The organism is Streptococcus parasanguinis (assembly GCF_016648925.1).
GTDB lineage: Bacteria > Bacillota > Bacilli > Lactobacillales > Streptococcaceae > Streptococcus.
This window is the reverse complement of the sequence record NZ_JACLQX010000008.1, coordinates 1-57671: the sequence shown is the minus strand read 5'-3', so window position 1 is coordinate 57671 and position 57671 is coordinate 1. Positions and strand designations below refer to the sequence as shown.

The window sequence follows — 57671 nt, the reverse complement described above, 5'->3', positions numbered from 1 at the left end:
GTCAAACTATCTGGCTCGTCTGCAACTGTTTCAGGGGATGGCGTAGCCGTTTCTGGATCAACTGTGACTATCTCGAAGGCCGGAACTTATGTCATCTCTGGTGAATCTGATGGGGTTCAAATCAAAGTCGAAGCAGGTGACTCAGATGATGTTCATATCGTCTTAAAAGGTGTTACTATGTCCAACACCAACGCACCAATTTCTGCTACGAAAGCGGGGCATGTCTACCTGACTCTAGCAAATGGCACGACCAATACCTTGTCTGATTCAAGTTCAAACAGTGATGAAGATGCCGATGCGGTCATCTTCTCTAAAGGCGACCTCACCATCAATGGTTCGGGTACGCTCAACATCGATGCCAAGAAGAACAACGGGATAAAGGCCAATGACACTCTCCACATCACGGGTGGAACCTATAAAATCACAGCTGTAGGAGATGCCCTCAATGTCAATGACGAACTCAATATCACTGGCACGACCATGACCATTGACGCAGATGAAGATGCGGTCAAGGTGGATAATGATGAAGATACTTCGGTCGGAACCATGTACCTTTCAGATAACAAAATGACCATCACAGCAGGAGACGATGGCATCCATGCTTCTGGTGATCTGATCATCGATAGCGGAACCTATGAGGTAACAGAGTCTGTCGAAGGTCTCGAAGGAAAATCGATCACCATCAACGGTGGTGATATCACCATCTACGCAACTGATGATGGTGTCAATGCAGCCAATGCTAATGCTAACCAAGATGAAATTTTCTTCACCATGAATGGTGGAACCCTCAACGTTGAAGTTGGCCAAGGCGATACCGATCCAATTGATTCGAATGGAAATATCACTGTTACCGGAGGAACCATTAAATTAACGGGACAATCTGGATTCGACTTTGATGGTACTGCTACCTACACTGGCGGAGACATCTATATCAACGGTGAAAAACAAACGGAAATTGTCAACTCCATGCCTGGAGGCGGTGGGGCTCCAGGCGGTGGCGGACCTCAAGGCGGTGGACCTGGAGGCGGGCATCAATAATAACAAACAAAGGCAGGATTTCTTCCTGACCTTTTTTTGTTGCCTTTTTTATGATAGAATAGAAATTCAATCAGCTTATCGAAAGGAACATGATGAAAAAACAGACACTACCTCTTTTGTTCACACTCTTGCTGTCTCTTCTTATTCTATCAGCCTGTGTGCCGGACCTTAAGATCAACTTTAAAAAAGTACCCACTGCTACCAGCTCAAAAAAGAAAACCTTTAAAAAAAGTAGCTCGAGTCGTTCTAGCCTCCCGAGTCGCTCAACCAGTTCAAATAGCTCAAGCAACTCCTCTAGCTCTCCCTCAACTACTACGGAAACCTCTTCTGACATCGTCACGACCGAAGGACTCCCTAAAAATGCTCAAGAAGCTCCAAAAGATAAGATTTATGCGACAGGGAACCTAAAAGTAGCCTACTCTAGAAATGACGATAAAATTTTTGCACAGACGCCGGATTATGAAGGATATACCACCGCTCTTGTCCAAACAATTCTTGGGAATCCAGAGAAACAAATAACAGACCCTGCTTATATTGCCGAATCTTTTGAAAATACCGAATTAGAAAATATTAAAGGGCTCTACCACGAGGGAAAAATCACAGGGGAACAAGCTCACGCCTTTTTGATGGGAGCTGTTGATCTCAAACAAGCTTCTAAATTCGGAGTAAACTACACCATTTACACCTATAAAAACAACACTATCCAACTGGTCTTTGAAAACGACCAACTTCTCTATATTACTCCAAATCCTGATATCGTCTTCTTTAAATAATTTACATTCTCGCTTAGACAAGCGAGAATTTTTGTTTCACATGAAACAAAAAACTCCCAACACATTCTGTTGGGAGTTCCCGAAGATTAGTCCTCTTCATATTGTTTTGGATTATAGAACCACATTCCTAGCCCTGCAAAAAGAGCAATAGTCATCAGAAGGAAGGCCACTTGATTTCCAATTTCTCCTGTCATCGAAATCGTTTGACGAAGACCAGAAACGGTATAACTCATTGGCAAGAATGGATGAATGGCTTGGAAAAAGCCATTTGTCAAAGCAAGAGGATAGGTTCCTGCACTAGAAGCCAATTGCAAGAGCAAGAGGATCAAGGAAAGGAAAGCACCGATCTTTCTTTGCCATGTTGTCAAAGCAGTCACGATAGACATGAAGGCTAGACTACCGATCACACAAAGGAAGAGGGTAGCCATCTCATGATTGGCAGATAAACCAATCAAGTGAACAGCACCATAGACCAAGATTCCTGCAACCACCGCAATGGTTCCATTGACCTCAAAGCGAGATTTAAACCATGCCCAACGACTTTCAGGATGACGACCGGATGGCAATTTTGCAAAGATCATATTGGTTGACAAGGCACAAACAAAGAGTGCTACAGAGATCATATAAGGAGCCATTCCGACCCCATTTACAGGGACATTATCTTGATCTGTTTTAGAAGTCGTAACAGGATTGGCTAAGGTTTTTGCGTTTTCTTTTTCAGTTGTAGCCACATTCAATTGTCCCTTAGCATCGTTTAATCCTTGACTCAAGGTTTGGCTTCCTGTTGCTAATTCACCTAAACCGTTTGTCAATGTTTGGCCACCCGTTGCTAATTTGCTGGATCCTTCTGAGATTTGATTTGCTCCGTCAGCTAGTTTATCAGCCCCATTCACCAATTGACTTGATTTTTCTGTCAACTGATTGACACCAGTGACAAGTTTGTTGACACCACCTGCCAATTCTGGAGTTTTGCTGTTCAATTGTCCTACACCGTCAGCTAATTTTCCAGCACCGGCAACCAATTCACCCGACTTACCTGTTAATTGGGTCGCTCCTGAAGCCAGTTGATTCATGCCTGATGTCAAGGCAGGCATCTTCCCATTTAACTCACCTAGACCAGAAGCCAATTGATTGCTTCCTGCAAGTAATTCTGATGATTTACTATCTAGTTGACCAACACCTGCTGCTAACTGACTAGCCCCATTTGTTAAAGTACTGCTATTCGTCTGAAGTTGGGTTGCTCCATTAGCGATTTTATCGACACCAGCTGTATAAGCGCTGATCCCTTGACTGATGGTTTGACTAGCTGGCAACAATTGTCCACTAACTGCGGATTGGATCTTAGACAAGCCACTTGACAAGTCTGTCAAGGTAGAAGAAGCTGTCGGTAAAACTTGATTGGCTGCCGTTTGCAGTTGTGTCAAGCTATTTCCTGTATTCAAACTACCTTGGATCGTTTGAATCGTTGTCAAGATCCCTTGAGCCGCCGTTTCACTCGAGCTTGGGCTCGATGAGATTGCCGCATTGATTTCCGCTTGTTGGTCAGCTGTCATTGCTTGATAGGCTGCTGTCCCTTGCACACTTGCAAGGGCATTTGCACGATCCGCTTGGGCTGAAGCAAGGATTGATTGAGCTGAATTCGCAATACTCGTCAATCCAGACGAAAGTTGACTGGTATCTACCGTAGCATTTTGAATCGCTGCATTTAATTGGTTTAAACCTGCTGCCAATTGATCAATCTGAGCGGATTGACTTGTAGAAGCTTGTAGCTGGCTTGATAATGTTTGAATACCTGATTCTAATTGTGAAACCCCATTTCGAAGGGTAGCAGATTGACTACTTAATTGACCCGCTCCCTCTGATAAAGTGGCGACTCCATTTGTATAGGTTGCTAAACCATTTGAAAAGTTAGATAGGCCTGAATTCAATTGACGCACGCCATTGGTATAATTCCCAAGACCATCATTGAGGGTCCCCATACCGCTGGTTAATTGACCAACTCCTGAAGCCAACTGAGGGGTTTGACTCGCCATTTGATTGAGACCATTTCCTAATCGATCCACTCCGGTAGCATAAGCCATCAAGCCTGTATTAAAAGTACCAAACCCATTATTTAATTGATTGACGCCAGATACCAAGTTTGGAAGTTGACCAGCCATTTGATTGAGACCATTTCCTAATTGACCAACACCATCTGTATAAGCCGCTAGACCTGTACGAAGAGTAGTTGCACCATCTGAAAATGCTAAGCTTGAACGAGCCAATGTATTCAAATTAGTAGATAGTGTTTGACCACCATCTTCCAATTTACTTGCACCATCTGCTAATTTAGCACTTCCATCTGCCGCTGTCCCCATACCAGTTTTAAGCGATCCCATTTTGGAAAATAAAGCTGTTGTATACGTATTGGTCACTTTTTCAGCCACTGACTGCTTCATTTTTGTCATCGCAGTGTCGCTCATTTTCCCTGCGATAAAACTATGACCACTGGACGTTTGGTAATCAATGGTCATCTGTTCCGGATGATTGGTTAAGATGGAGCTAGCTTTTTTTGAAAGATCCTCAGGCAGGGTTACAATCATATAATAATCGCCATTTTTGAGACCATCTTTCGCAGCTTTCTCATCTACAAAATGAAAATCAAGTGAGTCATTGTCCTTCAAATTGGACACCATGTCTTTTCCGATTTCCATTTTTTGTCCATTATATGTAGCAGATTGATCCTTATTGACAACCGCTACAGGAAGATCCGAAACTTGGCCATATGGATCCCACATGGAAGATAGAAAAATAATATTATAAAGAGCTGGAATCAAAGCAACTCCAATCATGACAATGATAAATGTTGGCTTTTTAAGAATAGCCTTCCATTCTTTCATCATATTTTTTGTCTCCTTTTTATACACATTGTCTAAATTTCTGATATAATAGATTATACAGTTTCTAGAAATTTTCACAAGTAGGAAATCTTTATTTTTAGACACTGTGTATAATTTTGTGCAAAAAGGATTAACAGATGACTGAGAGCAATAAACGATTAAAAACAAAACGAAATATCGAGGAGGCGATGGTTCGACTACTAGAAAAGGAATCATTCGACCAAATCACAACGGTTGAGTTAGCACAAGAATCCGGCATTAGTCGCTCTAGCTTTTATACCCACTATCGAGACAAGTACGATATGATCGAGCGCTACCAACAAGCACTCTTTCACAAGCTTGAATATATCTTTGACAAACACCAAGACGACAAGCGCCAAGCGATTACAGAAGTGTTCGAATTCCTAACCAAGGAGCCACTCTTTGCAGTTCTTCTGACAGAGAATGGAACCAAAGAGATCCAAACCTTCTTACGACATAAATTACAGATTCTTCTGGTTGATAGTTTGCAAGAGCGCTATAGTCATAAATCATTAACAGATATTGAAAGAGTTTACAGTTCTGTCTATCTGACCAATGCCTTCTTCGGAGTCTGTCAGATGTGGGTTTCGCGAGGAAAAAAAGAAAGTCCTCAACAAATGGCTGAATTTTTAATGAAAATGTTACGGTAACAGTCTCTCCTGATCGATCTAGATCAGGAGTTTTTTTATTAGCAGGTTTAGGTTTTAAGAAAACAAAAAGGGGAGCAAAGCCAGAAATCAACCCTTTAAGACAAAACAAAAAGCCCACTGTAGTAGGCTTTCTGCAAAGTATATCTTAAAATTAAAGCATTTTGTTGTAGAATTCAACGACAAGTGCTTCGTTGATTTCTGGGTTGATTTCATCGCGTTCTGGAAGGCGAGTCAATGAACCTTCAAGTTTGTCAGCATCGAATGATACGAAGGCTGGACGTCCAACTGTAGCTTCAACAGCTTCAAGGATAGCTGGAACTTTAGCTGATTTTTCGCGAACTGAGATCACTTGACCTGGAGTTACACGGTATGAAGGAATATCAACGCGTTTTCCATCAACAAGGATGTGACCGTGGTTAACGAATTGACGAGCTTGACGACGAGTAGTCGCAAGTCCAAGACGGTAAACAACGTTATCCAAACGACGTTCCAAAAGAAGCATGAAGTTGAAACCGACAGTTCCTTCTTTAACTTTAGTAGCTTGTACGAACAAGTTACGGAATTGTTTTTCACCAAGTCCGTAAGAGAAACGAAGTTTTTGTTTTTCAGCTAATTGCAAACCGTATTCTGACAATTTTGAACGGTTGTTTGGTCCGTGTTGACCTGGTACGTAGTTACGACGTGCCAATTCTTTACCTGTACCTGTAAGTGACAAGCCAAGACGGCGAGATTGTTTCCAAGATGGTCCTGTATAACGTGACATTTGAAATGTCCTCCTATAAAAATAATTTTTGTAGGAAATAACGTTTTAGACAAACCTGATTCGTTCAGAAAGCCTTCGCCCAAACAGCAAAGGTTACTTTTCTAGCTGACTTCCTGTTGACGAGCTTCATTTTGTCCTGCTGTCATTTCGCACAAATTCTATTCTATCACGGAATAGAAACTTTGTAAAGTCCTTCAAAACAATTTCAATGAAATTCAGACAATAATTCTATGATTCGTTTTTTATATTGCAATTGTTGCCAGTCTCTATCCGTTGCTGGATCCCATTTTAAAGGAAGATCTGCAATAATTTCACCGGGATTATGATTTAAGATATAGATCCGGTCACTCAATGTCAAAGCTTCTTCGATACTATGAGTGATCACTAGAGTGGTGAGACCAAGACGTTCCTTACTGTCTAGATACCAGTGATAAAGATCCTGCCTTGTCAATTCATCTAAGGCACTAAAAGCTTCATCTAATAGGAAGACAGAATGACCCAGAAGATAGGTTCTCAATAGCGCCACCCGTTGCCGCATCCCCCCACTCAGGGCATTGGGATAAAGGTTGGCGATACTTCCCAATTTAAATTCATCTAACAATTTTAGAGCTGTAGATGTCGCCTCTTCCTTAGGAATTTTTTTCAATTGAAGGGGAAGAATAATATTTCCCAATACTGTCTTATGTTCCAACAAAAGATCCTTTTGTAGCATATAGCTGACTTTCCCAAAGGAGATCGGAGCATCATCTACTTCTATAGCGCCCTTTTGTAAGGGAAGGATCCCAGCAATTAAATTAAACAAGGTTGATTTCCCTACCCCACTCGGACCTAGAATAGAGACGATTTCTCCTTTTTGCACTTCTAGTGATACATTATTTAAAACTGCTTTATCTCCAAAAGAGAAACTTACATCTTTTACGGTTAAAATATCAGTCACCTACCAATTCGTTTGTGAAACCTTTGTCTTCTAAGTCATTTGAAACCAATCCTTGCTCTTTTGCCCAAGCATAAAAAGCATTCCACCGCTTAGGATCAAACTGCCCCCACTTGTCCTTGTCTGAAGCATATTGATTAGAAAGATATTTTTGGGAAGCGAGTACAAAATCACGCTGGTTAGCTAAGGCAGGGGCCTGTTTGATCAAGATATCCGCAGCTTCTTCTGGATGCTCTATAGCATATTGGTAGCCTTTTTTCACCGCTTGAATGAATTTTTTTGCTTCCTCTTTATGAGACTTCAAATAGTCATTGTTAGCAATAATAACAGGCGAATAGTAGTCAAATGCAGGAACAAAATCTTTCATATAGAAGAAATTGGTCTTCATTCCCTTTTGCTCAGCTAAAATTCCATCCCAACCGTGATAAATCCAAGCAGCATCAAAGACCTTATTTTCAATCGGAGTAATGGAATTTGAATCACTATTTGGAACCAATTTTACTTGATTAAAATCAGCCCCCTCTTTTTTCATCATCGATTTGATCATTTCCAACTCAATCGGATCATTCCAGGTACCATACTTCTTACCAACCAAATCTTTTGGACTTGTGATCGCTGCATCTTTTCTTGAAATAATCCCTGACGTATTGTGTTCGACGATAGCTGCAACAGCGGTAATCCCCGCACCTTTATCCAATTTCTTGGCCATAGAATCTTGGAAATAAATACCAAATGGAGCTTTCCCATTAATAATCAAATCAGAACTACTGTCTTCCGGCGGAAGTTTTATATCTACATCCAGTCCTGCATCTTTAAAATACCCTTTTTCCTTTGCTACATAGAGACCCGTATGATTGGTATTCGGGGTCCAATCTAGAATAAAATCAATCTTTTTCAAACTACTTGACGATTGCTTGACAGAATTTTGACAAGCACTCAAGAAAACAAATCCCAATATTATTGATAAAAATAAACCTATTGACTTTTTCATTAGCTATACCTCTTTTACATTTTTGTCAATTTAATTTTTACACCATTTACAAGTTTGTCAATCCTTTTTCCATTTCAGAATGGTTCGTTCTAATTGGTCAACGAGAAACATACCGAGTAAACTAATAGCAGAAATCAATACAATGATCGCAAACATCGTATCATACTGAAATAACTTCTTCGACTGGATCATATAGACCCCCAATCCATCAAAACCTCCTAACCATTCTGAAACTACCGTACTGATAAAAGCATAGGAAACGCTCACACGTAAACCTGCAAAAAAATAAGGAAGCGCTGCAGGAATTTTATAATGGACTAAAGTCTGAAAGCGATTGGCTTGCATAATCTGAAACAATCTCAGAATATCTTGATCGCAATGCCGAAAACCATCTAACAGACTGACTACGATGGGAAATACCACCGTAATAATGATCAAAACCAGTTTTGGAAGCATACCATAACCAAACCAAAGAACCAGGATAGGGGCCAAGGCAATCGTCGGAATGGTTTGAATAACAACCATAAAAGGATAGACCAGATCATTCACCCATTGAAAACTATCCATGAGAATCGCAAAGCCAGCAGCAAGAAGAACTCCTATAACAAGTCCGATCAAGGCCACTTGAAGGGTAGACAAACTGTGATGAATCAGGAGAGCTCGATCTCGTACAAAGGCATTCCCGATTTCAAGTGGCGTTGGTAATACAAATTTGGGGAGGATATTTAAAAATCCTGCTAACTGCCATAAGACAAGAAGGCTGCTAAAACCTGCAAATCCAATCAACTGTTTTGAATATCTTTTTACAAGAGACATCGTAACCTCCTTTCTCACAAATAAAAAACGCCTCCAAAATAGGAGACGGATTGCACAAGGTCACTCATAACGAAAAATACATTTCATTTGTTTCCTACGCTGGCATTACCCAGATCAGGTGCGGTCGAAGCTTACACTTCCTCTCAGACTGTACACAGACTCCCATATGTATTTATTATAATAACTGATTTTGACGATAAAAGCAAGAAATTAATCCAAATAACGAATTAAATTCTTCTCTGTTAAAATATCTGAATAGGTGTAAGACTCCACGTATGTATTGGCTGGTTCACCTGGTAAGCTATTGTCGTTCGTATACTCGATAATAAATAAAGAAGGATAGACCTCAATCAAGCGTCCAAATTTATTTTTTTGACGTTTCCGTCCATTTTCAAGCGTCATTTCAACCACTTGTCCTTCATGAGCCTTGATCTCTTCTTTAATTTTTTTCATTTTTGCAACATCTGTAAATGCATCACTCATCTTATTGATCCTCTCTCTTTGAAATACTTGAGAATTTATTGTATTCCTTTTGGAATATTAATTCGACTGTCCCACGCGCACCTGAACGGTTTTTCTCGATAATCACTTCAACCGTATTATTGGGCATTCCATCTTCTTCCTCTTCACCAGCTCGATCATAATAATCATCACGGTACAAGAAAGCAACAATATCCGCATCCTGCTCAATCGATCCAGATTCACGAATATCAGAAAGAACAGGACGTTTGTCTTGGCGCTGTTCCACACCACGTGATAGCTGACTCAAAGCAATGACGGGAACTTTTAGTTCCTTAGCTAAAATCTTTAACTGACGAGAAATTTCTGAAACTTCCTGTTGACGGTTTTCTCTTCCAGTCCCTGTAATCAGCTGCAGGTAGTCAATCAGAATAAGACCGAGATTCCCTGTTTCCTGCGCTAATTTTCTTGCTCTCGAACGAATCTCAGTGATCCGAATTCCTGGGGTATCATCGATGTAAATACTCGCATTGGCCAAATTCCCTTGAGCAATGGCATATTTTCGCCACTCTTCATCCGTCAATTGACCTGTACGAATCGAATGGGATTCAATCAAGCCTTCAGCTGCTAACATCCGGTCAACCAAACTTTCAGCACCCATTTCTAATGAGAAAATAGCCACTGTCTTATCCAACTTTGTCCCGATATTTTGAGCAATATTTAGAGCAAAGGCTGTTTTCCCTACTGCAGGACGAGCCGCTAAAATAATCAACTCTTCCTCATGTAGCCCCGTCGTCATATGGTCCAAATCGCGATAGCCTGTCGCAATACCCGTAATATCAGAGGTTTGAAGCGAGCGGGCTTCCAAGCTACCAAAATTTATATTCAAGATGTCTCGAATATTTTTAAATCCACTACGATTTGCGTTTTCACTAACATCAATCAGAGCTTTTTCAGCACCCGCAATGATTTCATCTGAAGGACTTGCACCATCATAAGCTTGATTAATACTTTCCGTTAATCGAGAGATCAATCGACGTAAGACAGCTTTTTCGGCAACAATCTTCGCGTAATACTCTGCGTTAGCTGAAGTTGGTACCGAATTAATGACTTCTACCAAATAGGAGAGACCGCCAATATTTTGGAGATCCCCCTGACTATCTAAAATATTTCGAACAGTCGTCGCATCAATCGCATCCCCGCGGTCAGCTAGATCGATCATGGCTTTAAAAATCAAACGGTGCGAGTACTTAAAGAAATCGCCAGGCTCGATATATTCACGAACAAAGACCAATTTCCCCTCATCAATAAAGATGGCTCCCAACACTGATTGCTCCGCTTGGATATCCTGAGGTTGTGTTCGTAATTCCTCTATCTCAGCCATAAAAAAACCTTTCTATCGATCGTGTTTACCCTTCGTTTACACGAATATTAATCACACCTGTAACATCTTGATAAATTTTTACAGGGACGTCAATCAATCCTGTTGAACGAATTGGAGAGGAAACTTGGATATGACGTTTATCAATTTTAATGCCAAATTGTTTCTCAAGCTCTTCTGCAATCTTTTTATTGGTAATAGAGCCGAAGGTACGGCCATCTGGCCCAATTTTTTCAGTGAATTGAACAACAGTTGCTTCTTCTTCTAATTTTGCTTTAATCTTTTGCGCTTCCGCTAACAATTCAGCATGCGCTTTTTCTTCTGACTTTTGCTTTCCACGAAGTTCACCGATTGCTTGGGCATTGGCTTCTTTCGCAAGATTTTTCTTGATCAAAAAGTTTTGTGCATAACCAGTAGGTACTTCTTTAATTTCGCCTTTTTTACCTTTACCTTTTACATCCGCTAAGAAAATAACTTTCATTCTACATTCTCCTTTTCAATAGTTACTTCGTTTTCAATAGTCTCAATCAGTTGTTGACGAATACTCATCAAATCTTGACCCTCAATTTGAGAGGCTGCCGAGTTGAAATGACCTCCTCCGCCAAGCTGTTCCATGATACGCTGTACATTGACTTTGCTTCGACTTCGTGCAGAAATCGAGACAGTCCCACTTTGATTACAAGCAATGACAAAGGTTGCTTCCACCTCAGACATGGCCAGCATACTATCAGCTGCTTTACTAATAGTTACTGAATCATAGGCTTTAGTCGTATTGGCACAAGCTACGATGATATGCGGCAAAATCTTTTCACCAGTCAAGATCAGTTCGTTCACTTCGCGGTACTCATCAAACTGAATCGCAGAGATCTCCTGGATGGTTACACTATCACTACCTCTTGAACGAAGGTAACTCGCCACATCAAAGGTCCGACTCGTAACACGTGCGGAGAAGTTCTTAGTATCCAGCATAATCCCAGCCATCAAGACACTAGCTTGAATCTTCGTTAACCGATTTTTCTTCGACTTCTGGAACTGAATAAGTTCACTAACCAATTCGCTCGCACTACTTGCTCCACTTTCAATATAGGTGATCAGAACATTTTCAGGGAAATCATCATCCCGACGGTGATGGTCAATGACAATAATCTGTTGAAATTCCTGATAAAACTCTTTTGAAAGAGTCAAGGCCGTCTTAGAATGGTCAACCATAATTAACAAAGAGCGATCCGTCACCATTTGCATGGCTTCCTCTAGGGGAAGGATTTTCGTCACCTGCTCTTCTTCTAGTTTCGCAATCGCTCTTGAAATATCACTAGCCATTGCATGCGGGTCATAGACCACATAAGAGGAGGCCAAAATATTGCTAGAGAAAAACTGCATTCCCACAGACGCTCCTAAAGCATCCATATCCAAGTTTCTATGTCCAACAATGAAGACTTGATCAACGGATTTAATTTTATCCGAAATAGCTGTCATCATAGCGCGTGTGCGAGTCCGAGTCCGCTTCACAGCTGAAGCTGTTCCACCACCAAAGAAAATAGGGTTTTTCTGTTCATCATTTTCTTTGACTACTGCTTGATCCCCACCACGAACTTCCGCAAGGTTCAGGTTCAAGAGAGCTACTTTACCTATTTCATCATGCTCTCCATCACCATACGAGAATCCCATACTTAGGGTAATTGGAAGTTCACGATTTTTTGCCTCTTCTCGGAATTTATCGATGACTGAAAACTTCGATTCCATCAATTGTTCCAAGACCGTGTAATCTGTAAACAAATAGAAACGGTCCATTCCCACACGTCTGTAAAACATATGGTAGCGAGCTGTAAACTCTTCTACAAAGTTGGCAATAAAACTATTGATATTGCTAATATCAGAGTCTGAAATGACATCTTCCAGATCATCATAATTATCAACAGAGATAATACCGATAACAGGACGAGTTGTCACCAAGCCAACTGTTGCCTCATACTCACTAGATACATCAAAAAAGTAAACAACACTAGCTGTCTGATCAAAGTAAACAGAATATTTCTTATCGGCTACCGTGACATAATGACCTTTATCCTCAAACAAAGTATTGAGTAATTTTTTCAATGATTCAACATCAAAGTCCCCATCATCTGTTGAAAAAATCAATTCAGCATAAGGGTTGAACCACTCTACTTCATTTGATTCTTCATTAATCTTGATAACTCCAACAGGCATTTTATCAAGGAGGGATGCTAATCCGCTTTCTGCCTGATGGTTAACATATTGTATTTGTTCTAATTCATCTAACTCTGAAATTTGTAACTGGTATTCAAATAAAGCAATCAATCCAGCTAAGACTAAAAAAATTGCAATGAGAGTTACATAGCCTTTGCCAAAGATTCTTAAAAAAATTGCTAAAATTGCAAATGAAATAAAACCAATTAACACATAATGGATGAACGATAAACGAAATTTTTTCATCATAAACCTCTTCTCGGAATTATACCATAAATAGAGGTAAAAAGCGAGGTTTCTCTCTATATTACAGAGAAAATTGACCAGCAAAAAGCTCTTCCTCCACTTCACTACTTTGTAAACAAGGTTTACAACTGTGTAAACAGCAACAACAGATTTCAATCCATAAAATTGAGGCTGAAACATCATCTCAGCCCCATTTGATTAGTGGTTTGCTTTGTTTTTGGAGATACTACGAGATTTACCTTCCAAGTAAACCATTAAAATAGAGATATCCGCTGGATTGACACCTGAGATACGACTTGCTTGACCAATCGTTTCTGGATTAATTAATTTAAATTTTTGACGCGCTTCGGTTGCAATAGAGTCAATATCATCCCAGTCAATATTCGCAGGAATTCGTTTTTCTTCCATACGCTTCATTTTTTCGACTTGGTCCATTGCTTTTGAGATATAGCCTTCGTATTTAATTTCAGTTTCAATCAATTCAATGATTTTATCATCCAGTTCTTCAGCTGCAGGACCGATAAATTCTACCACATCTTGGTAAGAGACTTCTGGTCTTCGCAAGAATTCTTTAGCAGTGACAGCATCTGTCAATGGTTTAAAGCCCATTGCAGCAACCTTCTCATTGGTTTCCTTTACAGGCTTTAACTTAATGCTATCCAAACGCTTCATCTCGTTTTCAAACTGATACTTCTTGGTTTCGAAACGTTGCCAACGTTCATCATCTACCAATCCAATTGCTCGTCCCATTTCTGTCAAGCGCATATCGGCATTATCATGACGCAAAATCAGACGGTATTCTGCACGGCTTGTTAACAAACGATACGGTTCGATCGTTCCCTTTGTTACCAAGTCATCGATCATGACCCCAATATAACCATCACTGCGTTTCAAAATGAGTTCTGGTTTTCCTTGGATTTTTAGAGCCGCATTGATCCCTGCAATAATCCCTTGACCAGCAGCCTCCTCATAGCCAGACGTTCCATTGGTTTGGCCAGCTGTAAAGAGACCTGAAATTTTCTTAGTTTCCAAAGTTGAGCGCAATTGATGAGGCAAAACCATATCATACTCAATTGCATAACCCGTTCGCATCATTTCTGCCTTCTCAAGTCCCTTAATAGAATGGACGAGATCCCGTTGAACATCCTCTGGTAAACTCGTTGACAGCCCTTGAACATAGACTTCTTCTGTATTTCGTCCCTCAGGTTCTAAAAATAGTTGATGACGCTCTTTGTCAGCAAAACGGACAATTTTATCCTCAATGGACGGACAATAGCGAGGACCTACTCCCTTTACAACCCCTGTAAACATAGGTGCCCGGTGTAAATTATTTTGGATAATCTCATGGCTATGCCCATTCGTATAAGTTAACCAACAAGGAACCTGATCCTTTACATAATCTTCATCACGCGATGTATAAGAAAAATGATTTGGAGCTTTATCTCCGGGTTGAATTTCCGTTTCGTCATAATTAATTGACGACGCCTTTACACGAGGTGGCGTCCCTGTTTTGAAACGTCCAATTTCTAATCCTAGCTGTTTGAGATTATCGGCCAAATTGATAGAAGCTAGACTATGATTAGGTCCTGACGAATACTTGAGATCTCCAATGATAATTTCTCCGCGTAAAGCTGTCCCAGTAGTGACAATAACAGCCTTTGCTCCATATTCTTGGTGAGTTGCAGTCCTTACACCAACAACCTTACCATTCTCCACCAAAATCTCATCAATCATAGTTTGGCGAAGAGTTAAATTTTCTTGATTTTCAACCGTTTTCCGCATTTCTTTTGAGTAAAGTTCTTTGTCTGCTTGAGCCCGAAGTGCACGAACCGCAGGACCTTTACCAGTATTGAGCATTTTCATTTGGATGTAGGTCTTGTCGATATTCTTCGCCATTTCTCCACCGAGGGCATCGACTTCGCGCACGACAATCCCCTTAGCGGAACCACCAATAGAGGGATTACAAGGCATAAAAGCCAGCATTTCAATGTTAATAGTCGCAAGTAAGACCTTACAACCCATACGGCTAGCAGCTAGGGAGGCTTCTACCCCCGCATGTCCCGCACCGATTACAATGATATCGTATTCTTCAATAAAATTATAAGTCATTTTTTCTCCTATTTCTCAAGATGGATGTGTCGTAATTTTCCGTCCCATTCTGGTAGGGCTGATTTTAAAAAGGCCGGTTTCAGGTCAACAGTGTGTAAATCATCGAAAGCAATCCAACGGCAAGGTAATTGCTTGGTATCTTCCTGCATGACCAAAGGTGCATCTTCTAGCAAGTCCACCAAATAATGAAATTCAATGTTATGGTAGTGGATTCCAGCTTGTTCAAAGTGATTTTCAACCACGAAAGCTAACGGACCTGCTGTAGATGTGACACCAAGTTCCTCTTTGACTTCCCGAACTACAGCATCCTCTGTAGTTTCATTGACTTGAATAGCACCTCCGATTGTATAACAGCCGTCCTCATCTTCTATGACGAACAAGCGATTATCTTTTACAATCAAAGCAGTCGCCCTCACACCAAAAACAGTAGAACCTATTTTCGTTCGAAAATCCTGTTGCCTCATTTTACTTCCTTTCGAAATCACACAAAAATAGTCAAAACTCTGAGAAGTGCAGGACAAAAAAGCCTGCAACATCCATGAGCTTTGACCATCATTTCTATTGCTTTTATTATTGTAGCAAATTGAGAAAATTTGTCAATTTAAATATACTAACACTGACGGATTGCTTCAAAAACTCCTTTGTCAATCTCAACTGGATCAGAGAATGCATCTAGAACAATCCCTCTCACTGGAAACTTTCCTATCCTTTCTGCAGTAAAGAAACAGTCCGTAAAAGGTATTTGCAGCCAAGAAAAACGATCGTAATAATCTTTAGGAATATCCTGTTCCGTCAAGAAACAAGGATAAAAGTAGTCGTCTCCCTTTCGTAGAATATCCGGTTTTAGACGAACACCTTCTTGTTCATCACTCCCATCCATTAAAGAAGCATTAAAGGGAACCCAAACTTTAGATTGCTTCAATTCCTTGAACAAAGCTTCAATTGACTCCGTCGTTTTTTCCCTCAAATATTGTTTCTTATAATCAGAGATAGTCTTTGTATTCTCTATTTTTTTCTTAAAGAACTGAAACACTTTCGTTCCTCCTAGAAAATTCTAAATATACTGACAAACTTTTCCATCCCGATAAGCATTGTCAATCAAGCCACCGCCTAGACATTCTTCACCGTCGTAAAAGACAACAGCTTGTCCTGGTGTAATGGCTCGTTGAGGTTCTGCGAAAATCACTTCTGCCTTGTCACCTTTAACGTGTACAGTCACCTTAGAGTCAGGCTGACGATAGCGGAACTTAGCTGTACACTCTAATGTAAACTCTTCTGGCATATCTCGTGTAAAGTGAACTTGACTAGCCTGTAAACTTGTTGACATCAATGCTTCATGATAGAAGCCTTGACCGACATAAAGAATATTTTGACTGAGGTCTTTCCCAACTACAAACCATGGAGCATTGTCTCCACCTTGTTGGCCACCAATTCCAAGTCCACCCCGTTGACCGATTGTGTAATACATCAAACCAGCATGTTCACCCATATCTCGTCCATCGATGGTCATCATTCGACCTGGTTGGGCAGGAAGGTAGTTCCCTAGAAACTCTTTGAAATTCTTTTCTCCGATAAAGCAAATTCCAGTTGAGTCTTTCTTTTTAGCTGTTGCCAATCCAGCTTCTTCAGCTAGACGGCGAACCTCAGGCTTTTCCAAATGTCCCAATGGGAACATGGTTTTTTGAAGTTGTTCTTGTGACAGTTGGCTTAAGAAATAAGTTTGATCCTTCCCGTTGTCAACGCCACGTAACATATGGACAATGCCATCCTCATCACGCGCCACGCGCGCATAGTGCCCTGTCGCAACATAATCTGCACCGAGTGTCATAGCATAATCTAAAAAGGCCTTAAATTTGATTTCCTTATTACACATGACATCCGGATTTGGTGTTCGACCAGCTCGGTATTCAGCAAGGAAATATTCAAAGACACGATCCCAGTATTCTTTCTCAAAGTTGACAGAATAGTAAGGAATGCCAATTTGGTCTGCAACCGCTGCTACATCTTTGTAATCTTCTGTAGCTGTACAGACGCCATTTTCGTCTGTGTCGTCCCAGTTTTTCATGAAGATGCCGATGACATCGTAACCCTGTTGTTTTAATAATAAAGCTGTTACAGATGAATCCACACCACCACTCATACCAACAACAACACGTGTTTTCGAGTTATCACTCATAGATTTCTCCCATCTTTTCGTTTCTCACGATTGAAGGTCGTGGTTTGCTTCAACGATTGAAGGTCGTTTTGAGCAGTTACCATTTTAACACGCTTTATATTAGAAAACAAGCATCTTACTATTCTTTTGTTGATCAGGATCGATGGGTTTACAGGCCTGTAAATATAAAAAGAGTCCTATTCAAGAACTCTTTTCATACGAATTTAATACCAGCCATTTGCCAACCAGAAATTTTTAGCTGCTGACCATGATCCATAACGGCTGACAACATATTGATTGGCCACTTTTTCTTGGTTTGCAGGTGATAAATCACCATTCAAATAAGTGATAGTCAATTGGTAACGGCCATAATATTGGCCATTTTGTGCTGTATAACTACCACTTGACTCTTTTTGGGCAATCCATTCCTTAGCAGCTGCATCCTCCGCACTCAAGCCATCTGAAGCAGAGACAGTAGTTGTTGCTTGTGTAGTATCAGTTTTACTAGCAGGAGCTTGCTCCGTGGTTTTCTGCGTTGTATTTGCATCTTCAATCTCAAGAACTTGACCAACTGAGATGAGATTCACGTTACTAATCTTATTTTTCTTAGCAATTGCATCAACCGTTGTGTTCTTCTCTTTAGCAATAGCTGATAAAGTATCACCTGATTTTACAGTATAAGAATCTGCATTCGCTACAATTGGAAGGAAAAGTCCTGCAAGTAAACTAAGTCCAATCATTCGTTTCATCATTTGTTTTTTATTCATTATTATGTACTCCTTTATTGGTATACCTCTATACTACACAAGAAATATTTCATATTTATTGAAATAATGTGTCAAATATTTCAGTCAGATGTTAGAAATACTAAAAATCCAGGATAATATAAATGCTTTAAGCCCCCTTTAAGATTTCTCAGATATTTCGGGAAAAATATAAGAAATCATCAGCCATATCTGATATAATGAAGTAAAGTGATCACAAAGGAGCAGAGCATGAACTCTTTAAAATTCCAATCAGTTTTTGATATTATTGGACCTGTAATGATCGGCCCATCCAGTAGTCACACTGCAGGTGCTGTTCGAATTGGTAAAATTGTTTCTTCTATCTTTGGAGAGGAGCCAAAAGAAGTTGAGTTCCAATTATTTAATTCCTTCGCCAAAACCTATCGTGGTCATGGAACAGATTTAGCCTTAGTAGCGGGCATCTTAGGAATGGACACAGATGATCCTAGAATCCCAGATAGTCTAAAAATTGCACATGAACGAGGCATTCGGATTGTTTGGTCTATTCAAAAAGAAAGCAATGCTCCTCACCCAAACACAACGACTATTACTGTTAAAAATGATCATAAAACGATTTCTGTCACCGGAATCTCAATTGGTGGTGGGAACATACAAGTTACTGAGTTAAATGGCTTTGCTATCTCGCTAAATATGAATACTCCAACCATTATCATTGTTCACCAGGACGTCCCTGGAATGATCGCCCATGTGACAGAAGCTCTTTCTCGCTATGATATTAACATTGCACAAATGAATGTGACGCGGGAAAAAGCTGGAGAAAAAGCGATTATGATTATAGAAGTTGACTCAAGGAGTTGTGAAGCAGCTATCGATGATATCCGTAAAATTCCTCATCTTCATAATGTCAACTTTTTCAAATAAGGAGTTCATATGTTTTATTCAATTGTAGACCTCGTAGAACAAGCAAGCACGCAATACGAAGGAAACGTCGCAGAGTTAATGATTGCAACTGAATTTGAACTAACTGGTCGTGAACGAGAAGAAGTCCTACGATTAATGACCCGTAATTTAGAAGTGATGATTGATTCTGTAAAGTTAGGGTTAAATGAAAACCACTCTCGTAGTGGGTTAACCGGTGGGGATGCCGCAAAATTAGATCGCTATATCAAATCAGGAAAAACGTTATCTGACTTGACCGTCCTAACCGCAGCGAAGAATGCTATTGCTGTCAACGAACACAATGCTAAGATGGGACTGGTCTGTGCAACACCCACTGCAGGATCTGCCGGCTGTCTTCCCGCAGTTCTCACTGCAGCTACCCAAAAATTAGGGTTAAACCGTCAGCAACAATTAGATTTTCTACTGACAGCTGGAGCTTTTGGTTTAGTCATCGCAAATAATGCTTCTATTTCAGGTGCAGAAGGTGGTTGTCAAGCAGAAGTCGGTTCTGCTTCAGCTATGAGTGCGGCTGCATTGACACTAGCTGCTGGGGGAACTCCTTATCAAGCGAGTCAGGCAGTCTGTTTTGTCATCAAAAACATGCTTGGCCTCATTTGTGATCCAGTAGCAGGACTCGTGGAAGTTCCATGTGTCAAACGAAACGCAATGGGAGCTAGCTATGCCTTCATTGCTGCTGATATGGCCTTAGCAGGTATTGAATCAAAAATACCTGTTGATGAAGTGATTGACGCCATGTATCAAGTTGGATCTAGTCTTCCGACTGCCTTTAGAGAAACAGCTGAAGGAGGATTGGCAGCAACACCAACCGGACGTAGATTACAAAAAGAGATATTTGGAGAATAGCATGCAAGCCTTGTTTTTTGATTTAGATGGAACATTAGTTGACAGTTCCAAGGGAATTACAGAGAGCTTTCAACATACATTCGATACTTTGAAGGTTCCTCAACCCGATCTCAAAACCATCCGTAGTTTTATGGGACCACCTTTGATTTCTAGTTTTGAAGCTACCCTTCCGGAAACTTTAGTAGATCAAGCAGTGACGATCTATCGCCAGTATTATCATAAAAAAGGTCAATACAAATCAACTCTGTTTCCTCAGATAGTAGAAGCTTTGAAAGCATTACAAGACGAAAACATTCCTCTTTATGTAACCACTTCAAAACATGAACCAGTTGCTTTACAGATGTGTCAAGATTTAGGTATCGATAAATACTTTAAAGGAATTTATGGATCAAATTCAGATCGTATCCACAAAGCTGATGTCATTCGATACGCCTTGTCAATCAATGACCTTCCAAAAGAGGAGACAGTGATTATTGGAGATACAAAATTTGACCTCATTGGAGGTCAAGCAGTTGGCATAAAAACCATGGCCGTCACTTGGGGATTTGGAGATCTTGAAGATCTACTTCTCTACTCACCAGATTTTATTTGTCACTCTCCACTTGATATTCTTGAGACATTAAAAAAATAGGTTTACAAATTGTAAACCTATTTTTTAATAACCCCAAGCTGATAAACCTTGTGAGCTATATGCATTGTATGCAGCCTGGATTTGATCATCAACTGTTGCAGTTGAACCCCAACCTGGCATTGTTTGGAACAAGCCACTGGCACCAGAAGCATTTGCTGCATTTACTTGACCATTTGATTCACGGGCAATAATTGCTTCCCAAGTAGAAGCAGGTACACCAGTCATTTCAGCCATACGAGCAGCTGCATAAGATCCTTGTTCCCCAGCAGTATTCCCATTTGATAGAACAATTCCACCATTTGTTGATTGTGCAGAAGTCACTGCAGCATTTGCTGCATAAGTTGTTTGTTTTTGAGCAGTTTGTGCTGTTGCAGTTGCTGTAGGTGCACTTTCAGCAGGTTTTGCTTGCTCTTGTGGAGCAACTTTATCAACCATAGATTTAGAACGCTCACCTAACTCAATAATTTGTCCTGCATAGATCAAATCTTCATTAGTCAGATTGTTAGATGCAATAATATTTTCTACTGAAGTGTTATTTTCTAGTGCAATTTTTGATAGAGTATCTCCAGACTTCACTTCGTAAGTTTCAGCATTCACTGTAGCAATACCAGAAATGAAAAGTGATGCTGCTGAAAGTAGGGAAGTGACTGTCCATTGGAACTTTTTACTGTTCATGAATTCTATTCTCCTTTCGAACATAATTCTATCATACACACAAAATGTTACAGTTTATTGTAGAATATATTACAAATGTTACAAGAATATGTGAATTTAATGTAAAAAGCGCTTTGTATAGCGCTTTTTCCTTATTTTTGAACCAATACAACTAGCTCTATCCATTTTTTAGATAAAAAACTATCAACATGAGACACAGAATAACGAGCAATGCTAGGGTATCTTTTACTCCCCACTGCAGAGTCCGATAGCGTGTTCGTCCCTCACCGCCTTTGTACCCTCTCGCTTCCATCGCAATTGCTAATGCATCTGCGCGTTTAAAACTAGAAGCAAATAGAGGAATGAGGATCGGAATAAAGGAACGGATCCTTTTTAATAGATTTCCTTCACCAAAATCAACACCACGCGCCCTTTGCGCATTCATGATTCGATTCGTATCATCTACTAAGGTTGGAACAAAGCGCAAACTCATAGATAGCATTAACCCAATCTCATGAGCCGGAACCTTAATAATTTTTAGTGGTGTAAGGATCTTTTCAACAGCATCTGCTAAACTCAATGGTGTCGTCGTCACTGTTAAAATCGTCGAATAAAAAATAATTAAAATAAATCTACAAAATATGATGGCGGCTTGCATCAATCCTTGGTCGGTTAATTTAAAAAACCACCATTGATACAAAATAGTTCCTTGAGAGGTCGCAAATAATTGAAAAATAGTTGTAAAAGCAATGATAAAAATCATTGATTTTAAGCCTTTAATATAAAAACTAACCGAAATCCTCGTTAGATACATTAAAACAAAAATAAAACCAAAGAGAAGAACATTTGTCTGGATATTATTTGCCCAAAACAGAAGAAATATGAATAAAAACATTGAGAGCAACTTCCCACGAGGATCTAGTTGGTGGATAATGGAGTTTCCAGGAATATACCTTCCCAAAATCATATTATTCATGAAGTAACAGCTCCTTTAGTTCCTCAATTTTGATTGGTAGTCTGTCCAGGGAAAGTCCTCTTCGTTTCAATTGAAGAGCAAAATTCGTAATTTGTGGGACTCCTAATTGAAGTTTTTGTAAATACTCAACCTGTTGAAATACTTCCCTGGGGGATCCGTTTAGGACAAGTTTTCCCGCTTCTAAAGCAAATACGGTATCAGCAAAATTTGCTACATCATCCATCGTATGAGTTACCAGAACTAGGGTCATCCCATTTTTATGTAATGTCTCAAACAGTGCCATCAATTCCTTTCTTCCAGCAGGATCTAGCCCTGCTGTCGGCTCGTCCAATACTAAAATCTCTGGTTCGATAGCTAAAATACCCGCGATCGCAACTCGCCTCATTTGTCCACCAGATAGTTCAAATGGACTTTTATCATAGATAGACTCTTCTAAACCAACGATCGCTAATTTTTCTTTGGCTATTTCCTCCGCTTTGTCCTTAGGTACCCCAAAATTCTGTGGTCCAAAGGCTACATCAGCTAGAACGGTTTCCGCAAATAGCTGACTTTCTGGAAATTGAAAAACCAAACCGACTTTTTTTCTCAGGTACTTCATTTCTTTTGGCTCAGAATGATTATCTAAAACAAAATCTTCAAATTGAATCGTTCCTGTAGTCGGACGCAGTAAACCATTTAGTAATTGCAACAAAGTAGACTTGCCACTACCAGTATGCCCGATGATGGCTGTATAAGATCCATTTTTTATTTCCAAACTAATATCAGAAAGCGCCTGCCCTTCAAAAGGACTTCCCTCTTGATAAGTATAATAGACATTCTTTAAAGAGATTCCCATAGTTGGTCTAATAACTCACTTTCTGTTAGATAATCCTGTTTTAGCGGAAAATGTGAGCTGAGAGATTCTTGAACCTGCTTACTAAAAGGCTTATCTAATCCAATCTCATTCAGATCATTTCTTGAAAACAATTCCCGCGGTGTCATAGAAGACTCTAGTTTTCCTTTTTGAAAGACGAGTGTTCGATCACTTAAGGCAATTTCGGTTAAATCATGGGTAATAGAAATAATTGTTAATTGAAACTTTTTCTGAAGTTCTCTCATTACCGCCATTAGATCCTCTCTACCTTCTGGATCTAACATACTAGTTGCTTCATCAAGGATAATAATAGTTGGTCTCAAGGCGATAATACCTGCTATGGCCACCCGTTGCTTTTGACCACCTGACAAACGAGATGGTTCGCGATCTTTAAACTCCAGCATACCGACTTGCTCAATAGCCTTCTCCACACGTTGAAGCATTTCTTCCCGTGGAATTCCTTGATTTTCTAAACCAAAGGCAACATCATCTTCTACTGTCGCACCAACAAATTGGTTGTCAGGATTCTGAAATACAATCCCAATTTTACTACGGATTTCCCATATGGTTTCACGAGTCAGTTGTTTTCCATCAACGTAAATCTCACCAGACTCAGCTTCCAAAAGGCCATCAATCAGGCGTACAACTGTAGATTTCCCACTACCATTGTGTCCAACAATCGAAAGCCACTCTCCTTGTTTCACGTGAAACGAAACCGTGTCAATTTGATACTCTTCTACTGTTTTATCGTATCGAAAGGATACATTTTTTAGCTCAATCATCTGTTTCATTTATTTAAATGTGTCTTTAAAGAGATAGCTACTTCCCTTAAAGTAGTCGTAACCAGAATAAATTGTGAAAATCAATGCAATATAAAGCAACACTTGCCCTGGAAGTGTCCAATGGCAAAGCAAAAAGATAATGGCAAACATTTGGCTAAAGGTTTTAATTTTTCCTGGCATGGCTGCAGCAAGAACTGTACCACCTGTCTCAACAAGTAGAAGACGCAAACCAGTAACAGCTAACTCACGACAAATGATAACGGCTGCAATCCAAGCAGGAACCATTTTTAATTCAATCATCATGATAAAGGCTGACATGACCAATAATTTATCTGCCATTGGATCGGCAAATTTACCAAAATTACTAACTACATTCCATTTTCGTGCAAGAAAGCCATCTAAATAATCTGTAATACTAGCAATTGCAAAAATAACTGCCGCTACAATATGTCCTAAGTAAGAGTGACTTAAACTTAAAATGGCAATAAAAATAGGAATCATCACAACCCGAATTAATGTCAATGCATTAGGAATATTTTCTTTTTTCATACTTCCTCCAAAAAATAAACTATCTTTACATCTATTTTACAGATGCTGTAAACTCATAAAAATATACGATATAAATCACAAAGCCAAGGATGACAAAACTAACTAGTAGATAATACAGGATTGGTAACCAGCTCGCTTTCTGTCTTAATTTTCTTGAATGAAGCTCTTCGTCATCTATAAGTATTTCTTCATCAAATAACAATTCTTTTCCTTCACGAAAAGCTGTCAATAGGATGGACTCATCTAATCCCAAAGCCCATGCTAACTTTTTAAGATAGATCTGAGCGTAAAAGGGACTCGGTAATAGATCAAACTCATCGTTTTCCAACGCTTCTATATAAGGAATTTCAATGGCTGTCTTATTTGACACATCCTGTAAACTTAAGTGTAAATTTACTCTTGACAGTCTTAACACTTGACCAATCGTTCTCTTCTTCATATTTTCCCTTCTTGATACATTGTTTACTACTTTTGAAAAATCATATAGTCAACCATCTCAGCCTGGTCGATGAACTGACGCCCTAATTTGATGATATCTTGTAAACTAATACCTTGTAAAATCTTTGGAAGATCATAAGAAGTGCTACCGTCTGAAAAATATTCAAACTGAGTGGCACTATACTCAAGCGAATTTAAACCTTGTAAGAAATCACCAAACATTTCGCTTTTAATCGTATCCAAATGTTCTTGATTCACATCTGGATCCTTCTCAAATTGTTTGATCGCTGATCTAAATTGATGAGATAAGGACACCGGTTCTTGAGTATCCATTGTCAAAATAACGAAATGAAATAATTCCTCAACCTCGACTTCAAGTGTCAATGAGTTGTCAATCTTCCCAGCTTCATATAAACTTTGAAACCGTTGCGAAGTCCAACCAAACATCATCGAAAACAGTAATTTCAACATCAATTTATAACGAAATTTTTCCTCTTCCTTAATGATATCATTTCCTCGAATTCCAATTGCCAACTTAGGAGTAGCAACTTCCATTCTACAAGATTGATTCAATTTTACTTCATTTTTTTCTACAGGAAAACGTTCTAACTCCACAGATGGATGAGGAGGAACTAGATCATATTTCTTTACTACTTGCAATACTTCATCAACATCAAAGTTTCCGATCACTAATAAGTGCATTTGAGAGGGATGATAGAATAGATCAAAGTTTTCACGGAGATTATCTATTGTAATGTCAGAAATAGACTCCCTAGTCCCAGCAATATCATCTGCTAACGGTGTTCCAGGATATAAATTTTCTAAAGCACCAAAAAATAATCGATAGTCTGGACTATCTTGGTACATTCCAATTTCTTGTTGAATGATTTCTCTTTCCTTAGATACAGATTTTTCTGTAAAGGAAACCTTTGAAACCATCTCCAATAACAATTGAATATTTTCAGGGACCTTTGAAGTTGTTGAGAAAAGATAACTTGTCTTTGTAAAGCTTGTAAAGGCATTACTTTCCGATCCTAAATGAACGAATTTTTTTAAATAATCTTGACCATTTTCATCTTCAAATACTTTGTGTTCTAGAAAATGAGCAATTCCTGCAGGATATTGCCTTTCATGACCATTCACTAGAATTCGTGTATCCACTGAGCCAAACTTAGTTGTGATTATTCCATAGGTTTCATAATAATCTTCTTTGGGAATTAAATGAATAGTCAACCCATTTGACAAGCGTGTAAAGTAAACTTGCTCACCAACTGATTCATAATATTTTTCTTTAATTTTCAATCTTTACACTACTTTCCTTCCATAAAATAAACAGACTGTAAATTAATTGTTTTTGCCACTTCAATAATTTCTTCTCTACTAACCTTATCGATGGATTCTAACCACTCTTCTAAAGAAAGGACTTTCGTTCCTAGGATCGTTTTCAGATATTCCCTTTCAATCAAGGTATTTTGCCGATCCTGTGCTAATAAGGTCGTATTCACCAACATTTCTTTTGTCAATTGAAGCTCTGACTCTGTAAACTTGCCTCGTTTTAAATCATTCAACTGTCTCATAATCAAGGTCATTACTTTCGTACGAGATTCCTTATCAATGCCTGCAAAAACTCTCATAAAGCCTGTAAAAATATCAAAATGGCTAGAGATGGTATAAGCAAGTCCTTCTTTCTCACGAATTATTTGAAAAAGTCTCGAATGCGAGAAAGCTCCCAGCATCCCATTTAATACAACTAGGGGGATATGGAGAGATTCTCCATACTGGGTAGAAAAATGATAACCTAATTCTAAAATAGATTGTTGGTTTTGTTTTTGCTCTAACTTTTCTCTAACAACATTTGTAAAAGGTTGTTGATAGTTGACAGACAAATTGTTATCACGTGGCTTGAATTCAAACTGGTTCACTCGATCCACAATAGCGACCTCATTAAAATCGCCTATGAAAAAGAAGTCAATGTTATCTAATTGGAGCATCTGATGAAACTGTTCAAGAGAACTTTGAGCTGTCTCTTGTCTCGCTAAATCAACTTTCCCCAATCTTGACATCCCGATTGTTTCGTCTTCAAAAAATAGTTGATTCAATTGCCCATGTGCATAATAATAAGGCTCTTCAATTTCTGACTCCAAATCGGAAATCGTATTTTTCTTTTCAACGTCAAATGTATCACTGTCAAAGTGATCTTCTACTACCAAAGGTGAAAAGAAGATAGTTTCTATAATGTCCAAAACTTCATCAGTAAGAACATTTTTCTTGCTCAAAAAGTCATCGCGCACAAAGGAAATATTCAAATCAACATAATGAACACGTCCCCTCTTAGAGACTGAGGTTGACAATTCTACCCCGTATAGACTCGCTAATTTTTCACGGAATAATTGTGAAGTTGGATATTTTTGATTTGCAGTTTCCATCATACAGGCTACTAAAACACGCGCAGCCACGGTATTTTCATCTAATGGCGATGAAAAACGGACCTTAATTTTATTGGTTTTAAATTTTTTTGATTGAAGAAAGTGAAGATTCACGCCCTTTACTAATTCCATTTTCATCCTCGTTCTACTCAATAGTAACTTTCATTATAACACGAAATCACACTAAAATCCTAATTCAAACTGTGAAAAAGCTCCTCAAATCACTCAACATTCTCTACCCTAGAAAAACTAAAAATATGGTATAATAACACGCAAAGAGGTGAACTATGAATTACAAATTATTTGATGACTTTATTACATTACAAGCAATCTTAAAAGAACTCGGTATTATACAGAGTGGTGGTGCAATCAAAGCTTTTCTTCAAGAAAAAGAAGTCTTTGTTAATGGTGAATTAGAACAACGGAGAGGCCGTAAACTTCGTGTCAATGATCAAATTGACATTCCTGAACTGAGCATGACTATCACCATTCTTGAACCTTCTCAAGAAGAAATAGAAGAACATCTTAAAGAGAAGGAAGAAAAGGAACGTGTTGCTAAACTTGTCAAGCAACTCAATCAACAACAAAAGAAACAACCGACAAAGACTAACAAAAAAGAAAAAGCAATTCGCTTTCCTGGTATCTCGTAATGTGGTTAAAACAGTTATCCATTCAACATTTTCGTAATTATCAAGAACTAGAAGTCGAGTTTCATCCTGGATTAAATATTTTCCTAGGTCAAAATGCTCAAGGAAAGACCAATATTCTCGAATCAATTTATTTTCTAGCTTTAACCAGAAGTCATCGAACACGAAATGATAGAGATCTCATCTATTTTGAATCCACCGATTTTAAAGTTTCTGGTCAATTGCAAAGAGAAACTGGTCCCCTTCCATTAGAAATTTCCTTGACACCAAAAGGTTGGATAACTAAGGTAAATCATTTGAAACAAGCCAAATTATCGAACTATATTGGCCATATGAATGTTGTCCTTTTCGCACCCGAAGATTTGCAACTGATCAAAGGATCACCTGCAGGGCGTCGAAAGTTTATTGACATTGAATTAGGTCAGATGAAACCTCTCTACTTATCTGACTTATCTCAATACAACCATGTACTGAAACAAAGAAATAGTTATCTAAAAAATTCGGAAAAAATTGATGCTACATTTTTGGAGGTCTTAGATTCACAACTAGCTAGTTTTGGAAGTCGCGTCATCCATCATCGGCTTGAGTTTATTAAAAAATTAGAAGCTAAAGCAAAAGAAAAACATACTCGACTTTCTGACAACAAAGAAGACCTATCAATTCAATATCAGTCAACTGTTTTTTCTGAAGAAGGAAATGATATAGAAGAGCAGTTTCTCTCTATGTTGGAAAAAAACCGTCAGAAGGATATTTTTAGGAAAACAACAAGCATTGGGCCTCACAGGGATGATTTGGCATTTTTTATCAATAATATGAATGCTACCTTTGGTAGTCAAGGCCAGCATCGAAGTGTTGTTCTCTCTCTAAAATTAGCAGAAATTGAATTAATGGAAGAAATCACAAGAGAAAAGCCGATTTTACTACTTGACGATGTCATGAGCGAACTTGACAATTATCGTCAACTTCAACTACTTGAAACCATCTCTAATAATATTCAAACATTTATTACAACGACCACTCTCGATCATTTAAAAGAACTACCTGAAGAGTTGAAAATTTTCACTGTTCAAGCCGGTCATATCAAAACAGCATCTTGACAATACTGTCAAGATGCTGTTATTTTTGTTTACAAATGTGTAAATTTATTGTGCCGAGTAGTTAGGAGCCTCGTTTGTAATTTGCACATCATGAGGATGGCTTTCTTTCAATCCGGCACCGCTCATTTCGACAAATTGTGCATGATCATGTAAATCTTGAATGGTTGCTGCACCAACATAACCCATACCTGAACGGATACCACCGATCATTTGGAAGACCATATCTGCTACAGAACCTTTATAAGCAACGCGTCCTTCAATTCCTTCAGGGACCAATTTATTGGCTTCATTGACAGATCCTTGGAAGTAACGGTCGCTAGAACCTTTCTTCATTGCTGCAATAGATCCCATACCACGGTATGTTTTAAATTTACGACCTTGGAAGATTTCTGTTTCACCTGGTGCTTCATCTGTACCTGCAAGCATTGAGCCAAGCATAACCGCGTTTCCACCAGCTGCTAGTGCTTTGACAATATCTCCTGAATACTTGATACCACCATCAGCAATGATCGTTTTTCCATATTCACGAGCTACAGCGGCTGCGTCATAAATAGCAGTCACTTGAGGAACACCAACCCCTGCAACAACACGAGTTGTACAGATTGATCCTGGACCAATTCCGACCTTAACTACGTCTACCCCTGCATCAAATAATGCACGAGCACCTTCAGCGGTTGCAATATTTCCTGCAATCAAGGTACGATCTGGGAAGTGGGCACGAATTTCTGCAATCTTACGAAGAACACCCGCAGAATGTCCATGAGCAGTATCGATGACAATTGCGTCTGCACCAGCTTCAAAAAGAGCTTCTGCACGTTCAAAAGTATCTGAAGTAACCCCTACGGCACCAGCTACAAGCAAACGACCAAATTCATCCTTAGCCGCATTTGGGAACTCAATAACTTTTTCAATATCTTTGATTGTAATCAAGCCAGAAAGACGACCATTTTCATCTACCAATGGTAATTTTTCAATACGGTGCTCTTGTAGAATGTGTTCAGCTGTTTCCAAATCAGTTCCAACCGGTGCAGTCACCAAATTTTCACTCGTCATATGATTTGAAATGGGTTGATTGTAATCAGAAATAAAACGCAAATCCCGGTTTGTAAGGATACCAACTAATTTACGATTTTCAAGTGTTTCAACAACAGGAACACCACTGATTCGGTATCGTCCCATCAACTCATCTGCTTCTGCAATTGTATGAGACGGAGTCAAATAGAACGGATCAATGATAACCCCATTTTCAGAACGTTTTACTTTGCGTACTTCATCTGCCTGTTGCTCAATTGACATGTTTTTATGGATCACACCAAGTCCACCCGCACGTGCCATAGCAATTGCCATTTGACTTTCAGTCACCGTATCCATAGCAGCAGTAATGATTGGGATATTCAAGCGTAAATTACTTGCTAATTGTGTACTTAAATCTGCATCATTAGGCAATACGTGACTTTCTGCTGGAATCAAAAGCACGTCATCGAATGTAAACCCTTTTTTTAAAAACTTTGTGTCCCAATTAGACATTAGCTGGATCCTCTTTTCTTTTTATTTGAGCAAGGCTCGAATTTTTATTGTTAATATCATACCATTCTATGGCAATTTGTCAATCATTTATTGGTAAATTATCAATGAACAGTAAGAAATGTTCGCTTTTAATGAAGTCGTTTTATTTTTTAAAATAGGTAATTCCCATCGCAGATTTTACTTCATCCAGTGTTTGAGCTGCTACATTTCGAGCGCGCTCACTTCCTTTTTCAAGAATAGAGTAGACCTCACCCATATCCTTTGCAAACTCAAGTCGTCTTTCACGAATTGGTCTTAATTCACGATCTAAAATTTCTAAAAGATATCGTTTGGTCTTTACATCACCAAGTCCACCACGTTGATAATGTTCTTTCATTTCTGCAATTTCAGCTACATCTTCTGGACGGCCAAATACATCCAGGTAATGAAAGACCATATTGCCTTCGATTTTTCCTGGATCCTCTACTTTAATATGATCAGGATCAGTATACATACTCATCACTTTTTTCTTTAAAGTATCTGCATCATCAGCTAGGTAAATGCCATTATTCAATGATTTAGACATCTTAGCATTTCCGTCTAAACCAGGTAAGCGCCCTGCTGCTTCATTTTCAGGATAAATCCCTTCCGGTTCCACCAAAGTATCTGTGTTGTATGCATGATTAAAGGAACGAACAATCTCACGAGTTTGTTCAATCATTGGCTTTTGATCATTTCCTACTGGAACAAAATTTGCTTTAAAAGCTGTGATATCGGCTGCTTGTGAAATAGGGTATACCAAAAATCCTGTTGGAATACTCTCACCAAAACCTTTTTGAGAAATCTCGGTTTTTACAGTTGGGTTTCTTTCAAGTCGCGCCAAAGATACTAGATTCATGTAATACATGGTCAATTCCGCTAATTCAGGAATCTGACTTTGAATGAAAATCGTAACTTTTTCAGGATCTAGTCCAGCTGCCAGATAATCCAAAGCAACATTACCAATAGATTCTACAATCGTTTTTGGATCTTTTGCATGGTCTGTCAAAGCTTGCTGGTCTGCTAGGAAAACAAACATATTATACTCGTCTTTATTTTGCAACAAGACGCGATTTTTTAAAGAACCAACATAGTGGCCGATATGGAGTTTTCCTGTCGGTCTATCTCCTGTCAGAATGATGGGTTTTGTCATACTCTTCTCCTTAATCGTTATCCCTATCATTATAGCACTTTCTAGTTGAAAATGTTAGTCTATCCTCTATGTTTGTAAGGAATTAACACTTTACTAAACTGTCAATTTCGTTTACATCATTGTAAAAACAAATTGACAGTAAAAAAGTTGAATTTTCCCCTATTTTCTAGTAAAATGAAGACATTATAGAAAGAGGAGAAAATCATTGCTTACAGTATCAGACGTCTCACTACGTTTTAGTGATCGAAAATTGTTTGACGATGTCAATATCAACTTTACAGAAGGAAATACATACGGTCTCATCGGTGCCAACGGTGCTGGAAAGTCAACCTTTTTAAAAATTTTAGCTGGAGATATTGAACCAACAACTGGTCATATTTCTCTTGGCCCTGATGAACGTTTGTCTGTTTTGCGTCAAAATCACTTTGACTACGAAGACGAGCGGGTCATCGATGTTGTCATTATGGGAAATGAAAAGCTCTACAACATTATGAAAGAAAAAGATGCTATCTACATGAAAGAAGATTTCTCTGATGAAGACGGCGTCCGTGCAGCTGAACTTGAAGGTGAATTTGCCGAACTCGGTGGATGGGAAGCAGAGAGTGAAGCATCTCAATTACTTCAAAATCTAAATATTTCAGAAGACCTTCATTATCAAACTATGAGCGAGTTAGCCAATGGGGATAAAGTGAAAGTTCTCTTAGCTAAAGCCCTTTTTGGTAAACCAGATGTCCTTCTTTTGGACGAGCCGACCAATGGATTGGATATTCAATCCATTACCTGGTTAGAAGATTTTCTGATTGATTTTGAAAATACGGTTATCGTTGTATCCCATGACCGCCACTTTTTGAACAAAGTCTGCACCCATATGGCGGATCTCGACTTTGGAAAAATTAAACTTTACGTCGGAAACTATGATTTCTGGAAAGAATCTTCTGAACTTGCAGCAAAATTACAAGCAGATAGAAACGCAAAAGCTGAAGAAAAAATTAAACAATTACAAGAGTTTGTCGCACGTTTCTCAGCCAACGCTTCAAAATCAAAACAAGCAACTTCGCGTAAAAAAATGCTTGACAAGATTGAACTTGAAGAAATTGTTCCATCTAGTCGGAAGTACCCATTTATCAACTTTAAGGCAGAACGAGAAATTGGTAACGATCTCTTGACAGTTGAAAATCTTTCTGTCAAGATTGATGGTGAAACTATCCTTGACAATATCAGCTTTATCTTACGTCCTGGTGACAAAACCGCCCTTATCGGACAGAACGATATTCAAACAACCGCTTTGATCCGTGCATTGATGGATGATATTGAATATGAAGGAACTGTCAAGTGGGGAGTTACAACTAGTCGATCATATCTACCAAAAGACAACAGTCGTGATTTTGCAGGTGGTGAAAGTATTCTTGATTGGCTTCGTCAATTTGCAAGTAAAGAAGAAGATGACAATACTTTCCTTCGTGGTTTCTTAGGACGTATGCTCTTTTCGGGTGACGAAGTTAACAAGTCTGTCAACGTCTTGTCAGGGGGAGAAAAAGTTCGTGTCATGTTGTCTAAATTGATGCTCCTCAAGTCAAATGTTCTTGTACTGGATGATCCAACCAATCACTTGGATTTGGAGTCTATTTCAAGTTTGAATGATGGATTGAAGAATTTTAAAGAATCGATTATCTTTGCCAGCCATGACCACGAATTCATTCAAACACTCGCCAACCATATTATTGTTCTTTCAAAAAACGGCGTAATCGATCGTATTGATGAAACCTATGATGAGTTTCTTGAAAATGAAGAAGTTCAAGCAAAAGTGAAAGAACTTTGGAGTCAATCATAAAAATAAAGAGCCCTGAAATAATGATTTCAGGCTCTTTCAGTAGAAATATATGAATAAAACAAAGCTAAAAACATCCCTTTTTATAGTATCTTCTTTCCTGATTCCAGCTATCATGATGTTCTTTATTTACCTCTCGCAAGGAATCTACTGGAACAGTAATACTTCCCCCTTATTAGGAGATGGTTATCATCAGTATGTCATTTTTGATACCACACTTCGAAATATTTTACATGGGACAGATAGCCTATTTTACAGTTTTCAAAGTGGATTAGGTATTAATTTCTATGCACTCAGTAGCTATTATCTAGGAAGTTTCTTTTCTCCTCTTGTCTACTTCTTTAATGCACAATCCATGCCGGATGCTGTTTACCTCATCACTCTTCTTAAATTTGGAGCTATTGGGTTAAGCACTTATATTAGTTTACATGGAATGTTTTCTAAAATTCCTAGATCCCTGGTTCTTACCCTTTCAACATCATTTGCTCTTATGAGCTTTGCTATCAGCCAAATTGAAATCAAAACTTGGCTAGATGTTTTTATCCTAGCACCATTAATTCTTTATGGATTCAAAAAACTCATTTACAATGAGGGAGAGATTCTCTACTATATCAGCTTAACCAGCTTGTTTATCCAAAATTATTATTTTGGGTTTATGATGTCTATTTTTCTCATTTTATGGTACTTGACACAACTATCATGGGACATCAAAGGAATTGGAAAACGCTTCTTTCATTTTGTGATTGTATCTCTTTTATCAGTTATAACAAGCCTTGTGATGTTATATCCAACCTTCTTAGATTTACGCACTCATGGAGAAAGTTTTTCAAAGGTTGACAGTATCTTTACAGAAAAAAGTTGGTATCTTGACGTATTTGCAAAAAATTTCATTGGAAGTTTTGACACTACTAAATATGGCTCAATTCCAATGATCTACGTGGGATTATTTCCACTTCTTTTAGCGATTACCTTTTTCTTTGTAAAGTCGATCAAGTTTCACGTGAAACTTTCTTACTTTATACTTTTGACCATTCTTATTTTGAGTTTTCGTTTTCAATTATTAGATCTCCTTTGGCAAGGTATGCACGCGCCAAATATGTTTCTTCATCGATACTCTTGGATCTTTTCTTTGACGATTATTCTGATGGCAGGAGAAGTACTAAATCGAATAGAGGAGATCACTTGGATTCGTTTTAGTCTTGCTAATTTCCTCCTTATTCTAGGATTTGGAGCAACTGTCCTTTACAGCTGTCACTATAAATTTTTAGATGCAGTCAATTTCATTGTTACTTTTGAATTTTTAATTGCTTTCTATTTGGTCTGTTTAGGATTTATCCTAAAAAAGATACCGCCTAGACTTTTCTATCTTTCGATCCTGTTTTTCTCCATCTTTGAATTATCGGTGAATAGTTATTATCAAATGGAAGGAATTGCGAATGAATGGGTATTTGCTTCTCGGTCATCCTACGAACGAGACTTAAAAGCCATCCAATCCTTAGTAAGAGAGAAGACAGACTCTAATTATCGGACTGAGATTCTACAGCCACAAACGGGCAATGATAGCATGAAGTATGGTTATAATGGAATTTCTCAATTTTCATCTGTACGAAATACGGATGCTAGCTCGACATTGGACAAACTTGGATTTAAATCTGAAGGAACCAACCTCAATCTTCGATACCAAAACAATTCTATTTTAATGGATAGTCTATTTGGTGTTCGCTATAATTTAAGCCAACAACCTGTTCAAAAATTTGGATTTAAAGAGATTGCAATCAAAAATGGAGTCTCACTTTCAGAAAACGAATATGCCTTACCAATCGCCTTTCTGTCAGCAAAACCTTATAAAAATACTTCCTTTACGAATTTGACACTGGATAATCAGACACGATTCATCCATCAAATCACGGATGAAAAATATAAATTTTATAAGAAATTAAATATTCTCTCGCCTACTTCACAAAATACTACATCTTCGTTGCAAACTGCAAAAATTGAAGAAGATAGTCATCTATCCTACGCAAGTATTCAATATGAAGTAACGGTTCCTGCCCATAGCCAACTATATGTCAATGTTCCAAATTTACAATTTTCAAACAATGATCGGAAAGATATTGAAATCAGCTACAATGGACAGACTCAACGCTATACCATTGATAATGCCTTTCCATTCTTTTCGATTGGCCATTTTGACACAGAGGAAACAGTTACTATTCGTATGAGTTTTCCAGAAAATTCGACAGTCTCTTTTGATACACCAGAATTTTTTGCTCTGGATCTTGACCAATACACACAAGCTATCGCTAGCATTCGTCAGCAAGAAGTTGCTATTCACAAAAAGAAAAACAAATTGGTAGCAGCCTATAACGCAAATAGAGACACTACCCTTATTTTTACACTCCCTTATGATAAAGGCTGGTCAGCTAAACAAAATGGAAAACCTATCAAAATTCATCGCATCCAGAAAGGATTAATGGGAGTTCGTGTTTCAAAAGGATCCGGAACAGTCACCTTAACATTTGTTCCCCAAGGCTTCATTGAAGGACTCATTGCCTTTTTCGTTGGAATCATTCTCTTTTTCCTCTACGAATGGAGACAAATAAAAAGACGAAAAAGTTAAGGAATCTAACCATCGGTTCACTTATAAATAAAAGGCTAGGATAGTCATTATCCTAGCCTTTTTCAAAACAAAAAAACACCCAAATGGGTGCTATACTAGCTCCGCCAGTAGGACTCGAACCTACGACATCATGATTAACAGTCATGCGCTACTACCAACTGAGCTATGGCGGAATGAGATATAGTCCGTACGGGATTCGAACCCGTGTTACCGCCGTGAAAAGGCGGTGTCTTAACCCCTTGACCAACGGACCATATATTCATTAACAGAACATATCCCATTATATCAAAATTTAACTAATTGTCAAGCACTAAATTCTAAATTTTGCTCTTCAATTAATTTTTTGGCACGTTTGATATTGCTTCTTGAGATTGGACAAGAATAGCCTTCTTTCAACAGTAGCTGTTTCTTTTTCTTATCCATTCCAATGATCATACTTCTATTCACGATAAAAGATTGATGGGGACTGAAATATCTCTCCTCCACATCTTTCTCCAAGACATCTGATAAACTTCCCGCAATTTCTTTTTGAAAATTTTTCCCAACTAAGTTTAATTTATAAGCCGAACCAACAGTTTCAATATAAAGAATATCCTTAAATGGAATTTTTATCTTTTTATCCTTAAAGTCATACTCAAAATAATCTGTCAAATCATCATTTCCAATTTGAATAGTCGTTAGGTACTCAATACACTCCTTAATTTTTAATCTAAATAAATCTTCATTCAAATTTTTATCAATAAAATCTAAGGCAGATACTTTATAACGATAGGTAATCGAAGCGAATTCTGATTTTGTAGTAATAAAAACAATAATGGCATAAGGATTTGCTTCTCGTATTTTTTGAGCAATTTCCAGCCCACAATACTCATTGTCTTGGATATGAATATCTAGAAAATATAATTGGTGGATATCCGAATGCTGGATATAATTTTCAAATTCCGAAATTTTACCGGTAGAAATCACTTCAAGTTTAATTTCTAATTCCTTAGCAATTTCTGCAATATGTTTTTCTACCCGTATCTGTTGAGAGAGCTCATCTTCTAATAAAAAAATCTTCATTCTTGTTCGTATCCTCCAATCTTCAAAACTTGTAAAAAACGATTTCCTTGCAATTCCGTTTCTAAAAACATCGTTCCATAATTTGCTAAGATTTTTCTCACATTATTTAATCCTAGTCCTCTATTTTCTCCTTTTGTCGAATAGCCTTCTTCATATATTTTTCTAATATCAAAAGTGATTTCATTTGTTGTATTATGAATCACTAAGTAAACAATTTTTGAAATAGAGAAAATAGCAATATGAACTTTCTTTTCTTCTGCTTCTTTTGAAGCTTCCAAAGCGTTTGTCACTAGAATCCCAACGATTCTCACGATATCCAATAAATCAACTGGTAGTTGCTCGATTGGTTCACTCGTTTCAAAGGTCATTTCTACCCCAGCATCTCTTGCATCCAACCAGCCTCGAATCAAAATACTTCGTAAAGCAGAATCTTTGATATTGACCAAGTTGAATCCTGATAATGCTTCTGTATTGATCTCTTTATAACCTTTTTCCAATACTTCTCTATGAATTCTCTGTATTTCTGGAATATTTTCTTCCTCAATAGCTAATGACATAGAAATAACTAAATTTCCCAAATCATGACGAAATCCCCTAACAATAGAATAGAGACTTTGAATTTCAGCCATATACCGACTCATTTGTTGCTCAGAAAATTCTTTATACTCCAGTTCTAAATTTTTACGATACTGATCTCGCTCGATTTTCATATGGAATAAGCTGACTACAAAAGAGAAAAAACAAATCGTTGCCAACATGCTCCCAAAATTTTTAAATTGCGCTTGTTCACTAATCCATAAAGCAAAATTAATCACTACAAATATAGCAAAATAGACACAGATGAGTCTCTTTAAATATTTTTCAAATTCTTTCTCATAAAAAGGAGTGAAATCAAATTCAAATAAGTCAATTAACTTCAAAATGATTCCTAAAGAAAGCAAACGAATACACATATTGTAGACAATCGAGTAAGCTGCTACAACAGCATCTCCTATTACTGAAGAGACAATTATCGTCAGAAAAGTTGCTGTTCCTTCAACCGCTAAATAAGTAAAAAAAGAATAAAAAATGGCGCACAAGCGATTCGTCCGATTGGCATAATGATAATAAGGATATAAATAAACCGGCCATAAGAGCATATTTAAATCAGAGAGTCGAATATTTGAAAATAAAGTCACATCTAAAAATACTAAGAGACTTTCAAAAAGAAGAACAAAGGTGCTCAGCAGAAAGATAAATGCAAATTGATGTTCCTGATAGATTTTTTCGTCCACTAATGCAAACGTCAGAACAATGATCCCTCCCAAGAGAAAAGACAAGATTAATGACTGAATCACACAAACTCTCCCACTTTGTTTTTTTCTATTTTATTATACTCTAGTATTATTATAAAAAAATAAAATTTTATATACAAAAAATTATAATATAAAATAGCCTAAAATTAAAGGGAATCGGTAAAATTGTAATGTTTTTAATGTTTTTGTTACATGAATGAAAACTATTTTACACAATTTATATAATCTACACTTTGCACTATATAGGGATTGTTAGTTCTTTTTAAAAATATTCCTAATAAATCATTCCGTTACTATTTGTCTATAGTGAATTATACAAAAATTAATAGATGATGAAAATTTATACATTTTTACATAAAAGAAAAGATGCAGCAAAAGCTGCATCTTTCATTTGATCCCAGCAGGATTCGAACCTGCGACCGTTCGCTTAGAAGGCGAATGCTCTATCCAGCTGAGCTATGAGACCGAACTTACTTCATTTTAGCAGAAAAAGGAAGGAGCGTCAAGGTTATTTATGGTAAGGACTCCCCTGTTGAATCATGAAAGCACGATAGATTTGTTCCACCAACACTAATTTCATCAACTGATGAGGAAGAGTTAATTGACCAAAGCTCATTAATAGATTTCCTCTTTTTTTCACTTCAGGAGACAGACCAAGACTGCCTCCAATAACAAAAGTAAGGTTTGAATAACCAGATGTCATAATCTGGTCAATCGTTTGACTAAATTTCTCTGAAGGAAATTGTTTTCCTTCGATGGCTAATACAATCACATATTCCTTATCTGAAATCTTAGAGAGAATTCGTTCCCCCTCTTTTTCAAGGATTTGTTGATTTTCGAGTTGACTGGCACGATCTGGAGTTTTTTCATCAACTAACTCAACCTGTTCTACTTTTGCAAATCGACCAAGCCTTTTAATATACTCCGCGATCCCATCTTTTAAGTATTTTTCTTTTAATTTTCCAACGGTTATCAATTTAATTTTCATTTCCCTATTGTAGCATAATTCTTCAATTCCACAAATAATCCACAGCTATAGAAAGGAAATCTATTCTATAAAGTCCTTTTTAAAGCCATTTCTCAACTAAATTCTACAACTTATCCACAATTTGTGGATAAGTTTAGTTATTTAAGATATAATTAAGAAAGTTTTTCTATACTTTAGATAATTTGATATCCTTAGGAGAAAAATATGAAATCTTCATCTAATTTACTGAAAAAACTTGGAAACATAACCCTCATTTTCGTTGTAGGTTTTCTAGGTGGGATTCTTGGAACCTTTTTAACCTTACAAACCTCTCATTCTTCTACTTCAAATACTGAAAGTAAGCAAGTACACTCAACCACTGTTAAAACAGCTTATAAAAATACAACCTCAACTAGTGAGGCCGTAGATAAGGTGAAAAATGCTGTAGTTTCTGTGATTACTTATTCTGATTCTTCGAATCAAGGGTTATTTGAAAAAGAAGAAAACTCTGACTCACAAATTTCTAGTGAAGGTTCTGGGGTCATTTATAAAAAAGAAGGAAAATATGCCTACCTTGTTACCAATACCCATGTAATCAATGGTGCTAAAAAAGTAGATATTCTTTTAGCAGATGGGAATAAAGTCCCCGGAGAAGTAGTTGGATCAGATGTCTATTCTGATATTGCAGTCGTTCGCATTAGTGCGGATAAAGCAAAGGCAGTAGCTGAATTTGGAGATTCAAACCAATTAACAGTCGGTGAGACTGCAATTGCGATCGGTAGCCCTCTTGGAACTGATTATGCGAATTCTGTTACTCAAGGGATCATTTCTAGCCAAGGTCGCAATGTGAATTTGAAAGCTGATAATGGACAAAATATCTCTACACGCGCTCTACAAACAGACGCAGCCATCAACCCAGGAAACTCTGGAGGTCCATTAATCAACATTCAAGGACAAGTCATTGGGATTACCTCAAGTAAAATTTCAAATAACGGACAAACTTCAGTAGAAGGAATGGGATTTGCAATTCCTGCAAATGATGTTGTCAATATTATCAAGCAGCTAGAAGAAAAAGGAAAAGTAGTTCGACCAGCTCTTGGAATCCAAATGATGGATTTATCCAACCTTTCAACTTCTGATTTAAGCCAATTAAAACTTCCTGAAAAAATCTCTGGAGGAGTACTAGTTCGTTCAACACTTGAAAATATGCCTGCTTCAGATAAATTGCAACGTTATGATGTCATCACAAAGATCGATGATACAGATATCGAGTCAACGGCAGATTTACAATCCGCCCTCTATTCTCACCAAATCAATGATACAATCAAGGTCACATTCTATCGTGATGGAAAACAACAAACAACTTCTATCAAGTTGACAAAATCAACTGAGGATCTGAGCGATTAACTTTCACTTTCTTGACATACTTGTAAACACACCTTTACGAATTTGTAAAGGTGTGTTATTCTATTCATAAGATGGAAAAATTAGAAAAAATAGCGGTAAAGGACATTCGAACCAATCCTTTCCAACCAAGAAAAGTATTTGATCAAGAAAAATTAGAAGAACTGGCTCAGTCAATCAAAGAAAATGGCTTAATTCAACCCATTATTGTCAGAAAATCTCCAATAATTGGTTTTGAATTGCTTGCAGGTGAAAGACGTTTTAGAGCTTCAAAAATTGCTGGATTAGAGCTTGTTCCTGCGATTATTAAAGAGTTAACGGATCAAGAAATGATGCGACAAGCCATTATTGAAAATCTTCAACGAGAAGATCTCAATCCAATTGAAGAAGCTATCTCCTACCAGAAGCTCGTTGATCATGGCTATAAGCACGACCAAATCGCTCAATTTATGGGGAAATCTAGACCCTATATCAGCAATATGCTTCGCTTGTTACATCTAGCTCCCTCTGTTCAAGAAGCAGTCATTCAAAATGATATTTCTTCGGCTCACGCGCGTGTTCTTGTTCCTCTTGATGAAGAAGAGCAGCGCTTTTGGTTGGAGCGAATCAAACAGGATCATTTAAATGTTCGAACATTAGAAAACAAGATCAGTTCAAAAAGAAAACAGAAAAATAAAAAAGCAAAAGAGAGCTTCCTACTAGAAGAGGAACAACGATTGAAAAAAATATTGGGAACAGAAGTGACGATACACCCCTCTTCTCAAAATAAAGGAACTATCCAAATTTCTTTTTCCAGTCTTGATGAATACCAACGAATTATCAACAGCCTTAAATAAGGCTGTTATTTTTATTTTTTATATTGACAAGCTTTTCCACCATAAAAATCTTTTGTAAATAGCAGAAAAATAAGGATATTCTCTAGTTATCCCCACTTTGTGGATAACTTTTAAAAACAATGTGAATTTAAATCCACAACTTGTGGAAAAGTTTAAAACTATAATTTAATCTCATGAAATTTAGCCTGTGGAAAACTATTTTTGTTTGTGGTAGAATAGGAGTACGTATGATTTGATACAATTCAAGAAAAGGAGGGAAGTCTGATAGTGTCACAAGAAGAGCAATTTTGGTCTCGTTTTTTAGAATTAGCCCAATTACAACTAAAAGATAGTGCCTATGATTTTTTTGTCGCCGATTCAAAATTAGTCAAAATCGATGGAGAAACGGCTACCATTTATCTTGATGGAAATTATAAAGAATTATTTTGGGAAACAAATCTAAAAAATGCTTTGATCACAGCCAGCTTTGAAGTCTACAATACAGATTTGAAGTTCCATTTCGTTTTTGAAGATACCGAAGAAATTCCTAGTAGTCATAGCGGTGAGAATAGGAGATTATCTTCAGGTAGCTTAACAACCGAACCGTTGCCTAAAATTGATACAGGTCTGAAATCAAAGTACACATTTGATAATTTTGTGCAAGGGGATGGAAATATTTGGGCGAAAGCAGCAGCGCTTGCAGTTTCTGAAAATCTTGCAACAACTTACAACCCTCTCTTTATCTATGGTGGACCAGGGCTTGGAAAGACTCACCTATTGAACGCAATTGGAAATCAAATCCTAGAAAATATTCCAAATGCACGGGTTAAGTATGTTCCAGCAGAAACCTTTATTAATGAATTTTTAGAACACCTTCGATTAGGAGAAATGAAGACGTTCAAGAATACCTATCGAAGTCTTGATCTCTTACTGATCGATGATATCCAGTCACTCGGCGGGAAAAAAGTCACGACTCAAGAGGAATTCTTTAATACCTTTAATGCCCTCCATAGCGACAACAAACAGATTGTTCTAACAAGCGATCGAAGTCCGGATCATTTAGATAGTCTTGAAGAGCGACTGGTTACTCGTTTCAAATGGGGACTAACGCAAAATATAACACCACCTGATTTTGAAACTCGGATTGCCATCTTACGGAATAAAATTGAAGATCTAGACTATATTTTTCCTAATGACACACTGGAATATCTAGCAGGTCAGTTTGATTCAAATGTCCGAGACTTAGAAGGTGCCTTAAATGATATTTCTTTAATGGCGAAGGTGAAAAAACTAAAAGAAATTACGATCGATGTTGCAGCTGAAGCTATTCGAGCTCGTAAAAACGATAATAGCAAGACGCTTGTCATCCCCATTGAAAAAATTCAGGAAGCAGTTGGAGCCTTTTATGGAGTCAGTGTAAAAGAAATCAAAGGTTCTCGAAGAGTTCAGAATATTGTCCTAGCACGACAAGTGGCCATGTATCTTTCAAGAGAGATGACGGACAACTCACTTCCTCGAATCGGAAAAGAATTCGGTGGAAAAGACCACACGACTGTCATTCATGCTTATGAAAAAATTAAAAGTATGGTCGACACAGATGATAATCTACGACTCGAAATTCAAAGTATCAAGAAAAAGTTAAATTAATCTGTGGATAACTTCCTCTAAACTTCTAAGGGTTATGCACAATTTTTAAACAAGTAACTTTTTAAGTCATAGATAGGATTCTGAGACTTTTCCACAACTTCCACACAACCTACTATTACTATTAACTTACTAATCATAAAATAAATAAAAGGAATGACCATGATAAATTTTTCTATTAACAAAACTTTATTTTTACAAGCACTAAATACTACCAAAAGAGCGATCAGTTCAAAAAATGCTATTCCAATCCTTTCCACGATTAAAATTGATGTCACTCCAGAAGGAGTTGCCTTATCAGGATCGAATGGCCAAATTTCAATCGAAAACTTTATTTCTATCAAAGACGAAAATGCTGGTTTACTAGTGACCTCCCCAGGTTCTATTTTATTGGAAGCAACTTTCTTTATTAATGTGGTTTCAAGTTTACCAGATGTTACTTTAGATTTTAAAGAGATTGAACAAAAACAAGTTCTCTTAACAAGTGGTAAATCAGAAATTACACTTAAAGGAAAAGATGCAGATCAATATCCACGTATTCAAGAAATTGCTGCAAGTAATCCATTAGTTTTGGAAACAAAATTATTAAAACAATTGATTAACGAAACGGCATTTGCAGCAAGTGTACAAGAAAGTCGTCCAATTTTGACAGGTGTTCACTTTGTTTTATCAGATAATAAAGAGCTTAAAACAGTAGCAACAGACTCTCATCGTATGAGTCAGAAAGTGATTACACTGGAGAAAAATGGAGACAACTTTGATGTTGTCATCCCAAGTCGCTCTCTTCGTGAATTCACCTCTGTCTTTTCTGATGATATTGAAACAGTTGAAGTTTTCTTTGCTAACAATCAAATCCTATTTAGAAGTGAACACATTAGTTTTTATACCCGTTTGCTAGAAGGAAATTATCCTGATACAGACCGTCTCATTCCAACAGAATTCAATACAGAGGCAACCTTCAATGTGGCCAACCTTCGATTTGCAATGGAGCGTGCTCGTCTTCTTTCAAATGCGACTCAAAACGGAACGGTTAAATTAGAGTTCAAAAATGGAGTGGTTTCTTCTCACGTTCATTCACCAGAAGTTGGGCGAGTAAATGAAGAGATCGATACAAGCGCCGTTTCAGGAGAGGATTTGTCTATTAGCTTTAATCCAACTTATTTGATTGAAGCGCTCAAAGCTATTGACAGTGAACAAGTTGTTATTCGTTTTATTTCTTCTGTTAGACCGTTTACATTGGTTCCAGAAGGAAATGAACAAGGGTTCATTCAATTGATTACGCCAGTTCGCACAAATTAACAAAGGTGAATCATGTATACGTTAGGTGATTTTGTAGAAATGAAAAAGCCTCACGCTTGTGTGATTAAAGAAACAGGCAAGAAGGCAAATCGTTGGGAAATTACGCGACTTGGTGCAGACATAAAAATTAAGTGTAGCAATTGTGATCATGTGGTCATGATGAGTCGCCATGATTTTGAACAGAAAATGAAGAAAGTACTATAAAAGGTTCAGTCACTTATGTGACCGAACCTTTTCGATTATTTTAATTCTTCAAATTTTCCATTTTTAACTTCTTTGAAACCACCCTGTTTCATCATATCAAAAGTTGATTTGAAGCTGATATAGTCGACTTTTTTATCTTTTTGTGTCGTTACTAATTTCTTTTCAATTAGCTGATCTAAGTCTGCCTTTTCATAATTTAGTGTTGTTTTTTCAACCATATAATCATCTTTATATTCAGCAGAATGTGTGAATCCTTTGACATCTTTGTATTCTTCATCATATTTATCGATCATTTCCTTTAATTGATCTTTCGTAACTCCCGCCTCTTTGTAATAAATAGTAGTGGTGGTTTGGTTACTGATCGCTTTATCACCTTTATGTTCTAGTGTAATACGAACATCTGTTTTCTTTTCTTGGTTGATTGCCTGAAGATAGGATTTTTGAACAGATTGTTGTCCACAAGCTCCAAGAAGAAAGAGAGTAAAGATAGCGATTAAAGAAAGAAAAATAGATTTCCATGTTTGTTTTTTCATCTGAAAAACTCCTTTGTTCATTGTTAAATATAGTATACCATTTTTATCTTTTTAGAACGTTACAGTTTGATGAAAAAATCTAGTTTCAAAGGTGATGAAATATTTCATTTTTCATCACTTGTCTTTTGAATTATGTTATAATAAAAGAGATTGAAATTTGAACGGAGAAAAAGAAAAATGGCATTAACAGCAGGTATCGTTGGCTTACCAAACGTTGGTAAATCAACCCTATTTAACGCAATTACAAAAGCAGGAGCAGAGGCCGCAAACTATCCCTTTGCGACCATTGATCCAAACGTCGGGATGGTAGAAGTTCCAGATGAACGCCTCCAAAAATTGACGGAAATGATTACTCCTAAGAAGACAGTTCCGACTACTTTTGAATTTACAGATATTGCTGGGATTGTGAAAGGAGCTTCTAAAGGGGAAGGACTTGGTAATAAATTCTTGGCCAACATCCGTGAAGTAGATGCCATTGTCCATGTAGTGCGTGCTTTTGATGATGAAAATGTCATGCGGGAGCAAGGTCGTGAAGATGCCTTTGTTGATCCACTGGCAGATATTGATACCATCAATTTAGAATTAATTTTAGCCGACTTAGAGTCTGTCAATAAACGCTATGCGCGTGTAGAAAAAATCGCTCGTACACAAAAAGATAAGGATTCTGTTGCGGAATTTAACGTCCTTCAAAAGATTAAGCCAGTTCTGGAAGATGGGAAGTCAGCTCGGACCATTGAATTCACTGAGGAAGAACAAAAAGTGGTGAAAGGACTTTTCCTTTTGACTACCAAACCAGTTCTTTATGTAGCCAATGTGGATGAAGATGTTGTTGCAGATCCAGATTCTATTGACTATGTGAAGCAAATTCGTGACTTTGCGGCAACAGAGAATGCGGAAGTCGTGGTGATTTCTGCGCGTGCTGAGGAAGAAATTTCTGAGCTAGATGATGCAGATAAACAAGAATTTTTAGAGGCGATTGGCCTAACAGAGTCTGGAGTTGATAAACTCACGCGTGCAGCTTACCACTTGTTGGGACTTGGCACTTATTTCACAGCTGGTGAAAAAGAAGTGCGTGCTTGGACCTTCAAACGTGGCATGAAAGCTCCTCAAGCAGCTGGAATCATCCACTCTGATTTTGAAAAAGGATTTATTCGTGCCGTGACCATGTCCTATGATGATTTGGTCAAATACGGTTCTGAAAAGGCTGTAAAAGAAGCGGGACGCTTGCGCGAAGAAGGAAAAGAATATGTTGTCCAAGATGGGGACATCATGGAATTCCGTTTTAATGTATAAGAGAGTTAAAAAAATGTAAAGGTTGGAAAAAATATTTCCAACCCTTTTAGTGTTTTGAAAGGAAAGAGATGACGAAATTAATTGTTGGATTGGGAAATCCAGGTGATAAGTATGTTGAAACGAAACACAATGTAGGCTTTATGTTAGTTGATCAAATGGCAAAGTCTTTAAATCTTACTTTCTCCCATGATAAGATTTTTCAAGCTGATATCGCCTCAACATTTTTGAATGGCGAAAAGGTCTATTTTGTAAAGCCGACCACTTTCATGAATGAGAGTGGAAAAGCAGTCCATGCCCTTCTGACTTATTATGGTCTGGAGATTGAAGATCTTTTAGTTATTTACGATGATTTAGATATGGAAGTTGGCAAGATTCGTCTTCGAGCTAAAGGATCAGCTGGAGGTCATAACGGAATCAAATCGATTATCAATCATATTGGAACTCAGACTTTTTATCGAATTAAGATTGGAATTGGAAGACCTAAGCAGGGCATGTCAGTTGTTCATCATGTCTTAGGGAAATTTGATAAAGACGATTACATCACTATTCTACAAACAATTGATCGAGTAGAAGAAGCGGTTAACGATTACTTGGTAGAAGAAAATTTTGAAAGAAGCATGCAGAAATACAACGGGTAAGTAGATGAATGTAATTGATTTAGTGAGTCAAAACTCCAACCTTCTATCCTGGCAACAAGGTTTGCAAAAAAATAATCGGGAATTGATCTTAGGATTATCTGCGACCACAAAGGCTATTGTAATGGCTTCAGCCTTTGATTCTATTGAAAAAGCAGTCCTCATCACTTCCAGTTATAACGAAGCAGAACGATTGGCCAGTGATTTTATTGCCTTACTTGGAGAAGAGAAAGTCCATACATTTTTGGGAGATGATAACCCTTTAGCAGAATTTGTTTTTGCTTCACAAGAAAGGCAATTTGCACGATTAGAGGCTTTAAACTTTTTATGCCAAGAAGATCGTCAAGGCATCCTTGTGACCAATGTGAGTGGTATAAAACTACTATTACCTTCTCCTAAAGTTTTTGCATCTAGCATTTTTCAATTGAAGGTTGGTCAAGAAATAGACTTAACTACTCTGAGTGAAACATTACAGAAGATTGGCTACCAAAAGGTGAGCCAAGTTTTGCAACAGGGAGAGTTTAGTCTACGAGGAGATATTTTAGATATCTTTGAGATCGACCAACTCCAACCCTATCGGATTGAATTTTTCGGAGATGAGATTGATGGAATCCGAATCTTTAACCCAGAAAATCAGCGTTCTGTTGAAAATGTTGAAGAAGTTCAACTGAAGGCAGTGAGTGATCTATTGTTGCAAGAGGAAGATTTTATACGTGGTCAGCAGCAAATAGAACAATTGCAAGAACAGAGTGCAAATGAAGAATTTAAATCTTATCTAGCAGAAATTCTGGGAGATATTTCTCAAAGGAAACTCCATCCGGATCTTAGAAAATTTATTAGTTTCTTTTACGAGAAGCAATATACCCTATTCGATTATCTCCCTAAACACACTTCAGTCTTTCTGGATGATTATCAAAAAATAGCAGATCAAATAGCGAGATTTGAACTAGATACAGCTAATCTCTTGACGGAAGATTTACATAAAAATAGAGCTTCTTCTCGCCAAGTGTATTTTGCAGACACCAGTACAACATTACGAAAATATACGCCTGCAACTTATTTTTCAAACTTTCAAAAAGGATTGGGAAATCTGAAGTTTGATCATTTGTATCAATTCAATCAATATCCAATGCAGGAGTTTTTTGGACAATTTAATTTACTAAAAGAGGAAATTGAACGGTATAGAAAATCAAACTATACTGTTATTGTCCAAGCAACTTCTCATCACAATCTTCAACAGCTCCATAAAAATTTAGAAGAGTATGGAATTCGATTAGATTATATTGATGGGGATACGATCATTCCTCAAGCTAGTCAATTAGTCGTTGGAGGATTAGCTCACGGTTTTCAATTTGTTGATGAAAAAATTGTCTACATTACAGAATCAGAGATTTATCAGAAAAAGATCAAACGAAAGATTCGCAGGCAAAATATTTCCAATGCAGAACGCCTAAAAAATTATAATGAACTGGAAAAAGGGGACTATGTTGTTCACCAAGTTCATGGTATTGGTCAATATTTGGGAATTGAAACGATTGAAATTTCGGGTGTCCATCGTGATTATGTTTCAATTCAATATCAAAATGGAGATCGCATCTCGATTCCTGTCGATCAGATTCAGATGTTGTCCAAATACGTTGCAAGTGATGGAAAAACGCCAAAAATTAACAAGTTAAATGATGGGCGTTTCCAAAAAACGAAGCAAAAAGTTCAGACCCAGGTGGAGGACATTGCGGATGATTTGATAAAACTTTATGCGGAGCGTAGTCAATTAGAAGGCTTTTCCTATTCCCAAGATGATGAAAATCAAGAGGCTTTTGAACAAGATTTTCCATATATTGAAACAGATGACCAATTACGTTCCATTGAAGAAATCAAAAAAGATATGGAATCGAATCGTCCGATGGACCGATTGCTGGTTGGAGACGTCGGTTTTGGGAAAACAGAGGTCGCTATGCGAGCAGCCTTTAAGGCAGTAAATGATCATAAACAAGTAGCAGTGTTGGTTCCTACCACTGTTCTTGCCCAACAACATTATGCCAATTTTAAGGAGCGTTTTGAATCTTTTGCAGTAGAGGTTGCTGTTTTAAGTCGTTTCCAGAGTAAGGCAGAGCAGAAAGAAACGCTTGAAAAGTTGAAAAAAGGACGAGTGGATATTATTATTGGAACTCACCGGCTCTTGTCCAAAGATGTTGTTTTTTCAGACTTAGGCTTAATCGTGATCGATGAAGAGCAACGTTTTGGAGTAAAGCATAAAGAAACCTTGAAAGAATTGAAAAAAAAGGTGGATGTGCTTACCTTGACAGCTACCCCTATTCCTCGGACGCTCCATATGTCTATGCTAGGAATTCGAGATTTGTCTGTCATTGAAACACCTCCGACCAATCGGTATCCTGTGCAAACTTTTGTACTAGAGACCAATCCAACTATTATTCGAGATGCTGTGTTGCGGGAGATAGATCGTGGAGGTCAAGTGTACTATCTTTACAATAAGGTAGATACGATTGAGCAAAAAGTATCCGAGTTAAAAGAGTTGATTCCAGAGGCTTCGATTGGCTTTGTTCATGGCCAAATGAGTGAAGTTCGCCTGGAAAATACCTTGTTGGATTTCATTAATGGCGAATACGATGTCTTAGTGACGACAACCATTATTGAGACAGGTGTGGATATTCCAAATGCCAATACACTCTTTATTGAAAATGCGGATCATATGGGACTTTCAACTCTTTATCAACTAAGAGGTCGTGTAGGACGAAGCAACCGAATCGCTTATGCTTATTTGATGTATCGTCCAGACAAATCTCTTACAGAAGTGTCTGAAAAACGTTTAGAAGCGATTAAAGGTTTTACTGAATTGGGGTCTGGATTTAAAATTGCTATGCGAGATCTATCGATCCGTGGAGCAGGGAATATTCTTGGAGCTTCTCAATCTGGTTTCATCGATTCAGTTGGTTTTGAAATGTATTCTCAATTGTTAGAAGAAGCTATTGCTAAAAAACAAGGCCAAGAGCATCGTAGGCAAAAGAGTAATGCAGAGTTGAACCTTCAAATAGATGCGTATTTACCTAATGAATATATTTCAGATCAACGTCAAAAAATTGAAATTTACAAACAAATTCGTGAAATGAATTCTGCGAGTGACTATGAATACTTGCAAGATGAATTGATTGATCGTTTTGGAGAATACCCAGATGTTGTCGCCTATCTACTTGAAATTGGTTTAGTGAAAGCTTACTTGGATCAAGTCTTTGTCCGTCTTGTTGATAGAAAACAACAAAAAGTGACAGTGAAATTTGAACCTATTGCCAAACAACTGTTTTTAACACAGGATTATTTCAAAGCTCTGTCAATGACACAGTTAAAGGCACAGATTGCAGAAGAAAAGGGATTGATTGAAGTGATCTTCGATATTCGAAATAAGAAAGATTTTGAAATTTTGGAAGCTCTGAAGCAATTTGGTCAAACCTTATTGGAAATTAAACAGGAAAAAGAAAAGTACTAGCAGTTCTTAGCTCATTTTTCGCATTTTATGTATAAAAAATGATACAATACTATGTTAGAGGTGACAGTATGAGATTAGATAAATATTTAAAAGTTTCTCGCATTATTAAGCGTCGTCCTGTTGCAAAGGAAGTTGCAGATAAAGGACGAATCAAAGTCAATGGAGTATTAGCCAAAAGTTCAACGGATTTGAAAGTGAATGATCAAATTGAAGTTCGTTTTGGAAATAAAGTATTGACGGTTAAAGTCTTGGAAATGTTGGATAGTACAAAAAAAGAAGATGCATCCAAAATGTACGAAATAATTAGTGAAACAAGGATAGAAGAAGATGCCTAAAAATATCGTTCAAATGAACAATAAATATATCAAAGACGAAAGTCAGCGAAAACGTTTTTTAGAAGAAGAAAGAAAAAAACGCAATCGTTTTCTGGGGCTCGTTTTGATATTGGTCATGTTACTGTTTATTCTTCCAACTTATAATTTAGCCCAGAGCTATCAATCGCTACAAGATAAAAAAGAACAATACAAACAGTTGGAAAAAGAGTATAAAGAAACAAGTGAACAAAAAGAATACCAACAAGACATCGCTAAAAAATTAAAAGACGATGATTATGCAACAAAATATGCACGCGCTAAGTATTCTTTTTCAAAAGATGGTGAATATGTTTATACCATCCCAGATTTACTCCCCCAATAACCGATGGAAAATATCTTACAAACAGTTAAACAATTCCTTGAATTTTCGGATGAAAAATTAGAGGAATTAAAAAAGAAAAACCAAATGATTAAACTTCAAAAGGATGAAAAGGAAAGGAATACAGGTGTCTAAACGATTTCTGCTCCTATTGTTAGTTCCAATTTTATTTATTGGATCTCAAGCAGCGAGTGTCGAGCAGTCTGAGTCTTCTCAGACAATAGCTCATCCATCAGAACTTTATTTTTCTTCAATTCCAGCGAACCCTAATATCTATCGCAAAATTTCTGTTTTTTCTGATCCTCAGTTGAAAAAAGCAAAAGGAGAAATTCTTCCCAACACACCGTTTACAATCGAACAACTCTTTGTAAATGATGAAGGGAAAGCTGTATTTAAAATAGCAGATAAAGGATATGTATTAGCAGATTCTTCTGTCATTTTTTCTGATGTTGTACAAGAAACACAAGAAAAAAAACAAGACATGTGGCTAAAACCTGGTTTTAAAGTGTATGACCGACCCTTAATAAATGGTGCAAAAGAAAAAAATACACCTCTTTCTCCTTATACAAAAGTGACAGTCTTACGTACAGCTAAGACTTTACGAGATGAGTTTGTGGAGATTGAAGGTCAGGGCTGGGTGAACAAATCATTCGTTACTGAAAAAGATAATCGAATGGAAAAAGTTCAGGACTTGTTAAATAGTAAATACAATTCTCCTTCATATGGAATCTATGTAAAACAATTAGAGACTGGAAATACTGCTGGAATCAATCCGCAAAAAGAAATGTATTCTGCCAGTGTAACGAAATTACCATACTTGTACTACGTCCAAGAACAGCTCAATAAAAAAGCCATTTCTCCAACTACAACCTACAAATATATTCCAGAAGTCAATGATTTCAAAGGTGGCTATGAACCAGAAGGAAGTGGTAGCCTTTCAAAAACACCAGATGGAAAAGAATATAGTGTTCAAGAGTTGGTAGATAAAATTGCAAAAGAATCAGATAATGTTGGACATAATATCTTGAATTATTATGTCACTCATCAATCAGATCAAGACTTCCAAAAAACTTTGGATAGGATTGCAAAGAAACATTGGGATGTTGAAAAAAGAGAAGCATCCGCTGAAATGGCTGGCAATGTCATGGAGGCTGTCTATCAACAAAATGGCCCTATTATTGATGCACTCTCCTCTACAAAATATGATGATCAACGGATTGCGCGTGACCTTCCAGTAAAAGTTGCTCATAAAATTGGAGATGCCTATGATTTTAGACATGATGTTGCAATTGTATATACAAATTCACCCTATGTAATAGCCATTTTTACAGATCATTCGAATTATGATACGATTTCCAACATTTCAAAAGATATCTATGAGGTATTGAAATAATGGAAAAGCGATTTTTAGAGTTTTGTGAAAAACAAGATCTATTTACTCCCCATCGCCGTGTTTTAGTTGCCTTATCTGGTGGATTGGATTCAATGAATCTGTATGAACTTTTATATAAGAATAAAGAACGATTGAAAATCCATCTGGTACTCGCTCATGTCAATCATGGACAAAGACCAGAATCGGATTTAGAAGAAAGTGAACTTCGAACGCTAGCTGATAGGCGAGAGACACGTATCCATGTGGCTCACTATTCGGGTGATTTTACAGAAGCAAAAGCTCGTACCTTTCGTTATGATTTTTTTAAACAGATTATGGAGAAAGAGGATTGCACCGCTTTAGTAACAGGTCATCATGCAAACGATCAAGCCGAAACAACTTTCATGCGCTTAATACGAGGAACAAAATTACGCCATTTAAGTGGTATTCCTGTACGCCAACCATTTGGTAAGGGTGAGTTAATCCGTCCTTTGTTAACTTTTACCAAAGATGAGTTGATGAAAATCCCTCACTTTGAAGACAGTAGCAATGACTCACAGGACTATTTTCGAAATCGTGTACGCCATCAATACCTTCCAGAATTTGAAAAAGAAAATCCTCAAATGCAAGTAAGTCTTCGTTATTTAGCAGAAGAAGTGACTCATTGGCACCAAGCACTGAAAGAATTGACTAGCGAGTTAACCATTCAAGATTTAGCTTCTTTTAGAACGTATTCTCATTCTGTACAATCATTCTTATTAGAAGAGTATTTGGCACAATTTCCAGATTTGCAACTTGGTAGGGCCCAGTTTCAAGAATTATTAGATTTACTGCGAAAAAAAAGAAATTGCGTTCATTATTTAAAGTCGAATTATGAACTACATCAAGAATATGATTTCTTTGAAATACAAAAAATCAGTCAAAAGTCGGATGACCACCCCCTCCCATTTTTGTTAGAATTTGGGAATATCTTTGACATTGCAAATTATAAACTATCTTTTGGACAACCATTAGTAGGGGAAAATGTAGAAATTCTTTCTGTTTCACGCGAAACTCCCATCTTAATTAGAAGGAGAAAGGAAGGAGATCAGCTACTTGTTAATGGCCACCATCAAAAATTAAGACGGTGGTTTATCAACCATAAAATTCCAATTTCTCTTCGGCAAAAGGCTCTCATTATAGAACAAAATCATAATATTCTTTCTGTAGTGGGATTGGTAACGAGTGATTTGAGTCAACCCTCAAAAAGTGGTATAATGAAAGATAATCTTTATATTCAAAAAATAGATAGGTAAAAACATGTTAGAAAAAGATATAAAAAAAGTATTGGTTTCACATGATGAAATTGTAGAAGCAGCAAAGAAATTGGGTGAAACCCTAACAAAAGAGTACCAAGGGAAAAATCCAATTTTTGTTGGAATTTTGAAAGGCTCTGTTCCATTTATGGCAGAGTTGATCAACCACGTGGATACACATATTGAATTGGATTTTATGCTGGTTTCAAGTTATCATGGTGGTACGGCAAGCTCAGGTATTATTAATATTATCAAGGATATCGACCAAGATATTACTGGTAGAGATATTTTATTTGTAGAAGATATTATCGATACAGGTAAAACCCTCAAGAGTCTAAAAGAACTCTTTGAAGAACGAAATGCAGCATCTGTGAAGATTGCTACCTTACTGGATAAACCTGAAGGACGTTTGGTTGAGATTGAAGCAGATTACACCTGCTTTACGATTCCAAATGAGTTTGTTGTAGGATATGGTTTAGACTATGATGAAAATTATCGTAACCTACCCTATGTTGGTGTATTAAAAGAGGAAGTGTACTCAAAATAGAGGAGACTAGATGAATAACAGAAAAAATAACGGTTTTGTCCGAAATCCATTTCTGTATTTGTTGATTATTGTAGCGGCTGTGACAGGATTCCAGTACTTTTTTGCGGGTAATGGGGTTGGTCAAAGTCAGCAAATCAACTACACAGAATTGGTCAAAGAAATTAAAAATGATAATGTAAAAACGATCAGTTACCAACCAAATGGTAGTGTGATTGAAATTGCAGGTACCTATAATAAAGCAAAAGAATCAAAAGAAGATACAGGAATTCAATTTTTTACCCCAAGTGTTCAAAAAGTATCTCGCTTTACTAGTGTCATCCTTCCATCTGATATCACCGTCAATGAATTACAAAAATTAGCAGCTGACCACAAAGCAGAAATCACCATCAAGCGTGAGAGCTCAAGTGGCATGTGGATAACCATTCTCACTTCAATTGTTCCATTTGTTATCGTCATGTTCTTCTTCTTCTCAATGATGAACCAAGGCGGTGGCGGAGGTGCCAGAGGTGCCATGAACTTTGGTCGTAATAAAGCCCGCGCTGCTAATAAAGAAGATATTAAAGTTCGTTTTTCAGATGTAGCAGGAGCTGAAGAAGAAAAACAAGAACTTGTTGAAGTTGTTGAATTTTTAAAAGATCCAAAACGCTTTACTAAATTGGGTGCAAGAATCCCAGCAGGTGTGCTTCTTGAAGGCCCTCCAGGAACTGGTAAAACCCTTTTAGCAAAAGCAGTAGCTGGTGAAGCTGGAGTGCCATTCTTCAGTATCTCTGGTTCTGACTTCGTTGAAATGTTTGTCGGAGTCGGTGCTAGCCGGGTTCGTTCACTTTTTGAAGATGCTAAAAAAGCAGCACCAGCCATTATCTTTATCGATGAAATTGATGCTGTTGGGCGCCAACGTGGTGTAGGTCTTGGTGGCGGAAATGATGAACGTGAACAAACCCTTAACCAGCTCTTGATTGAGATGGATGGTTTTGAAGGCAACGAAGGAATCATTGTTATCGCAGCAACTAACCGTTCTGATGTCCTTGACCCTGCCCTTCTTCGTCCTGGCCGTTTTGACCGTAAAGTATTGGTTGGACGTCCAGATGTGAAAGGTCGTGAGGCAATTCTTCGTGTTCATGCTAAGAATAAGCCACTTGCTCAAGATGTGGACTTGAAATTGGTTGCTCAACAAACACCAGGATTTGTCGGTGCTGATCTCGAAAATGTTTTGAACGAAGCAGCCTTGGTTGCAGCTCGTCGAAATAAAAAAGTAATTGATGCTGCTGATATCGATGAAGCAGAAGATCGTGTTATTGCAGGTCCATCTAAGAAAGATCGGACGATTTCACAAAAAGAACGTGAAATGGTTGCTTATCACGAAGCTGGTCATACAATCGTTGGTCTGGTCTTATCAAATGCTCGTGTAGTTCATAAAGTTACTATTGTTCCACGTGGTCGTGCAGGCGGTTACATGATTGCCCTTCCTAAAGAAGATCAAATGTTACTTTCTAAAGAAGATATGAAAGAACAATTAGCTGGGCTCATGGGAGGACGTGTTGCCGAAGAAATTATTTTCAATTCGCAAACAACCGGTGCTTCAAATGACTTTGAACAAGCTACCCAAATGGCGCGTGCAATGGTGACAGAATATGGTATGAGTGAAAAACTTGGACCGGTCCAATATGAAGGAAATCATGCAATGTTTGGTGCTCAAAGCCCACAAAAAATGATTTCAGAACGAACAGCTTACGAAATTGATGAAGAAGTTCGTAGTCTGTTGAATGAAGCCCGTAATAAAGCGGCAGAAATTATTCAAGGAAATAGAGAAACGCATAAACTAATTGCGGAAGCTCTATTAAAATATGAAACCTTGGATAGTGTTCAAATTAAATCATTATATGAAACAGGAAAAATGCCTGAAAATTCAGAGCATGAATTAGAAGAAGAAGCAAAACCTCTATCATATGATGAGATTAAGTCAAAATTAGAAGAAAATAACTAATTCAAAAGAAGGAAAATATTTCCTTCTTTTTTTATTAAAAAAGTGTTGACAGAGTAAAAATATTCTGTATAATAGAATATGTTGTAAAAATGGTCCGTTGGTCAAGGGGTTAAGACACCGCCTTTTCACGGCGGTAACACGGGTTCGAATCCCGTACGGACTATCGATGAACTGTCACCAAGTGGCAGTTTTTTTGTGTATTTGGACAAAATAATTAAAAATAATAACCAAATAGTTAAAAAAACGTGCAGAATAGAAAAAAAGTCCAATGGGCTTCTTTATTTTTATAAAATACAGATAAAAGTAAAGGAGAGCTTATGGAATTTAATAAAATGTATCAAAAAGTAAAATATATCGTAAGAAAATGTGAAAAAGAATATTATATTCAATTATGGGAAAAGGATGATTGGGAACAAGAAGGTCAGCTAACTCTGTTTGAACTTTATCAAAAAAATCCTGAAATTGAAACAAATGAAGAATTACTTTATACATATTTCAAAACAAAATTTAGAAATCATATTAAAGATAAAATAAGACAACAGGAAAGTGATAAGAGAAAAATAAATAGACTTCCATATATTGAAATTGGAGAAATTAGTCACAGAATTTCATCAAGAAAAATATATTTAGATGAGTTGGTTGTTCTGAGAGATGCATTAAAACGTTTTAAAGAAAAATTAACCGTAAAAGAAAAAGAACAATATGAAGCATTACTAGCAAACAGAAGATGTCTAGGAAAAACAAAAATGAAAAAGAAATTAGAGAACTATTTAAAGGACTTTAAAAATTCAATTTAAAAACTGAAAGTTGACAGTGAATAAATGAACTTTCAAAAAAATAAAAAATTTTTTAAAAAAGTGTTGACAGTAAGGAGAGGTCATGATATACTAATATAGTTGTCGCGCGAGAGCGACAAAGACCTTTGAAAACTGAACAAGACGAACCAATGTGCAGGG

54 protein-coding genes and 4 tRNA genes (1 of these 58 running past the window's edge) are annotated in these 57671 nt (G+C 37.4%); 27 read left to right on the top strand and 31 right to left on the bottom strand.

All coding sequences use genetic code 11. The features are described from left to right. Both H7T97_RS04350 and H7T97_RS04345 read left to right on the top strand, forming a co-directional pair. Nucleotides 1–1038: the 3' portion of a carbohydrate-binding domain-containing protein gene (locus H7T97_RS04350; protein WP_201089514.1), read on the top strand. Its footprint begins 210 nt before the window's first position; only the last 1038 of its 1248 coding nucleotides appear in the window; the start codon falls outside the window, past its left edge; the stop codon is at nucleotides 1036–1038. Nucleotides 1039–1127: 89 nt separating this feature from the next. Beyond that, entirely contained in the window at nucleotides 1128–1811 is a 684-nt protein-coding gene (locus H7T97_RS04345) for a DUF4947 domain-containing protein (protein ID WP_201089512.1), read from the top strand. A gap of 86 nt (nucleotides 1812–1897) precedes the next feature. On the opposite strand, the gene H7T97_RS04340 is transcribed toward H7T97_RS04345, so the two are convergent. Next, nucleotides 1898–4693 (bottom strand): YhgE/Pip domain-containing protein, encoded by a 2796-nt coding sequence (locus H7T97_RS04340; protein ID WP_201089510.1) that lies wholly within the window; start codon nucleotides 4691–4693, stop codon nucleotides 1898–1900. Nucleotides 4694–4827: 134 nt separating this feature from the next. Here H7T97_RS04340 and H7T97_RS04335 point away from each other — a divergent pair, with 134 nt between their 5' ends. Beyond that, entirely contained in the window at nucleotides 4828–5361 is a 534-nt protein-coding gene (locus H7T97_RS04335) for a TetR/AcrR family transcriptional regulator (protein ID WP_003001962.1), read from the top strand. Between the two features lie 151 nt (nucleotides 5362–5512). Here the strand turns inward: H7T97_RS04335 and rpsD are convergent, their stop codons facing one another. The 13 genes from rpsD to apf form a co-directional block, all read right to left on the bottom strand. Further along, nucleotides 5513–6124, bottom strand: a complete 612-nt coding sequence (gene rpsD / locus H7T97_RS04330) for a 30S ribosomal protein S4 (protein WP_003002210.1) — start codon at nucleotides 6122–6124, stop codon at nucleotides 5513–5515. 205 nt (nucleotides 6125–6329) lie between these two features. Further along, nucleotides 6330–7061 (bottom strand): ABC transporter ATP-binding protein, encoded by a 732-nt coding sequence (locus H7T97_RS04325; protein WP_201089508.1) that lies wholly within the window; start codon nucleotides 7059–7061, stop codon nucleotides 6330–6332. Then, nucleotides 7054–8049, bottom strand: coding sequence for an ABC transporter substrate-binding protein (locus H7T97_RS04320; protein ID WP_049471780.1), 996 nt, complete (start codon nucleotides 8047–8049; stop codon nucleotides 7054–7056). Before H7T97_RS04320 ends, H7T97_RS04325 begins: the two co-directional genes overlap by 8 nt. A 57-nt stretch (nucleotides 8050–8106) precedes the next feature. Further along, a complete protein-coding gene (locus tag H7T97_RS04315) occupies nucleotides 8107–8865 on the bottom strand; it encodes an ABC transporter permease (RefSeq protein WP_003009181.1) in 759 nt (252 codons plus the stop codon). A 210-nt stretch (nucleotides 8866–9075) separates the two neighbouring features. After that, nucleotides 9076–9348 carry a Veg family protein gene (locus tag H7T97_RS04310; RefSeq protein ID WP_003009183.1) on the bottom strand — a complete coding sequence of 91 codons (273 nt, stop codon included), beginning with the start codon at nucleotides 9346–9348 and terminating at the stop codon, nucleotides 9076–9078. Between the two features lies 1 nt (nucleotide 9349). Next, nucleotides 9350–10708 (bottom strand): replicative DNA helicase, encoded by a 1359-nt coding sequence (dnaB, locus tag H7T97_RS04305; RefSeq protein WP_014714093.1) that lies wholly within the window; start codon nucleotides 10706–10708, stop codon nucleotides 9350–9352. Between the two features lie 25 nt (nucleotides 10709–10733). Next, nucleotides 10734–11186 (bottom strand): 50S ribosomal protein L9, encoded by a 453-nt coding sequence (gene rplI, locus H7T97_RS04300; RefSeq protein ID WP_003002156.1) that lies wholly within the window; start codon nucleotides 11184–11186, stop codon nucleotides 10734–10736. Further along, the gene (locus H7T97_RS04295) at nucleotides 11183–13159 is read right to left on the bottom strand and encodes a GGDEF domain-containing protein (protein ID WP_462217719.1); all 1977 of its coding nucleotides are present in this window, start codon (nucleotides 13157–13159) and stop codon (nucleotides 11183–11185) included. The genes rplI and H7T97_RS04295 overlap by 4 nt, the downstream gene beginning before the upstream one ends. Nucleotides 13160–13357: 198 nt before the next feature. Further along, entirely contained in the window at nucleotides 13358–15268 is a 1911-nt protein-coding gene (mnmG, locus tag H7T97_RS04290) for a tRNA uridine-5-carboxymethylaminomethyl(34) synthesis enzyme MnmG (protein WP_023919976.1), read from the bottom strand. Between the two features lie 8 nt (nucleotides 15269–15276). After that, nucleotides 15277–15732: an NUDIX hydrolase gene (locus tag H7T97_RS04285; RefSeq protein WP_195327046.1), complete on the bottom strand. Its 456-nt coding sequence runs from the start codon at nucleotides 15730–15732 to the stop codon at nucleotides 15277–15279. A gap of 146 nt (nucleotides 15733–15878) precedes the next feature. After that, complete coding sequence (locus tag H7T97_RS04280) at nucleotides 15879–16301, bottom strand: SseB family protein (RefSeq protein WP_201089506.1); 423 nt, start codon at nucleotides 16299–16301, stop codon at nucleotides 15879–15881. A 21-nt stretch (nucleotides 16302–16322) separates the two neighbouring features. Further along, on the bottom strand, nucleotides 16323–17444 hold the full coding sequence (gene mnmA / locus H7T97_RS04275; protein WP_023919979.1) for a tRNA 2-thiouridine(34) synthase MnmA: 1122 nt from the start codon (nucleotides 17442–17444) through the stop codon (nucleotides 16323–16325). Nucleotides 17445–17647: 203 nt separating this feature from the next. After that, nucleotides 17648–18190 (bottom strand): aggregation-promoting factor, encoded by a 543-nt coding sequence (apf, locus tag H7T97_RS04270; protein WP_023919981.1) that lies wholly within the window; start codon nucleotides 18188–18190, stop codon nucleotides 17648–17650. Nucleotides 18191–18418: 228 nt separating this feature from the next. Here apf and sdaAB point away from each other — a divergent pair, with 228 nt between their 5' ends. The 3 genes from sdaAB to H7T97_RS04255 are packed head-to-tail and all read left to right on the top strand — an operon-like array spanning nucleotide 18419 to nucleotide 20603. After that, nucleotides 18419–19090, top strand: coding sequence for an L-serine ammonia-lyase, iron-sulfur-dependent subunit beta (gene sdaAB, locus H7T97_RS04265; RefSeq protein WP_023919982.1), 672 nt, complete (start codon nucleotides 18419–18421; stop codon nucleotides 19088–19090). A 9-nt stretch (nucleotides 19091–19099) separates the two neighbouring features. After that, nucleotides 19100–19972 (top strand): L-serine ammonia-lyase, iron-sulfur-dependent, subunit alpha, encoded by an 873-nt coding sequence (gene sdaAA / locus H7T97_RS04260; protein WP_003002222.1) that lies wholly within the window; start codon nucleotides 19100–19102, stop codon nucleotides 19970–19972. A 1-nt stretch (nucleotide 19973) separates the two neighbouring features. Further along, entirely contained in the window at nucleotides 19974–20603 is a 630-nt protein-coding gene (locus tag H7T97_RS04255) for an HAD hydrolase-like protein (RefSeq protein WP_201089504.1), read from the top strand. Between the two features lie 24 nt (nucleotides 20604–20627). Here H7T97_RS04255 and H7T97_RS04250 read toward each other — a convergent pair whose 3' ends face one another. The 8 genes from H7T97_RS04250 to yfmF form a co-directional block, all read right to left on the bottom strand. Further along, nucleotides 20628–21278: a LysM peptidoglycan-binding domain-containing protein gene (locus H7T97_RS04250; protein WP_201089502.1), complete on the bottom strand. Its 651-nt coding sequence runs from the start codon at nucleotides 21276–21278 to the stop codon at nucleotides 20628–20630. A gap of 157 nt (nucleotides 21279–21435) precedes the next feature. Continuing rightward, nucleotides 21436–22233 (bottom strand): energy-coupling factor transporter transmembrane component T family protein, encoded by a 798-nt coding sequence (locus tag H7T97_RS04245; RefSeq protein ID WP_024054768.1) that lies wholly within the window; start codon nucleotides 22231–22233, stop codon nucleotides 21436–21438. Next, nucleotides 22226–23068, bottom strand: a complete 843-nt coding sequence (locus H7T97_RS04240; RefSeq protein ID WP_049495781.1) for an energy-coupling factor transporter ATPase — start codon at nucleotides 23066–23068, stop codon at nucleotides 22226–22228. The genes H7T97_RS04245 and H7T97_RS04240 overlap by 8 nt, the downstream gene beginning before the upstream one ends. After that, nucleotides 23053–23877, bottom strand: coding sequence for an energy-coupling factor ABC transporter ATP-binding protein (locus H7T97_RS04235; RefSeq protein ID WP_003010767.1), 825 nt, complete (start codon nucleotides 23875–23877; stop codon nucleotides 23053–23055). The genes H7T97_RS04240 and H7T97_RS04235 overlap by 16 nt, the downstream gene beginning before the upstream one ends. Further along, nucleotides 23878–24417, bottom strand: a complete 540-nt coding sequence (pgsA, locus tag H7T97_RS04230; RefSeq protein ID WP_003009208.1) for a CDP-diacylglycerol--glycerol-3-phosphate 3-phosphatidyltransferase — start codon at nucleotides 24415–24417, stop codon at nucleotides 23878–23880. It lies immediately after the preceding gene. A gap of 31 nt (nucleotides 24418–24448) precedes the next feature. Continuing rightward, the gene (locus H7T97_RS04225) at nucleotides 24449–24856 is read right to left on the bottom strand and encodes a helix-turn-helix domain-containing protein (RefSeq protein WP_195327051.1); all 408 of its coding nucleotides are present in this window, start codon (nucleotides 24854–24856) and stop codon (nucleotides 24449–24451) included. A gap of 26 nt (nucleotides 24857–24882) precedes the next feature. Beyond that, nucleotides 24883–26157 carry an EF-P 5-aminopentanol modification-associated protein YfmH gene (yfmH, locus tag H7T97_RS04220; RefSeq protein ID WP_201089500.1) on the bottom strand — a complete coding sequence of 425 codons (1275 nt, stop codon included), beginning with the start codon at nucleotides 26155–26157 and terminating at the stop codon, nucleotides 24883–24885. 8 nt (nucleotides 26158–26165) lie between these two features. Continuing rightward, the gene (yfmF, locus tag H7T97_RS04215; RefSeq protein ID WP_201089528.1) at nucleotides 26166–27413 is read right to left on the bottom strand and encodes an EF-P 5-aminopentanol modification-associated protein YfmF; all 1248 of its coding nucleotides are present in this window, start codon (nucleotides 27411–27413) and stop codon (nucleotides 26166–26168) included. Between the two features lie 155 nt (nucleotides 27414–27568). On the opposite strand from yfmF, the gene yaaA reads away from it, so the two are divergent. Then, nucleotides 27569–27931, top strand: a complete 363-nt coding sequence (yaaA, locus tag H7T97_RS04210) for a S4 domain-containing protein YaaA (protein ID WP_024054765.1) — start codon at nucleotides 27569–27571, stop codon at nucleotides 27929–27931. Beyond that, nucleotides 27931–29025 carry a DNA replication/repair protein RecF gene (recF, locus tag H7T97_RS04205; protein ID WP_201089498.1) on the top strand — a complete coding sequence of 365 codons (1095 nt, stop codon included), beginning with the start codon at nucleotides 27931–27933 and terminating at the stop codon, nucleotides 29023–29025. Before yaaA ends, recF begins: the two co-directional genes overlap by 1 nt. 45 nt (nucleotides 29026–29070) lie before the next feature. Here recF and guaB read toward each other — a convergent pair whose 3' ends face one another. Then, the gene (gene guaB / locus H7T97_RS04200; protein ID WP_150906764.1) at nucleotides 29071–30552 is read right to left on the bottom strand and encodes an IMP dehydrogenase; all 1482 of its coding nucleotides are present in this window, start codon (nucleotides 30550–30552) and stop codon (nucleotides 29071–29073) included. Nucleotides 30553–30694: 142 nt separating this feature from the next. After that, the gene (gene trpS / locus H7T97_RS04195; protein ID WP_049486041.1) at nucleotides 30695–31723 is read right to left on the bottom strand and encodes a tryptophan--tRNA ligase; all 1029 of its coding nucleotides are present in this window, start codon (nucleotides 31721–31723) and stop codon (nucleotides 30695–30697) included. A gap of 205 nt (nucleotides 31724–31928) precedes the next feature. On the opposite strand from trpS, the gene H7T97_RS04190 reads away from it, so the two are divergent. Both H7T97_RS04190 and H7T97_RS04185 read left to right on the top strand, forming a co-directional pair. Beyond that, nucleotides 31929–33554 (top strand): ATP-binding cassette domain-containing protein, encoded by a 1626-nt coding sequence (locus H7T97_RS04190; RefSeq protein ID WP_049486042.1) that lies wholly within the window; start codon nucleotides 31929–31931, stop codon nucleotides 33552–33554. A gap of 49 nt (nucleotides 33555–33603) precedes the next feature. Next, nucleotides 33604–36171, top strand: a complete 2568-nt coding sequence (locus H7T97_RS04185) for a YfhO family protein (protein ID WP_201089496.1) — start codon at nucleotides 33604–33606, stop codon at nucleotides 36169–36171. A gap of 99 nt (nucleotides 36172–36270) precedes the next feature. Here H7T97_RS04185 and H7T97_RS04180 read toward each other — a convergent pair. The 6 genes from H7T97_RS04180 to rlmH all read right to left on the bottom strand — a co-directional run bounded on the left by H7T97_RS04180 (nucleotide 36271) and on the right by rlmH (nucleotide 39516). Continuing rightward, nucleotides 36271–36344, bottom strand: a tRNA-Asn gene (locus tag H7T97_RS04180). An 8-nt stretch (nucleotides 36345–36352) separates the two neighbouring features. Beyond that, nucleotides 36353–36424 (bottom strand) — tRNA-Glu (locus H7T97_RS04175). Between the two features lie 50 nt (nucleotides 36425–36474). Next, entirely contained in the window at nucleotides 36475–37233 is a 759-nt protein-coding gene (locus H7T97_RS04170) for a response regulator transcription factor (protein ID WP_003009229.1), read from the bottom strand. Then, entirely contained in the window at nucleotides 37230–38570 is a 1341-nt protein-coding gene (locus tag H7T97_RS10205) for a sensor histidine kinase (RefSeq protein ID WP_201089494.1), read from the bottom strand. Before H7T97_RS10205 ends, H7T97_RS04170 begins: the two co-directional genes overlap by 4 nt. A gap of 350 nt (nucleotides 38571–38920) precedes the next feature. Beyond that, nucleotides 38921–38994: transfer RNA gene (locus H7T97_RS04160), tRNA-Arg, on the bottom strand. 42 nt (nucleotides 38995–39036) lie between these two features. After that, nucleotides 39037–39516 (bottom strand): 23S rRNA (pseudouridine(1915)-N(3))-methyltransferase RlmH, encoded by a 480-nt coding sequence (gene rlmH, locus H7T97_RS04155; RefSeq protein ID WP_003009233.1) that lies wholly within the window; start codon nucleotides 39514–39516, stop codon nucleotides 39037–39039. 204 nt (nucleotides 39517–39720) lie between these two features. Here rlmH and H7T97_RS04150 point away from each other — a divergent pair, with 204 nt between their 5' ends. The 5 genes from H7T97_RS04150 (at nucleotide 39721) to H7T97_RS04130 (ending at nucleotide 44861) form a co-directional block, all read left to right on the top strand. Beyond that, nucleotides 39721–40902 carry a S1C family serine protease gene (locus H7T97_RS04150; RefSeq protein ID WP_023920001.1) on the top strand — a complete coding sequence of 394 codons (1182 nt, stop codon included), beginning with the start codon at nucleotides 39721–39723 and terminating at the stop codon, nucleotides 40900–40902. A 71-nt stretch (nucleotides 40903–40973) separates the two neighbouring features. Then, nucleotides 40974–41735 (top strand): ParB/RepB/Spo0J family partition protein, encoded by a 762-nt coding sequence (locus H7T97_RS04145; RefSeq protein WP_155168188.1) that lies wholly within the window; start codon nucleotides 40974–40976, stop codon nucleotides 41733–41735. 267 nt (nucleotides 41736–42002) lie between these two features. Next, nucleotides 42003–43361, top strand: coding sequence for a chromosomal replication initiator protein DnaA (gene dnaA, locus H7T97_RS04140; RefSeq protein WP_031574821.1), 1359 nt, complete (start codon nucleotides 42003–42005; stop codon nucleotides 43359–43361). Nucleotides 43362–43520: 159 nt separating this feature from the next. Next, the gene (gene dnaN / locus H7T97_RS04135) at nucleotides 43521–44657 is read left to right on the top strand and encodes a DNA polymerase III subunit beta (protein ID WP_021154169.1); all 1137 of its coding nucleotides are present in this window, start codon (nucleotides 43521–43523) and stop codon (nucleotides 44655–44657) included. A 12-nt stretch (nucleotides 44658–44669) separates the two neighbouring features. Continuing rightward, a complete protein-coding gene (locus H7T97_RS04130; RefSeq protein WP_003002008.1) occupies nucleotides 44670–44861 on the top strand; it encodes a DUF951 domain-containing protein in 192 nt (63 codons plus the stop codon). 35 nt (nucleotides 44862–44896) lie between these two features. Here the strand turns inward: H7T97_RS04130 and H7T97_RS04125 are convergent, their stop codons facing one another. Beyond that, nucleotides 44897–45394 (bottom strand): DUF1307 domain-containing protein, encoded by a 498-nt coding sequence (locus tag H7T97_RS04125; RefSeq protein WP_031574824.1) that lies wholly within the window; start codon nucleotides 45392–45394, stop codon nucleotides 44897–44899. Between the two features lie 177 nt (nucleotides 45395–45571). Here H7T97_RS04125 and ychF point away from each other — a divergent pair, with 177 nt between their 5' ends. The 12 genes from ychF to H7T97_RS04070 all read left to right on the top strand — a co-directional run bounded on the left by ychF (nucleotide 45572) and on the right by H7T97_RS04070 (nucleotide 57512). Next, nucleotides 45572–46687 (top strand): redox-regulated ATPase YchF, encoded by a 1116-nt coding sequence (gene ychF / locus H7T97_RS04120; protein ID WP_003009244.1) that lies wholly within the window; start codon nucleotides 45572–45574, stop codon nucleotides 46685–46687. A 68-nt stretch (nucleotides 46688–46755) separates the two neighbouring features. Further along, nucleotides 46756–47325: an aminoacyl-tRNA hydrolase gene (pth, locus tag H7T97_RS04115; RefSeq protein WP_155168184.1), complete on the top strand. Its 570-nt coding sequence runs from the start codon at nucleotides 46756–46758 to the stop codon at nucleotides 47323–47325. 4 nt (nucleotides 47326–47329) lie between these two features. Beyond that, on the top strand, nucleotides 47330–50824 hold the full coding sequence (mfd, locus tag H7T97_RS04110; RefSeq protein ID WP_201089492.1) for a transcription-repair coupling factor: 3495 nt from the start codon (nucleotides 47330–47332) through the stop codon (nucleotides 50822–50824). Nucleotides 50825–50892: 68 nt separating this feature from the next. Beyond that, nucleotides 50893–51159: an RNA-binding S4 domain-containing protein gene (locus H7T97_RS04105; RefSeq protein ID WP_003002258.1), complete on the top strand. Its 267-nt coding sequence runs from the start codon at nucleotides 50893–50895 to the stop codon at nucleotides 51157–51159. Beyond that, nucleotides 51152–51520 (top strand): FtsB family cell division protein, encoded by a 369-nt coding sequence (locus H7T97_RS04100; protein ID WP_003009251.1) that lies wholly within the window; start codon nucleotides 51152–51154, stop codon nucleotides 51518–51520. The genes H7T97_RS04105 and H7T97_RS04100 overlap by 8 nt, the downstream gene beginning before the upstream one ends. Before the next feature lie 3 nt (nucleotides 51521–51523). Further along, the gene (locus H7T97_RS10280; protein WP_003009253.1) at nucleotides 51524–51652 is read left to right on the top strand and encodes an SP_0009 family protein; all 129 of its coding nucleotides are present in this window, start codon (nucleotides 51524–51526) and stop codon (nucleotides 51650–51652) included. Next, nucleotides 51624–52910 carry a serine hydrolase gene (locus tag H7T97_RS04095; protein WP_155168179.1) on the top strand — a complete coding sequence of 429 codons (1287 nt, stop codon included), beginning with the start codon at nucleotides 51624–51626 and terminating at the stop codon, nucleotides 52908–52910. The genes H7T97_RS10280 and H7T97_RS04095 overlap by 29 nt, the downstream gene beginning before the upstream one ends. Then, nucleotides 52910–54184 carry a tRNA lysidine(34) synthetase TilS gene (tilS, locus tag H7T97_RS04090; protein WP_155168177.1) on the top strand — a complete coding sequence of 425 codons (1275 nt, stop codon included), beginning with the start codon at nucleotides 52910–52912 and terminating at the stop codon, nucleotides 54182–54184. Before H7T97_RS04095 ends, tilS begins: the two co-directional genes overlap by 1 nt. A 4-nt stretch (nucleotides 54185–54188) precedes the next feature. Then, entirely contained in the window at nucleotides 54189–54731 is a 543-nt protein-coding gene (hpt, locus tag H7T97_RS04085) for a hypoxanthine phosphoribosyltransferase (protein ID WP_003018402.1), read from the top strand. Between the two features lie 10 nt (nucleotides 54732–54741). Further along, nucleotides 54742–56715, top strand: coding sequence for an ATP-dependent zinc metalloprotease FtsH (ftsH, locus tag H7T97_RS04080; RefSeq protein ID WP_049473251.1), 1974 nt, complete (start codon nucleotides 54742–54744; stop codon nucleotides 56713–56715). 91 nt (nucleotides 56716–56806) lie between these two features. After that, nucleotides 56807–56878 (top strand) — tRNA-Glu (locus tag H7T97_RS04075). A 154-nt stretch (nucleotides 56879–57032) separates the two neighbouring features. Further along, on the top strand, nucleotides 57033–57512 hold the full coding sequence (locus H7T97_RS04070; RefSeq protein ID WP_003009261.1) for a sigma-70 family RNA polymerase sigma factor: 480 nt from the start codon (nucleotides 57033–57035) through the stop codon (nucleotides 57510–57512). The last annotated feature ends 159 nt before the right edge of the window (nucleotides 57513–57671 follow it).

Excerpts from the sequence above, each read along its gene's own strand:
- H7T97_RS04320 (WP_049471780.1), bottom strand. The coding sequence starts at position 8,049 with ATGAAAAAGTCAATAGGTTTATTTTTATCAATAATATTGGGATTTGTT.
- hpt (WP_003018402.1), top strand. The coding sequence starts at position 54,189 with ATGTTAGAAAAAGATATAAAAAAAGTATTGGTTTCACATGATGAAATT.
- mnmG (WP_023919976.1), bottom strand. The coding sequence starts at position 15,268 with ATGACTTATAATTTTATTGAAGAATACGATATCATTGTAATCGGTGCG.
- H7T97_RS04185 (WP_201089496.1), top strand. The coding sequence starts at position 33,604 with ATGAATAAAACAAAGCTAAAAACATCCCTTTTTATAGTATCTTCTTTC.
- H7T97_RS04125 (WP_031574824.1), bottom strand. The coding sequence starts at position 45,394 with ATGAAAAAACAAACATGGAAATCTATTTTTCTTTCTTTAATCGCTATC.
- pgsA (WP_003009208.1), bottom strand. The coding sequence starts at position 24,417 with ATGAAAAAAGAAAATATTCCTAATGCATTGACATTAATTCGGGTTGTG.
- H7T97_RS04315 (WP_003009181.1), bottom strand. The coding sequence starts at position 8,865 with ATGTCTCTTGTAAAAAGATATTCAAAACAGTTGATTGGATTTGCAGGT.
- sdaAA (WP_003002222.1), top strand. The coding sequence starts at position 19,100 with ATGTTTTATTCAATTGTAGACCTCGTAGAACAAGCAAGCACGCAATAC.
- H7T97_RS04170 (WP_003009229.1), bottom strand. The coding sequence starts at position 37,233 with ATGAAGATTTTTTTATTAGAAGATGAGCTCTCTCAACAGATACGGGTA.
- H7T97_RS04240 (WP_049495781.1), bottom strand. The coding sequence starts at position 23,068 with ATGGGAATCTCTTTAAAGAATGTCTATTATACTTATCAAGAGGGAAGT.
- H7T97_RS10280 (WP_003009253.1), top strand. The coding sequence starts at position 51,524 with ATGGAAAATATCTTACAAACAGTTAAACAATTCCTTGAATTTTCGGAT.
- trpS (WP_049486041.1), bottom strand. The coding sequence starts at position 31,723 with ATGACAAAACCCATCATTCTGACAGGAGATAGACCGACAGGAAAACTC.
- H7T97_RS04340 (WP_201089510.1), bottom strand. The coding sequence starts at position 4,693 with ATGATGAAAGAATGGAAGGCTATTCTTAAAAAGCCAACATTTATCATT.
- H7T97_RS04255 (WP_201089504.1), top strand. The coding sequence starts at position 19,974 with ATGCAAGCCTTGTTTTTTGATTTAGATGGAACATTAGTTGACAGTTCC.
- H7T97_RS04285 (WP_195327046.1), bottom strand. The coding sequence starts at position 15,732 with ATGAGGCAACAGGATTTTCGAACGAAAATAGGTTCTACTGTTTTTGGT.
- yfmF (WP_201089528.1), bottom strand. The coding sequence starts at position 27,413 with ATGGAATTAGTAAAGGGCGTGAATCTTCACTTTCTTCAATCAAAAAAA.
- mfd (WP_201089492.1), top strand. The coding sequence starts at position 47,330 with ATGAATGTAATTGATTTAGTGAGTCAAAACTCCAACCTTCTATCCTGG.
- H7T97_RS04150 (WP_023920001.1), top strand. The coding sequence starts at position 39,721 with ATGAAATCTTCATCTAATTTACTGAAAAAACTTGGAAACATAACCCTC.
- rpsD (WP_003002210.1), bottom strand. The coding sequence starts at position 6,124 with ATGTCACGTTATACAGGACCATCTTGGAAACAATCTCGCCGTCTTGGC.
- guaB (WP_150906764.1), bottom strand. The coding sequence starts at position 30,552 with ATGTCTAATTGGGACACAAAGTTTTTAAAAAAAGGGTTTACATTCGAT.
- dnaN (WP_021154169.1), top strand. The coding sequence starts at position 43,521 with ATGATAAATTTTTCTATTAACAAAACTTTATTTTTACAAGCACTAAAT.
- ftsH (WP_049473251.1), top strand. The coding sequence starts at position 54,742 with ATGAATAACAGAAAAAATAACGGTTTTGTCCGAAATCCATTTCTGTAT.
- H7T97_RS04105 (WP_003002258.1), top strand. The coding sequence starts at position 50,893 with ATGAGATTAGATAAATATTTAAAAGTTTCTCGCATTATTAAGCGTCGT.
- H7T97_RS04130 (WP_003002008.1), top strand. The coding sequence starts at position 44,670 with ATGTATACGTTAGGTGATTTTGTAGAAATGAAAAAGCCTCACGCTTGT.
- H7T97_RS04335 (WP_003001962.1), top strand. The coding sequence starts at position 4,828 with ATGACTGAGAGCAATAAACGATTAAAAACAAAACGAAATATCGAGGAG.
- dnaB (WP_014714093.1), bottom strand. The coding sequence starts at position 10,708 with ATGGCTGAGATAGAGGAATTACGAACACAACCTCAGGATATCCAAGCG.
- H7T97_RS04145 (WP_155168188.1), top strand. The coding sequence starts at position 40,974 with ATGGAAAAATTAGAAAAAATAGCGGTAAAGGACATTCGAACCAATCCT.
- recF (WP_201089498.1), top strand. The coding sequence starts at position 27,931 with ATGTGGTTAAAACAGTTATCCATTCAACATTTTCGTAATTATCAAGAA.
- yaaA (WP_024054765.1), top strand. The coding sequence starts at position 27,569 with ATGAATTACAAATTATTTGATGACTTTATTACATTACAAGCAATCTTA.
- H7T97_RS04295 (WP_462217719.1), bottom strand. The coding sequence starts at position 13,159 with ATGAAAAAATTTCGTTTATCGTTCATCCATTATGTGTTAATTGGTTTT.
- tilS (WP_155168177.1), top strand. The coding sequence starts at position 52,910 with ATGGAAAAGCGATTTTTAGAGTTTTGTGAAAAACAAGATCTATTTACT.
- H7T97_RS04095 (WP_155168179.1), top strand. The coding sequence starts at position 51,624 with ATGAAAAGGAAAGGAATACAGGTGTCTAAACGATTTCTGCTCCTATTG.
- H7T97_RS04345 (WP_201089512.1), top strand. The coding sequence starts at position 1,128 with ATGATGAAAAAACAGACACTACCTCTTTTGTTCACACTCTTGCTGTCT.
- H7T97_RS04100 (WP_003009251.1), top strand. The coding sequence starts at position 51,152 with ATGCCTAAAAATATCGTTCAAATGAACAATAAATATATCAAAGACGAA.
- H7T97_RS04310 (WP_003009183.1), bottom strand. The coding sequence starts at position 9,348 with ATGAGTGATGCATTTACAGATGTTGCAAAAATGAAAAAAATTAAAGAA.
- H7T97_RS04225 (WP_195327051.1), bottom strand. The coding sequence starts at position 24,856 with ATGAAGAAGAGAACGATTGGTCAAGTGTTAAGACTGTCAAGAGTAAAT.
- rplI (WP_003002156.1), bottom strand. The coding sequence starts at position 11,186 with ATGAAAGTTATTTTCTTAGCGGATGTAAAAGGTAAAGGTAAAAAAGGC.
- H7T97_RS04235 (WP_003010767.1), bottom strand. The coding sequence starts at position 23,877 with ATGAAACAGATGATTGAGCTAAAAAATGTATCCTTTCGATACGATAAA.
- sdaAB (WP_023919982.1), top strand. The coding sequence starts at position 18,419 with ATGAACTCTTTAAAATTCCAATCAGTTTTTGATATTATTGGACCTGTA.
- H7T97_RS04245 (WP_024054768.1), bottom strand. The coding sequence starts at position 22,233 with ATGAATAATATGATTTTGGGAAGGTATATTCCTGGAAACTCCATTATC.
- rlmH (WP_003009233.1), bottom strand. The coding sequence starts at position 39,516 with ATGAAAATTAAATTGATAACCGTTGGAAAATTAAAAGAAAAATACTTA.
- H7T97_RS04250 (WP_201089502.1), bottom strand. The coding sequence starts at position 21,278 with ATGAACAGTAAAAAGTTCCAATGGACAGTCACTTCCCTACTTTCAGCA.
- mnmA (WP_023919979.1), bottom strand. The coding sequence starts at position 17,444 with ATGAGTGATAACTCGAAAACACGTGTTGTTGTTGGTATGAGTGGTGGT.
- apf (WP_023919981.1), bottom strand. The coding sequence starts at position 18,190 with ATGAATAAAAAACAAATGATGAAACGAATGATTGGACTTAGTTTACTT.
- ychF (WP_003009244.1), top strand. The coding sequence starts at position 45,572 with ATGGCATTAACAGCAGGTATCGTTGGCTTACCAAACGTTGGTAAATCA.
- pth (WP_155168184.1), top strand. The coding sequence starts at position 46,756 with ATGACGAAATTAATTGTTGGATTGGGAAATCCAGGTGATAAGTATGTT.
- H7T97_RS04070 (WP_003009261.1), top strand. The coding sequence starts at position 57,033 with ATGGAATTTAATAAAATGTATCAAAAAGTAAAATATATCGTAAGAAAA.